General features: G+C 73.2%; 52 protein-coding genes, 2 tRNA genes and 1 pseudogene (2 of these 55 running past the window's edge). 19 read left to right on the forward strand and 36 right to left on the reverse strand.

Translation table 11 applies throughout. The features are described from left to right. Positions 1–1158, forward strand: a pseudogene (locus tag MCBG_RS19770) (hypothetical protein) (its annotated part extends 39 nt beyond the left edge of the window); the annotation flags it as partial. Positions 1159–1632: 474 nt separating this feature from the next. On the opposite strand, the gene MCBG_RS19775 reads toward MCBG_RS19770, so the two are convergent. Next, positions 1633–3111, reverse strand: a complete 1479-nt coding sequence (locus MCBG_RS19775) for a hypothetical protein (RefSeq protein WP_043327630.1) — start codon at positions 3109–3111, stop codon at positions 1633–1635. A gap of 252 nt (positions 3112–3363) precedes the next feature. Continuing rightward, complete coding sequence (locus MCBG_RS19780) at positions 3364–3945, reverse strand: YceI family protein (RefSeq protein ID WP_043327631.1); 582 nt, start codon at positions 3943–3945, stop codon at positions 3364–3366. A 101-nt stretch (positions 3946–4046) separates the two neighbouring features. Between MCBG_RS19780 and MCBG_RS19785 the strand changes: the two genes are divergently transcribed. After that, positions 4047–4538, forward strand: a complete 492-nt coding sequence (locus MCBG_RS19785; RefSeq protein WP_043327632.1) for a MarR family winged helix-turn-helix transcriptional regulator — start codon at positions 4047–4049, stop codon at positions 4536–4538. 263 nt (positions 4539–4801) lie between these two features. Here MCBG_RS19785 and MCBG_RS19790 read toward each other — a convergent pair whose 3' ends face one another. The 9 genes from MCBG_RS19790 to MCBG_RS19830 form a co-directional block, all read right to left on the reverse strand. Further along, complete coding sequence (locus tag MCBG_RS19790; RefSeq protein WP_043327633.1) at positions 4802–7393, reverse strand: ATP-binding protein; 2592 nt, start codon at positions 7391–7393, stop codon at positions 4802–4804. Between the two features lie 101 nt (positions 7394–7494). Further along, a complete protein-coding gene (locus MCBG_RS19795) occupies positions 7495–8643 on the reverse strand; it encodes an acyl-CoA dehydrogenase family protein (protein ID WP_043327634.1) in 1149 nt (382 codons plus the stop codon). A gap of 117 nt (positions 8644–8760) precedes the next feature. Continuing rightward, on the reverse strand, positions 8761–10293 hold the full coding sequence (locus tag MCBG_RS19800) for an acyl-CoA carboxylase subunit beta (RefSeq protein WP_043327635.1): 1533 nt from the start codon (positions 10291–10293) through the stop codon (positions 8761–8763). 186 nt (positions 10294–10479) lie between these two features. After that, complete coding sequence (locus MCBG_RS19805; RefSeq protein WP_043330791.1) at positions 10480–11400, reverse strand: hydroxymethylglutaryl-CoA lyase; 921 nt, start codon at positions 11398–11400, stop codon at positions 10480–10482. Between the two features lie 26 nt (positions 11401–11426). Further along, on the reverse strand, positions 11427–12764 hold the full coding sequence (locus tag MCBG_RS19810; RefSeq protein WP_043330792.1) for an acetyl-CoA carboxylase biotin carboxylase subunit: 1338 nt from the start codon (positions 12762–12764) through the stop codon (positions 11427–11429). Between the two features lie 77 nt (positions 12765–12841). Continuing rightward, positions 12842–13456: a TetR/AcrR family transcriptional regulator gene (locus MCBG_RS19815; RefSeq protein WP_043327636.1), complete on the reverse strand. Its 615-nt coding sequence runs from the start codon at positions 13454–13456 to the stop codon at positions 12842–12844. Between the two features lie 58 nt (positions 13457–13514). Further along, the gene (locus tag MCBG_RS19820; RefSeq protein ID WP_043327637.1) at positions 13515–16361 is read right to left on the reverse strand and encodes a hypothetical protein; all 2847 of its coding nucleotides are present in this window, start codon (positions 16359–16361) and stop codon (positions 13515–13517) included. Further along, on the reverse strand, positions 16354–18147 hold the full coding sequence (locus MCBG_RS19825; RefSeq protein WP_043327638.1) for an HSP90 family protein: 1794 nt from the start codon (positions 18145–18147) through the stop codon (positions 16354–16356). The genes MCBG_RS19820 and MCBG_RS19825 overlap by 8 nt, the downstream gene beginning before the upstream one ends. Positions 18148–18310: 163 nt before the next feature. After that, complete coding sequence (locus tag MCBG_RS19830; protein WP_043327639.1) at positions 18311–19450, reverse strand: FAD-dependent monooxygenase; 1140 nt, start codon at positions 19448–19450, stop codon at positions 18311–18313. Between the two features lie 90 nt (positions 19451–19540). Here MCBG_RS19830 and MCBG_RS19835 point away from each other — a divergent pair, with 90 nt between their 5' ends. Together MCBG_RS19835 and MCBG_RS19845 are read left to right on the forward strand one after the other, a co-directional pair. Next, positions 19541–20140 (forward strand): TetR/AcrR family transcriptional regulator, encoded by a 600-nt coding sequence (locus tag MCBG_RS19835; protein ID WP_043327640.1) that lies wholly within the window; start codon positions 19541–19543, stop codon positions 20138–20140. 15 nt (positions 20141–20155) lie between these two features. Next, complete coding sequence (locus MCBG_RS19845; protein WP_369799316.1) at positions 20156–21877, forward strand: sigma factor; 1722 nt, start codon at positions 20156–20158, stop codon at positions 21875–21877. 55 nt (positions 21878–21932) lie between these two features. Here MCBG_RS19845 and MCBG_RS19850 read toward each other — a convergent pair whose 3' ends face one another. From MCBG_RS19850 to MCBG_RS19865, 4 genes are all read right to left on the reverse strand, one after another. Beyond that, positions 21933–22835 (reverse strand): sulfurtransferase, encoded by a 903-nt coding sequence (locus MCBG_RS19850; protein ID WP_043327642.1) that lies wholly within the window; start codon positions 22833–22835, stop codon positions 21933–21935. A gap of 89 nt (positions 22836–22924) precedes the next feature. Continuing rightward, positions 22925–25021, reverse strand: a complete 2097-nt coding sequence (locus tag MCBG_RS31235) for a gluzincin family metallopeptidase (RefSeq protein ID WP_140946291.1) — start codon at positions 25019–25021, stop codon at positions 22925–22927. Between the two features lie 158 nt (positions 25022–25179). Continuing rightward, positions 25180–25626, reverse strand: coding sequence for a hypothetical protein (locus MCBG_RS19860; protein ID WP_043327643.1), 447 nt, complete (start codon positions 25624–25626; stop codon positions 25180–25182). 2 nt (positions 25627–25628) lie between these two features. Further along, positions 25629–26399 (reverse strand): SGNH/GDSL hydrolase family protein, encoded by a 771-nt coding sequence (locus MCBG_RS19865; RefSeq protein WP_043327644.1) that lies wholly within the window; start codon positions 26397–26399, stop codon positions 25629–25631. 254 nt (positions 26400–26653) lie between these two features. Here MCBG_RS19865 and MCBG_RS19870 point away from each other — a divergent pair, with 254 nt between their 5' ends. Together MCBG_RS19870 and MCBG_RS19875 are read left to right on the forward strand one after the other, a co-directional pair. Then, positions 26654–28147, forward strand: a complete 1494-nt coding sequence (locus MCBG_RS19870) for a hypothetical protein (RefSeq protein WP_043327645.1) — start codon at positions 26654–26656, stop codon at positions 28145–28147. Between the two features lie 19 nt (positions 28148–28166). Beyond that, positions 28167–29570 carry a PQQ-like beta-propeller repeat protein gene (locus MCBG_RS19875; RefSeq protein WP_043327646.1) on the forward strand — a complete coding sequence of 468 codons (1404 nt, stop codon included), beginning with the start codon at positions 28167–28169 and terminating at the stop codon, positions 29568–29570. On the opposite strand, the gene MCBG_RS19880 is transcribed toward MCBG_RS19875, so the two are convergent. From MCBG_RS19880 to MCBG_RS19900, 5 genes are all read right to left on the reverse strand, one after another. Further along, positions 29554–30732 (reverse strand): WD40 repeat domain-containing protein, encoded by a 1179-nt coding sequence (locus MCBG_RS19880; RefSeq protein ID WP_043327647.1) that lies wholly within the window; start codon positions 30730–30732, stop codon positions 29554–29556. The genes MCBG_RS19875 and MCBG_RS19880 overlap by 17 nt on opposite strands. Next, positions 30729–31259 carry a SigE family RNA polymerase sigma factor gene (locus MCBG_RS19885; protein WP_043327648.1) on the reverse strand — a complete coding sequence of 177 codons (531 nt, stop codon included), beginning with the start codon at positions 31257–31259 and terminating at the stop codon, positions 30729–30731. The genes MCBG_RS19880 and MCBG_RS19885 overlap by 4 nt, the downstream gene beginning before the upstream one ends. 115 nt (positions 31260–31374) lie before the next feature. Next, positions 31375–31890, reverse strand: coding sequence for a putative immunity protein (locus MCBG_RS19890; RefSeq protein WP_043327649.1), 516 nt, complete (start codon positions 31888–31890; stop codon positions 31375–31377). After that, the gene (locus tag MCBG_RS19895) at positions 31887–32444 is read right to left on the reverse strand and encodes a putative immunity protein (protein ID WP_043327650.1); all 558 of its coding nucleotides are present in this window, start codon (positions 32442–32444) and stop codon (positions 31887–31889) included. The genes MCBG_RS19890 and MCBG_RS19895 overlap by 4 nt, the downstream gene beginning before the upstream one ends. Next, positions 32441–32776: a hypothetical protein gene (locus tag MCBG_RS19900; RefSeq protein WP_082931107.1), complete on the reverse strand. Its 336-nt coding sequence runs from the start codon at positions 32774–32776 to the stop codon at positions 32441–32443. Before MCBG_RS19900 ends, MCBG_RS19895 begins: the two co-directional genes overlap by 4 nt. 95 nt (positions 32777–32871) lie before the next feature. On the opposite strand from MCBG_RS19900, the gene MCBG_RS19905 reads away from it, so the two are divergent. Together MCBG_RS19905 and MCBG_RS19910 are read left to right on the forward strand one after the other, a co-directional pair. Next, complete coding sequence (locus tag MCBG_RS19905; protein ID WP_043327651.1) at positions 32872–33675, forward strand: helix-turn-helix domain-containing protein; 804 nt, start codon at positions 32872–32874, stop codon at positions 33673–33675. Continuing rightward, a complete protein-coding gene (locus tag MCBG_RS19910) occupies positions 33666–33857 on the forward strand; it encodes a DUF397 domain-containing protein (protein WP_043327652.1) in 192 nt (63 codons plus the stop codon). The genes MCBG_RS19905 and MCBG_RS19910 overlap by 10 nt, the downstream gene beginning before the upstream one ends. Here the strand turns inward: MCBG_RS19910 and MCBG_RS19915 are convergent. Further along, positions 33832–34602, reverse strand: coding sequence for a class I SAM-dependent methyltransferase (locus MCBG_RS19915; RefSeq protein WP_043327653.1), 771 nt, complete (start codon positions 34600–34602; stop codon positions 33832–33834). The two genes, MCBG_RS19910 and MCBG_RS19915, sit on opposite strands and share 26 nt — an antisense overlap. Then, positions 34599–34976, reverse strand: a complete 378-nt coding sequence (locus tag MCBG_RS19920) for a VOC family protein (RefSeq protein ID WP_043327654.1) — start codon at positions 34974–34976, stop codon at positions 34599–34601. Before MCBG_RS19920 ends, MCBG_RS19915 begins: the two co-directional genes overlap by 4 nt. A gap of 173 nt (positions 34977–35149) precedes the next feature. Between MCBG_RS19920 and MCBG_RS19925 the strand changes: the two genes are divergently transcribed. From MCBG_RS19925 to MCBG_RS19940, 4 genes are all read left to right on the forward strand, one after another. Then, complete coding sequence (locus tag MCBG_RS19925) at positions 35150–36919, forward strand: proline--tRNA ligase (protein WP_043327655.1); 1770 nt, start codon at positions 35150–35152, stop codon at positions 36917–36919. 54 nt (positions 36920–36973) lie between these two features. Next, positions 36974–37393, forward strand: coding sequence for a CBS domain-containing protein (locus MCBG_RS19930; RefSeq protein WP_030499538.1), 420 nt, complete (start codon positions 36974–36976; stop codon positions 37391–37393). Between the two features lie 78 nt (positions 37394–37471). After that, complete coding sequence (locus MCBG_RS19935) at positions 37472–37897, forward strand: SufE family protein (RefSeq protein ID WP_043327656.1); 426 nt, start codon at positions 37472–37474, stop codon at positions 37895–37897. Positions 37898–37917: 20 nt separating this feature from the next. Continuing rightward, complete coding sequence (locus tag MCBG_RS19940; protein ID WP_043327657.1) at positions 37918–38550, forward strand: DsbA family oxidoreductase; 633 nt, start codon at positions 37918–37920, stop codon at positions 38548–38550. Positions 38551–38586: 36 nt separating this feature from the next. Here the strand turns inward: MCBG_RS19940 and MCBG_RS19945 are convergent, their stop codons facing one another. The 3 genes from MCBG_RS19945 to MCBG_RS34260 are packed head-to-tail and all read right to left on the reverse strand — an operon-like array spanning position 38587 to position 41849. After that, a complete protein-coding gene (locus MCBG_RS19945) occupies positions 38587–39135 on the reverse strand; it encodes a YbaK/EbsC family protein (RefSeq protein WP_043330797.1) in 549 nt (182 codons plus the stop codon). 59 nt (positions 39136–39194) lie between these two features. Then, positions 39195–39392, reverse strand: a complete 198-nt coding sequence (locus MCBG_RS19950) for a hypothetical protein (RefSeq protein WP_043327658.1) — start codon at positions 39390–39392, stop codon at positions 39195–39197. Positions 39393–39428: 36 nt separating this feature from the next. Further along, complete coding sequence (locus MCBG_RS34260; protein WP_223201275.1) at positions 39429–41849, reverse strand: MFS transporter; 2421 nt, start codon at positions 41847–41849, stop codon at positions 39429–39431. A 154-nt stretch (positions 41850–42003) separates the two neighbouring features. Between MCBG_RS34260 and MCBG_RS19965 the strand changes: the two genes are divergently transcribed. Beyond that, the gene (locus MCBG_RS19965; RefSeq protein ID WP_051611307.1) at positions 42004–46440 is read left to right on the forward strand and encodes a cation-translocating P-type ATPase; all 4437 of its coding nucleotides are present in this window, start codon (positions 42004–42006) and stop codon (positions 46438–46440) included. On the opposite strand, the gene MCBG_RS19970 is transcribed toward MCBG_RS19965, so the two are convergent. Both MCBG_RS19970 and MCBG_RS19975 read right to left on the reverse strand, forming a co-directional pair. After that, positions 46437–47384, reverse strand: coding sequence for an L-threonylcarbamoyladenylate synthase (locus tag MCBG_RS19970; RefSeq protein WP_043330800.1), 948 nt, complete (start codon positions 47382–47384; stop codon positions 46437–46439). The genes MCBG_RS19965 and MCBG_RS19970 overlap by 4 nt on opposite strands. A gap of 20 nt (positions 47385–47404) precedes the next feature. Then, on the reverse strand, positions 47405–48034 hold the full coding sequence (locus tag MCBG_RS19975; protein ID WP_043327660.1) for a winged helix-turn-helix domain-containing protein: 630 nt from the start codon (positions 48032–48034) through the stop codon (positions 47405–47407). A 65-nt stretch (positions 48035–48099) separates the two neighbouring features. On the opposite strand from MCBG_RS19975, the gene MCBG_RS19980 reads away from it, so the two are divergent. Beyond that, on the forward strand, positions 48100–48690 hold the full coding sequence (locus MCBG_RS19980) for a dienelactone hydrolase family protein (RefSeq protein ID WP_043327661.1): 591 nt from the start codon (positions 48100–48102) through the stop codon (positions 48688–48690). 3 nt (positions 48691–48693) lie between these two features. Here MCBG_RS19980 and MCBG_RS19985 read toward each other — a convergent pair whose 3' ends face one another. The 3 genes from MCBG_RS19985 to MCBG_RS19995 are packed head-to-tail and all read right to left on the reverse strand — an operon-like array spanning position 48694 to position 50116. Next, on the reverse strand, positions 48694–49374 hold the full coding sequence (locus MCBG_RS19985) for a PH domain-containing protein (RefSeq protein ID WP_043327662.1): 681 nt from the start codon (positions 49372–49374) through the stop codon (positions 48694–48696). Positions 49375–49427: 53 nt separating this feature from the next. Continuing rightward, positions 49428–49814 carry a VOC family protein gene (locus MCBG_RS19990; protein ID WP_043327663.1) on the reverse strand — a complete coding sequence of 129 codons (387 nt, stop codon included), beginning with the start codon at positions 49812–49814 and terminating at the stop codon, positions 49428–49430. Next, the gene (locus MCBG_RS19995; protein ID WP_043327664.1) at positions 49811–50116 is read right to left on the reverse strand and encodes an ArsR/SmtB family transcription factor; all 306 of its coding nucleotides are present in this window, start codon (positions 50114–50116) and stop codon (positions 49811–49813) included. Before MCBG_RS19995 ends, MCBG_RS19990 begins: the two co-directional genes overlap by 4 nt. A 53-nt stretch (positions 50117–50169) precedes the next feature. On the opposite strand from MCBG_RS19995, the gene MCBG_RS20000 reads away from it, so the two are divergent. Further along, positions 50170–50718, forward strand: coding sequence for an AAA family ATPase (locus MCBG_RS20000; RefSeq protein ID WP_043327665.1), 549 nt, complete (start codon positions 50170–50172; stop codon positions 50716–50718). A gap of 79 nt (positions 50719–50797) precedes the next feature. Next, positions 50798–51520, forward strand: a complete 723-nt coding sequence (locus MCBG_RS20005) for an LPXTG cell wall anchor domain-containing protein (protein ID WP_043327666.1) — start codon at positions 50798–50800, stop codon at positions 51518–51520. A 65-nt stretch (positions 51521–51585) separates the two neighbouring features. Here MCBG_RS20005 and MCBG_RS20010 read toward each other — a convergent pair whose 3' ends face one another. Further along, entirely contained in the window at positions 51586–51984 is a 399-nt protein-coding gene (locus MCBG_RS20010) for an ester cyclase (RefSeq protein ID WP_043327667.1), read from the reverse strand. Positions 51985–52131: 147 nt separating this feature from the next. Between MCBG_RS20010 and MCBG_RS20015 the strand changes: the two genes are divergently transcribed. The 3 genes from MCBG_RS20015 to MCBG_RS33105 all read left to right on the forward strand — a co-directional run bounded on the left by MCBG_RS20015 (position 52132) and on the right by MCBG_RS33105 (position 54241). After that, a complete protein-coding gene (locus MCBG_RS20015; protein WP_043327668.1) occupies positions 52132–53016 on the forward strand; it encodes an aminoglycoside phosphotransferase family protein in 885 nt (294 codons plus the stop codon). 46 nt (positions 53017–53062) lie between these two features. Then, the gene (locus MCBG_RS20020) at positions 53063–53626 is read left to right on the forward strand and encodes a dihydrofolate reductase family protein (RefSeq protein WP_043327669.1); all 564 of its coding nucleotides are present in this window, start codon (positions 53063–53065) and stop codon (positions 53624–53626) included. 72 nt (positions 53627–53698) lie between these two features. Then, positions 53699–54241, forward strand: a complete 543-nt coding sequence (locus MCBG_RS33105) for a hypothetical protein (RefSeq protein WP_198033308.1) — start codon at positions 53699–53701, stop codon at positions 54239–54241. Positions 54242–54292: 51 nt separating this feature from the next. Here the strand turns inward: MCBG_RS33105 and MCBG_RS20030 are convergent. The 5 genes from MCBG_RS20030 to gyrA all read right to left on the reverse strand — a co-directional run. Continuing rightward, positions 54293–54368: transfer RNA gene (locus MCBG_RS20030), tRNA-Ala, on the reverse strand. A 10-nt stretch (positions 54369–54378) separates the two neighbouring features. Continuing rightward, a complete protein-coding gene (locus MCBG_RS34265; RefSeq protein ID WP_013283222.1) occupies positions 54379–54507 on the reverse strand; it encodes a DLW-39 family protein in 129 nt (42 codons plus the stop codon). 43 nt (positions 54508–54550) lie between these two features. After that, positions 54551–54624: transfer RNA gene (locus MCBG_RS20035), tRNA-Ile, on the reverse strand. A 144-nt stretch (positions 54625–54768) separates the two neighbouring features. Continuing rightward, complete coding sequence (locus tag MCBG_RS20040; protein WP_043327671.1) at positions 54769–55701, reverse strand: DUF3566 domain-containing protein; 933 nt, start codon at positions 55699–55701, stop codon at positions 54769–54771. A 3-nt stretch (positions 55702–55704) separates the two neighbouring features. After that, positions 55705–56230 carry the final stretch of an intein-containing DNA gyrase subunit A gene (gene gyrA / locus MCBG_RS20045; protein WP_124778873.1) on the reverse strand. It continues 3254 nt past the right edge of the window, so the window shows 526 of its 3780 coding nt (coding positions 3255–3780); the start codon falls outside the window, past its right edge — the gene reads right to left on this strand; the stop codon is at positions 55705–55707.

Below are 56230 nucleotides of genomic sequence, written 5' to 3' on the forward strand. Positions count from 1 at the left end.
TTCGGCGTCGCTGCCGGCGCGGGCGCCGCGCAGCTCGGTTTCGGGTACGGGTTGGGCATCATCAACTGGGCGCCGACCGGCGCGGTACGGATCGAGGCGGCCTGGGTGGCGAGCCTCGCGTGGGCGACCTGGATCGCGGCGACCTCGGTCATCGCCGGCGCGGTCTGCGCCCAGCGCCTGCGGGGCCGGGACGACGAGTCGCAGGGCCGGCCGCCCCGGTTCGCGCTGGTGCTCGCCGCAGCTGTCGGCGCGCTCGTCACCGTACTGCTGGTGGCGGTGCCGGCGCGGGCGGCCCAGGTGCCGGACGTGTCCGCGCCGCAGACCGTCGCCGCCGCGTACGCGGGAGCCGGACTGCTTCTCGGGATGCTGCTCGCCACCTGGGCGTTGCACACCCGCGCCGCCGCCACCAACCTCATCGCCACCTCGGGCTGGCTCTGGCTGCTCGCCGTCGTGTCGGTGGTCGACGGGGTGATCGCCGGCCGTGGCCTGACCACCGCCCAACTCGGCATCTGGCAGATCAGCGCGGACCGAGGCGCGTTCTGGATCCGCGACTACTTCTACTGGCCCGGCGCGCTGCTGTCGGTACTCTCCGCGCTCGTGATCGGCGTGCTGGCGGCCCGGCGCGCGGCCCGCGCCGCCGAGGTACGGGTCGGCGCGGCCGCCTCCGGAGCGGCCGGACCGCTGCTCGTGGCACTGGCGTACCTGCTCGCCGTACCGCGGCTCGCCGGGATCGCCGCCGAGCAGTTGTCGGCCCACCTGATCGCCCCGTACGCGGTGATCGCCGGTGTCGGCGGCTCGATGCTGACGGCCGCGCTCGCCCAGCGCGCCGAGCGTCGCGCCGCCGAGCGGGTCACCGTTCCGCGCCAGCGCACCGGCGAGCCGGACCCGGTCGTCGGCGAGGCCGACCCGGCGACCGGCGACCTGGCGACCGGCGACCCGGCCTCGAAGGACGGGCCGTCGGAGCCGGCCGGATCCGCGTCGGACCCGTCCGGCACGTCGTCGGCGGGCAGCTCCGGTGAACGCCCGTCGGGCGTGTCGCGCCGGCGCTCGACCGGATTGTTCGGGGCGCGGAAGGCCCGCCCGTCAGCGGCAGATCCGTCAAGCCCGTCAGCGGTCGGCACATCGGGTCCGTCGGCGGCAGATCCGTCGAGCCCGTCAGCGGTCGGCCGGTCAGCGTCGGACCGGTCAGCATCGGACCGGTCAGCGTCGGACCGGTCAGCTTCGGACCGGTCGGCGGACTGGGCGGCCGGGACGGACAAGGCACCGGACACCTCGGCCGGCACGCGTGAGGCGACGGCCGCAGCCGAGCCTGGCGTAGCCGTCGGCCGGACCGGAACGGAGAAGGGCCGTGCCACCCGGTCGGCTACCGGCCGTCGGGGTCGGGCTGTCCCGCCGCAGCGCCAGCCCGAAGCCCTGGACCACCCGCAGACCAGCCAGGACGGTCCCTCGTCACGTTCAGACAAGCCCTCGTAGTACCCCGAGGCTCCTCAGCGGTCGCCCGAATCCCGCCCACTCCCATCGATCTTGGAGTTGTGGTGCCTCCCAAACCGCCCAACAAGGGCATCCGAGGCGCCACAACTCCAAGATCGGCGAGGCGGGGGCGGGAGGGCGGGGGCGGGGGCGGGGGCGGGGTTAGTCGGCGGGCCAGGTGTGTACGGGCTCGTTGCTGCGCTGGAGTTCGGCGTAGCGCTTGACCATGTGGTGCAGGGCGGCCTCGCGGTCCAGGCCGCGGTGCCGCTCGGCCGCCCACACCGTCTCGGTCTGCCAGACCGCGCCGTTGCGGCCGGTACGGCAACGGCCCTCGATCACGCCCAGCAGACGGTCCCGCTCGGCCGGGGCGACGCCGAACCGGTCCAGCCCCTGCTCGGCCACCGGGAGCAGCGTCTCGAGGACGAGCTTGGTCACCGGTACGTCGCCGAGGCGCGGCCAGTGCAGGACCGCCTCGATGCCGCGCCGGGCGGCGGCGTGGAAGTTCTCCTCCGCCGAGCTGAACGTCAGCTGGCTCCAGATGGGACGGTCCGCCTCGGCGAGGCCGCGGGCCAGCCCGAAGTAGAACGCCGCGTTGGCGAGCATGTCCACCACTGTCGGGCCGGCGGGCAGCACCCGGTTCTCGACCCGCAGGTGCGGGCGGTCGTTCATGATGTCGTAGACCGGCCGGTTCCAGCGGTAGACGGTGCCGTTGTGCAGCCGCAGCTCACCGAGCTGGGGCACGCCCCCGGCGTGCAGCACCTCGACCGGGTCCTCGTCCTCGCAGATCGGCAGCAGCGGCGGGAAGTAGCGGACGTTCTCCTCGAACAGGTCGAAGATCGAGGTGATCCAGCGCTCCCCGAACCACACCCGGGGGCGTACTCCCTGGGCCTTCAGCTCGTCCGGGCGGGTGTCGGTGGCCTGCTGGAACAGCGCGATCCGGGTCTCCGCCCAGAGCTGCCGGCCGTAGAGGAACGGCGAGTTGGCCCCGACGGCGACCTGGACGCCGGCGATCGCCTGGGACGCGTTCCAGTAGTCGGCGAAGCTGTCCGGCGCGACCTGCAGGTGGAACTGGAGGCTGGTGCAGGCGGCCTCCGGCGCGATCGAGTCGGTGTGCGTACGCAGCCGCTCGACGCCGTTGATGTCCAGCTCGATGTCCTCGCCCCGGGCGCCCACGATCTGGTCGTTGAGGACGCGGTACCGCTCGTTCGTGGAGAGGTTGTCGGCGACCAGGTGGCGTTCGGTGAGCGTGGGCAGGATGCCGACCATCATGATCGTCGCGTCGGACTTGGCGGCCCGCTCGTCGGCGCGGCTGAGGCTGCTGCGCAGGTCCTGCTCGTAGTCGGCGAAGCCGCTGCCCTCGATCAGCCGGGGTGAGGCGTTCAGTTCGAGGTTGAACTGCCCCAGCTCGGTCTGGAACAGCGGGTCGGCGATGTCGGCCAGGATCTGGTCGTTGCGCATGGCGGGTTCGGCGGCGGCGTCGATCAGGTTCAGCTCGATCTCCAGCCCGGTCATCGGCCGGTCGGCGTCGAAGCCGAAGTCGTCGAGCATCAGTGCGAAGACGTCCAGGCAGCGCCGGACCTTCTGCCGGTAGCGGACCCGATCCTCGCGGGAGAAGGCGCCCTGGTCGACGTCTCTGCCCATGTGTCCTCCCGACGCCGGTGCGACGGAACCGTACCGTTCCGCAACGCATTGTGAACCATTCACGTGGTGCGCGTAAGTGCGCCCCGTCCGCAGCCCGCTGTACGGGCGGCAGATCTGCACCTGTACCCCGTCGGCACCCCCACCAGCGCCGTCGGCCGGAGAACATCGGGTGACGATTCGCACCCGCTGCGCGTACACGGGAAGGGCCCGCACCGTCGGCGGACGGTGCGGGCCCCGCGGGCCTGGCCGGGCTCAGCCCTGGCGGATGGCCTCACCCTCGATCTCGATCTTGACCTTGCGGCCGACCAGGACGCCGCCGGTCTCCAGCGCCACGTTCCAGGTCAGGCCGAAGTCCTCGCGGTCGATCTCGGTGGAGGCGGAGAAGCCGAAGATGTCCTGCCCGAAGGGGCTGCGGCCGACGCCCTCGAACTCGACCTCCAGCTCGACCTGACGGGTCACGCCCTTGATGGTCAGCTCGCCGACGAGCACGAACTCGTTGCCGTCGCGGGACTTCACCTCGGTGCTGCGGAACTCCAGCGTCGGGTACTGCTCGACGTCGAGGAACTCCGGGCTGCGCAGGTGCGCGTCGCGGTCCGCCTGTGCGGTGTTGATGCTGGCGGCCTGGATGCTGGCGGTGACCGTGGACTGCATCGGGTCGTCGGCGATGGTGATGGTGGCGGTCGCGTCGGCGAACTCACCGCGTACCTTGCTGACCATCATGTGCCGGGCGACGAATCCGACACGCTTGTGCGCGGCATCCAGAAGATAGGTGCCGGGGGTGGGGATGGTGAGACCCTCCCAGTCGCGGGTAGTCGCCTCGGTGCTGCTGGTCATGGTGCTCTCCTCCGGGGAAAACGGTTTAGTATCCCAACGACTGACTGAGCAACTATAGCTACAGCAATATTCCCTGTGTCAAGTGTTGCTAGGATGGTGGCGTGGACCAGAACGTGTTCGACGATCCCCGGATCACCGCCGTCGGCCTCCTCGTCGAGGCGCACGCCGGGCTCTCCGCCCGGTTCGCCGCCCAGTTCGACGAGCACGGCCTCTCCCCGGTCGAGTTCGAGGTGCTCACCCGACTCGCCCGCTCACCCAACAACCAGCTGCGGATGACCGACCTGGCGGCGCAGACCTCGCTCTCCACCAGCGGCGTGACCCGCGTGGTGGACCGGATGGAGCGGGACGGGCTGATCCGCCGGCGCGCCTGCCCGTCCGACCGCCGCAGCTCCTTCGCGGTGGTGACCGCAGCGGGCCTGAGCCGGCTGGACGCCATCCTTCCCGGCCACCTGCGGATCATCGAGCAGTGGTTCACCGGCCAGCTCGACCCGAGCCAGCTCGACGGGCTGCTGGACGGGCTGCGCCGGGTCCGGGACGCGGTCCACCCGGGCGCCACGGCCGGCAGCACCGAGCCGGACGAGGACGCCGCCTGACGGTCCACTGCCGACGGTCCACAGCTCCACTATCCGCCGATTGATACCGGCGGGTCACCGGCAGAATGACCGGCAGAACCGCTCAAACAGTCGGGCAAAGGGGCGCAAAAGCCCCCATATCTCTTGCAGCCCATCGGTAGTCTTCCCGGAGCGGGGGGCACCGGGGGGTGCTGGCGCGAGCGTCGAGCGAGGGGCAGCACCAGGGGGCTACTTCGTTCGCGCCACCCCCGCGCCCTCCGCCTCCTGGCGCACGCGGCCGCTGGTCAGCGTGCCTTCTGACGCCGGGCCGCCAGGGAGAAGAGCAGTTCCTCCTCCTGCGGCAGCAGGCTGACGCCGGTGGCCCGCCGAGCGGCGTCCAGGCGGTCCAGCACGGCCGGGTCCCCGCTGCTGACCGCCAGCCCCACGAGCGCCTCGACCAGGTCGCGCCGGCCCGCGCCGCCCGCCGCCGCGTCGGCCGCCGCCGCGAACCACTCCACCGCCAGTTCCCGGTCCCCCCGGCGCAGCGCCACGTGCCCCTCGATCAGCCCACGCAGCGCGTCCTCGGCGCGTGCGTCCGCCACCGCGCCGGGTGGATTCAGGCTCTCCACGACCGGCGGCCGACGCTGGCCCGGCACCGCACCCGAGGGCCAAAGCTCGGCGGCCGCGGCCAGCGCCTCGTCGCCCCGGCCCTGGCCGGCGAGCGCCAGCGCGACCTTGCCGACCGTCCGTCGCTGTCGGCGGGGATCGCCCAGCTCGGCGAGCGCTGTCGCCACCCGGCGGCCCTGCTCGACCGCCTCCGCGTACCGGCCCTCCAGACGGGTCAGCTCGGCCTGATCGGCCCGCGCCAGCAGGCGCAGGCGCCGGTCGCCGCACTGCGCCGCCAGGCGGTCCACGGTGGCCAGCCGCCGCCGGGCGTCGGCCAGCCGCGCCGCGCGTACGTCGTGCCAGGTGAGGTGCGACTGGGCAACGGCCATCTCGCGTACCCGGCCGTGGCGGGTGGCCGTCGCCAGCGCGGCCTCGGCCTGCTCACGGGCCTCGTCGTGCGCACCGAGCCCGCGCAGCAGCACGCAGAGAACGGACCGGGCCGACAGCTCCCCGACCACGTCACCCGCCTCGGCGAAGATGACGAGCGCGGCCCGGGCGGCCGGCAACTCCTCCGCGCCCGCGCCGTGCTCGGCGGCCAGCCGGGCCGCGCCGAGCATCGCCCAGGCCCGCAGCGTGGACCGGGTGCCGGCGGTACGCGGATCGGCCAGCAGCCGCCGCAGCCAGCGCCGGCCGGAGACGTCCCGCCCGCGCAGCCGCCACCACCGGGGCAGCGACGCGGCCAGCAGCAGCGCCGTCTCCGGCGCATGCTCGGCGGCGTACGCGAGGGCGGCGGTGATGTCGCTCGTCGCCTCGTCGAGCAGGCGTACCGCGCCGGACAACTGTGCGCCCACCAGCCCGGGCGCGGTGCGGTGGACGAACCTGGCGATCACCGCGGCGTGCCGGAGCCGGATCCCGGCGGTCTCGCCCTCGACGTCGGCCTGCTCGGCCGCGAAGTCACGGACCGCGTCCAGCAACCGGAACCGGAACGGGCCGGTGCCCCGGACGCTGAGCAGGCCCAGCTCGCGCAGCCGGTCCAGCATCGGCGCCGCGTCCCACCGCTCGCCGCCACCGGCGAGCAGCTCCCCGGCGAGCAGCCTCCCGGCGAGCAGCTCCTCGGCCAGCTCGACCGACCAGCGGTTACGGAACGCGGAGAGCCGCCGCAACGCGGCCCGGTCGGCGGGCGCGAGCAGGTGGTAGCTGCTGGCCACCGCCTCGCGCAGCGTCACCGTGCCGGCCGATCGGTCGGCGGCGGGCTCCCACCCGGGATGGGCGCCGGTCAGGTCCAGCACGCGGTCGCCGTAGCGGTCGAGCAGTTCGGTGACGTCGAGGATGCGTCCCCGCGCCGCCATCAGCTCGATCGCCAGCGGCAGCCCGCCGAGGCGGCGTACCAGCGCGGCGAGCGCCGGCAGCTCGGCCGCCGTGGGTGGTTCGCGGCGGGCCTGGGCGAGGCGGGCGGCGAACAGCGCCGCAGCGGGCCAGCGATCCAGGTCGGCCCGGTCGGCGGGCGCGGCGTCCGCCGGTGGCACGTCGAGCGGCGCGACCGGGCGGACCAGCTCGCCGGGCAACCCGACCGGGCGGCGGCCGGTCACCAGCACCCGGAGATCCGGCGCGGCGGCGGTCAGGGCGCGAAGCGCCCCGGCCACCGGCTCGGGTGCCCGGTCGACCGCGTCGACGACCAGCAACGCCGGCCGGCCGTCGAGCCGGCAGGCGAGGTCGGCCAGCCGGTTCACACCGAACACCGACGCGGACGCGGCGAGCACGTCGGCGACGTCCGAGCCCTCCCCGACCAGCACCCCGCTGACACCGCCCGGGTGCCGGGCCGCCACCGCGTGCGCGACAGTGACGGCGAGCGCGGTCTTGCCGACCCCGGCGAGCCCGACCAGGCTCACCACCGGGTGGGCGTCGAGCAGACCGGACACCTCGGCCACGTCCCGGTCGCGGCCCACCAGGGGTACGGGCTGGGGCAACGCGACCGGCGCGGCCGACGGTCCGGCGGCTGCGGTGTCGGGGAGGCGGGGTCCGGGCCGGGCCGGCGTGGGCCGGGCGGTGGCGACGAACTCCCGCCGGTCGTCACCGGCCAGGCCGAGCGCGTCGGCCAGCAGATCCACTGTGGTGCGCTGAGGGCGGACGGCCCGCCCTCGCTCCAGATCGCGGACCGTCCGCACGCCCACGCCGGCCCGGCCCGCCAGCTCGGCCTGGGTCAGGCCGGCGGCGAGCCGGTGCCCGCGCAACAGATCGGACAGACCGGTGCGACCGCCTGGGCTCCGCGCACCGTCATGATCCGGAGTCATGGGCACGAAGAGTACGGATCGACTCCGACGCTCCACAGCCCATCGTCACCCACCCGACCGTCCCCTGCCGTTATCCGACAGGATGCGGACGAGTGCGCCTCTCACATGCCGAGGTCACGGGCGATGATCATGCGCTGCACCTCGCTGGTGCCCTCACCGATCTCCAGGATCTTGGAATCGCGCCAGAAGCGGGCCACCGGGTACTCGTTCATGAAGCCGTACCCGCCGTGGATCTGCGTCGCCTCGCGGGCGTTGTCCACCGCGACGGTGCTCGCGTGCAGCTTGGCGATCGCCGCCTGGCGCTTGAACGGCTCACCGGCGAGCATCCGCGCGGCGGCGTCGTAGTAGGCCAGCCGGGCGGTGTGCGCCTTCATCTCCATGTCCGCGATCTTGAACTGGATGGCCTGGTAGTTGCCGATCGGCTGACCGAACGCCTGGCGCTCCTTGGCGTACTTGATCGACTCGTCCACGCAGCCCTGGGCCAGGCCGACGGCGAGCGCCGCGATGGCGATCCGGCCCTCGTCCAGGATGCGCAGGAACTGGGCGAAGCCCCGGCCGCGCTCGCCGAGCAGGTTGGCCGCCGGCACCCGGCAGTCGTCGAACGTCAGCTCGTGCGTGTCCGACGCGGTCCAGCCGACCTTCGAGTAGCCGGGCGCGACGGTGAAGCCGGGCGTACCCGACGGCACGATGATCGTGGACAGCTCCTTGCCGCCGTCCGGCCGCGTACCGGTGACTGCGGTGACGGTGACCAGCGCGGTGATGTCGGTGCCGGAGTTGGTGATGAACGCCTTCGAGCCGTTGATCACCCACTCGTCGCCGTCCAGGACCGCCCGCGTCCGGGTGCCGCCCGCGTCCGACCCGGTGCCCGGCTCGGTGAGCCCGAACCCGGCCAGCGCCTCACCGCTGAGCAGCTTCGGCAACCACTGCGCCTTCTGCTCCTCGGTGCCGAACCGGTAGATCGGCATCGCGCCGAGCGACACCGCGGCCTCCAGCGTGATCGCCACGCTGGAGTCGACCCGGGCCAGCTCCTCCAGGGCCAGGCAGAGCGCGAAGTAGTCGCCGCCCATACCGCCGTGCTCCTCCGCGAACGGCAGCCCGAACAGGCCCATCTTGCCCATCTGACGGACGATCTCGTACGGGAAGGTGTGCTGCTCGTAGTGCTCGGCGATGGTGGGCGCGACCACCTCGCGGGCGAATTCCCGGACGCTCTCCCGCAGCGCCTGCTGCTCCTCGTCGAGCCGGAAGTCCATGTCGATCCTCCTGGAAAGGGCGGGCCGCCGGGCGCTCGTGACGCCGTGAGCGGCGAAGCGTTAGGAGGGGCCCCTTTACATGCACCAGGCGTTAAGAGGGGGCCCTTCCTTACCGGGTCAGACGGGGGTGACTCCGTGGCGGCGCCGGGAGAAGTGCCGCTCCTTGCCGCGCGCGGCGGCGAACCGGCGTACCAGCTCGGCGCGCAGCTCGTGCGGCTCGACGATCGCGTCCACCACCAGCTCGCTGGCGAGGCGGACCACGTCGATGTCGCGCTCGTACTCCTCGCGCTTCGCGGCCACGAACGCGGCCCGCTCGGCCTCGTCGGAGATGGCGGCGATCTTGTTGGCGTAGACCGCGTTGACGGCGGCCTCCGCGCCCATCACCGCGATCTTCGCGGTGGGCAGCGCGATCGTGGCGTCCGGCTCGAAGCCGGGGCCGGCCATCGCGTAGAGACCCGCGCCGTACGCCTTGCGGACCACCACACAGATCTTGGGTACGGTCGCCTCGGAGATCGCCGTGATCATTTTCGCACCGTGCCTGATGATCCCCTGCTTCTCCACCGCGCTGCCGACCATGAAGCCGGGCACGTCGGACAGGAACAGCAGCGGCACGTTGAACGCGTCGCAGAGCTGCACGAACCGGGTCGCCTTGTCGGCCGAGTCGACGAAGAGCACGCCGCCCTTGAACATCGAGTTGTTGCCGACCACGCCGACGACCTCGCCGTTCAGCCGGCCGAACCCGATGGTCAGCTCCTTGGCCCACAGCGCCTGGATCTCGAAGAAGCTGCCGGAGTCGAGCAGACCCTTGACGTACCGGCGCATGTCGAACGCCTGCCGCTCGCTGGCCGGCACCAGCGCGGCCAGGTCGGCCTTCTCCGGCGCGTCCACCGCGTCGGCGGCGGGCGGGTCCTGCTTCCAGTTCGACGGCAGGTACGACAGGTAGGTCCGTACCACGTCGAGCGCGTCGTTCTCGGTCTTGCAGAGGAAGTGACCGACGCCGGACTCGGCGCAGTGCACCTTGGCGCCGCCCATCGCCTCCAGCGTGGTCTTCTCGCCGGTGACCATCTCGACCATCCGGTCGGAGCCGAGGTACATGCTGGCGTTGCCGTCCACCATGGCGACCACATCGCAGAACGCCGGGATGTACGCCCCGCCCGCCGCGCTCGGCCCGAACAGCGCGCACACCTGCGGGATCGAGCCGGAGGCGCGGACCTGGTTCCAGAAGATCTTCCCGGCGCCGCGCCGACCGGGGAACAGGTCGACCTGGTCGGTGATCCGGGCCCCGGCCGAGTCGACCAGGTAGACCATCGGCACGCCGGTCGCGTACGCCCGCTCGATGATCCGGATGATCTTCTCGACGGTACGCGCGCCCCAGCTGCCGGCCTTGACCGTGGAGTCGTTCGCCATCAGGCAGACCTGGCGGCCGTCGATGGTCGCGGTGCCGGTGACGACGCCGTCGGCGGGCAGCCCGTCGGCCATCGCGTTGGCGTAGAGCCCGTCCTCGACGAAGGAGCCCTCGTCGACCAGGTACGCCACCCGCTCCCGGGCGAACAGCTTGCCCTTCGCGGCGTTCGCCGCGTGGTACTTGTCCGCACCACCGGCGCGGGCGCGCTTGCGCAGCTGCTCCAGTGCCTCACCGTCGAGCGTCACGCCGACTCCCGTTGCCACCGCCCGCGCAGGGCGCCACCGACCTGAACGATCGTTAGGCTACCCCACCGCCGCCCTCTCCGGCGACCCGCTCCTCGCACCCCCACCCATCCACTCCCGTGATCAAGGAGTTTGCGTCCTCCACGCGGCCGAATGAGGACACAAACTCCTTGATCAACGCGGAAACGGTCAGGAGGGGAGGGGGGTCAGGCGGGTACGGGGGCCGGCCCGGAGGACTCCCGACGGGAGCTTCTTGCCCACCAGGGTCTCGGCCAGCTCGGCGGCAGCGATCAGGGCGTCCAGGTCGATGCCGGTGTCGATGCCCATGTCGTGCAGCATGTGCACCGCCTCCTCGGTGGCCAGGTTGCCGCTGGCCCCCGGCGCGTACGGGCAGCCGCCGAGGCCGCCCACGCTGGCGTCGAACTCGGTGACGCCCAACTCCATCGCGGTGAGCATGTTCGCCAGCGCGGTACCCCGGGTGTTGTGGAAGTGCAGCAGCACCGGCAGGTGGGCGTTGCGGTCCCGCACCGCCGTGACCAGCTCGCGGACGCGCCGGGGCGTACCCATGCCTGTGGTGTCGCCGAAGGCGACGCGGTCGGCGCCGTCGCGGGCGACCCGGTCCACGATCGCGGCGACCCGGCGGGGGTCCACGTCGCCCTCGTAGGGGCAGCCGAAGCTGGTCGCCACGATCACCTCGGCGGTCGCGCCCGCGCCGTGCAGCAGGTCGATCAGCTCGGCGATGTCGTCCAGCGACTCGTCGGTGGAGCGGTTGACGTTGCGCCGGTTGTGCGTGTCGCTGGCCGAGACCACCACCTCGATCTCGGTGAAGCCGGCGGCCAGCGCCCGCTGCGCGCCCCGGGTGTTCGGCACCAGCGCGGAGTAGCGCACCCCGTCGGCCTTCTCCGCCCGCTGCCACACCTCATCGGCGTCGGCCATCTGCGGGATCGCCCGGGGGTGGACGAAGGAGACGGCCTCGATGCGCCGCACCCCGGTACGGGACAGCGCGTCGAGCAACCGCACCTTGGCGTCGGTGGGGATGGGCTCCTCGTTCTGGAGGCCGTCCCGGGGGCCGACCTCACGGATGCTCACGGAGTCGGGGAGTTCCGCCATCAGGTTCACCTCGTTCGGGTCGAAGGTCAGCGCATCCGGGAGACGATGCCGGTGTCGTAGTCGCCGGAGAGGAACTCCGGGTTCTCCAGCAGCTCGGCGAAGAACGGCAGGTTGCACTTCGGGCCGGCGATCTCGAACTGGGCGACCGCCGCCCGGGCCCGCTCGACCGCCTCCTCGCGGGTGTCCCCGCTGACGATCAGCTTGGCCATCAGGCTGTCGTAGAACGGCGTGACCGTGTTGCCGGCGACGTAGCCGGAGTCCACCCGTACGCCGGCGCCGGCCGGCTCGTTCCAGGTGGTGATCGCGCCCGGGCCGGGCAGGAAGCGCTTCGGGTCCTCGGCGTTGATCCGCAGCTCGATGGCGTGGCCGCGCGGGGCGAGCGCGTCCGGGTCGAACGTCGGCGCCAGCCCGGCCGCCACCCGGAGCTGCTCCTCGACCAGGTCGACGCCGTAGACGTACTCGGTGACCGGGTGCTCGACCTGCAGCCGCGTGTTCATCTCCAGGAAGAAGAACTCCTGCGTCGAAGGATCGAGCAGACATTCCACGGTGCCCGCGTTGCGGTAGTTCACCGCCTCGCCGGCCCGTACCGCGGCGGCCAGGAAGCGCTCGCGCAGCTCCGGCGAGACCGCCGGGGACGGCGACTCCTCGACCAGCTTCTGGTTGCGCCGCTGCACCGAGCACTCCCGCTCGCCGAGCGCCACCACCCGGCCGTCGGCCAGGCCGAGGATCTGCACCTCGACATGGCGTACCCGGGGGAAGTACCGCTCGATCAGCACCGAGCCGTCGCCGAACATCCGCTCCGCGAACGCGCGGACCTTGTCGTACTCGGTGCGCAGCGCCGCCTCGTCGGCGGCCACGCCCATGCCCATGCCACCGCCACCGGCGGCGGCCTTGACCATCACCGGGTAGCCGATCTCCGCGGCCGCCGCGACCGCCGCGTCCAGGTCGGCCGCCGGCTCGGTGGTGCCGGGCGCGACCGGCACCCCGGCCGCCGCCATCAGGTTCCGGGCGTTGATCTTGTCGCCCATCGCGGTGATCGCGTCCGCGCCGGGTCCGACCCAGATCAGACCCGACCCCTCGACGGTACGGGCGAAGTCCGCGTTCTCGGACAGGAAGCCGTAGCCGGGGTGGATCGCCTGCGCGCCGGTGCTGCGGGCGGCCTCGAGGATCGCCTCGACGTTCCGGTAGCTCTGCGCCGGGTTCGCCGGGCCGACGCAGACCGCCTCATCGGCCTCGGTCACGAACGGCAGCGCGCCGTCGGCCTCCGAGTGCACAGCGATCGTCCGGATCCCGAGCCGCCTGCCGGTACGGATGATCCGGCGCGCGATCTCCCCCCGGTTGGCGACCAACAACGATTCGATCATCTTCTGCACGGACGTGACCCCTTCTCGACGCAAAGCCGGGGTCTCTTCTTAACATGCGTTAAGGTCCGGGCGGCGTGTCAGGTCGGGTCGGTGGGCGCGAGCAGGGCCGCGAGCGTCGCGCCGCGCAGCAGCTCGGCCCGGCGCCGGCGATCGACCTCGCCACCGAGGAACGGCGTCGAGTTCATCAGGCCGAACGCCGCGTGGGCGAGCACCCGGGCCGCGCCGTCCGGCAGGCCGGGGTGCAGCGCGGTCAGCACCGTCACCCACTCCTCGACGTACATCCGTTGAAGCCGGCGGATGCGCCGGCGCGGCTCGTCCGGAAGGCGGTCCAGCTCGTGCAGGTGCAGGGCGATCACCGCCGGGTTGGCCAGCGCGAACTCGACGTGAAAGTCGATCAGCGACTCCAGCGCGCCACGCGGGTCGTCCGGGTGCCCGGCGGCCCGCTCCCGCCCGCCCGCGAGCAGCCCCTCGCTGACCGGCACCAGCGCGGCGACGAGCATCGCCTCCTTGCCGGCGAAGTGGTGGTAGAGAGCCGGCCCGGTGACACCGGCCGCCGCGCCGATGTCGTCCATCGACACGCCGTGGTAGCCGCGCGCCGCGAAGAGGCCGACCGCGATCTCCAGGATCTCGTCCCGCCGGGACCGGCGCCGGGCCGTGCCCGCCGTCCCCCGTGCCTGCTGTTCCACCGCCACCGGATCAGCCTAGACCTCGGCGTCGATCTAGAGCAGCCGCGGTTACCCGGCAGTCGCCTCAGTCCTCCTCGATGCCGTGCTCGGCGCGGACCGTCGCCGCCTCGGCCGGCCGGCCCTGGTCGTCGAGCGCGCGGGCCAGCAGCCAGGCGGCATGCGCGGCGGGCCGGGAGCCGGTGGGCAGACCACCCAGCACCGGACGCAGCAGCCCTTCGGCCTGCTCCGGCCGGCCGTCGCGCAACAGCAGCTCGCCGGTCAGCACCTCGACCTGCGCCGCCTCGCCGAACGCCTCGATCGACCGGAGCCGCCCCGGCACACCCTCCAGCCGGTCCAGCGCGGCGGTGAGCCGGTCCTCGCCGATCAGCACCCGGGCGACCGCGTCGGCGGCCATCGCCCGCTCGTACGTGACCACGGGCGGCTCGTCGGGCTGACCGGAGACCGCGGCCGCCGCGGCGTCCACCCCCTCGATCGCGGCCACCGCGGCCGGCAGGTCACCGGACCAGTGCAGGGCGAGGAGTTCCCGCCGCCGGGCCCGCAACTCGTCCACCTGGAATCCGGCCAGCCGCCACGCGCTGGCCGCCGCCGCGAACCGCTGCGCGGCCAGCGCGTCCCGGTCGGCGTCGTAGAGCAGGCCGCCGGACTCTTCCAGCACCTGCGCCCGGCGGGGAAGATTGTCCGGCCCGTCCAGGTTCTCCGCCAACGTGTCGAGCACCGCGAGCGCCAGATCCGTCTCACCGAGCCCCGCGTAGATCCCCGACAGCATGTGCCGGCACCGGTCCGCCTCCGCCTGCGCGCCGGCCCGGTCCAGGCCGAGCACCGCCTCCTCGGCCACCTCGGCGGCCTCGGCCAGCCGGCCGGCCATCCGGTACGCCTCGGCCAGCTCCCACCGCAGCAGCGCGTCGCCCTCCAGCCCCTGCTCGACGCAGAGCGTGACCGCCTCGGCCAGATCGTCCACCGCCTCGCCGGCCCGGTCGGCGGCCAGCAACGCCCGGCCCCGGGTCACCCGCAGCGGCAGGTGGGCGCCGGCCGGGGCGACAGTCAGCGCCTCGTCGCAGGCGGCCACCGCGTCGGCCGGATCGTCGGTGGAGCGGGCGTACGCCAGGCAGGCGCTGGTCAGCATCTCGGCGTCGCCCAGCTCGCCGGCCAGCCGGCGGGACCGTGCCGCCGCGTCCCGGAACTCCTCGGCCCGCTCCAACTGCTCCAGCACGTGCGTGCGGTGCAGCGCGACCCGCCCGGCCAGCCACGGATCGGCGTCCGCCTCCGCGTCGGCGCGGTCGAGCGCGTCGAGCGCCTCCGCCCACCGCTCCCGGTGCACGTGGGCGAGCGCGAGCCGGTCCCAACCGGCGGCCCGATCCCGCGGTTCGCCGTGCGCGGCCAGGTACGCGGCCGACTCCCGGGCCAGCGTCAGCCCCTCGTCCGCGCTCTCCTCGGTCATGCTCAGCAGCACACCGAGCCGCCCGGCCACCACCTGCGCCCGCAGCGGGTCCGGCACCTCCCGCCACGCGGCCAGCGCCTCCCGGTTGACAGCGGTCGCCACCGCCACGCCGTCGTCGTCCTCCTGGGACAACTCGCCCGCCCGCAGCTCCAGCCGCCACGCCCGGGTGGCCGGCGGCAGGTCGGCGTCGCCGTACCGCTCGTCGTACGCGCGCAGCACGGTGCCCAGCCCCTCCCGGCAGTTGGTGCGCCAGCACTCCTCGGCCAGCGCCAGCAGCTCGTCGGCGCCGGCGTCGGCGGGCACGCTGACCGGCGGCTCGGTCGTCGCCCGGTCGTCCGGCGCGGTACGCGGCGCGGGCACCACCGGGCGGCGCACGCTGGCGGAGAGCGGCAGGTGCTCGCCCTCCGGCCCGGCCACCAGCTTCCGGGCGATCAACGCGGACTGGTGCGTGGTGCCGTTACGCGCGTCGAAGCGCCCGGCCAGCCCGGTGGCCGTACCGGCCAGCTCGTCGGCGAGCGCGCCCACCGGCACGTCGGCGGCCGGCCGGTCACCGGAGGCGCGACGGTGCACAGTCAGCTCGGCCGGCACCTGACGCAGCGCCGCCGACGCGGCGGCCGCGAAATGCATCGCGGCAGCCGGGGTGGGTGCCCGGTCCAGCCAGTCCAGGTGCCGCTCGACCAGCTCCAGCGCGCGGGCCTCGTTGCCGGTCGCGGTGCAGAACTCGATGTGCTCGGCGACGTCCCACAGGTTGGCCAGGTGCCCACGCAGCCGCCGGTACGCCTCCCGGTGCGCGTCCCGCGCGGCGTCGCCCCGGCCGGTCTCGCGGTAGGGCGTGAGCAGCGCGGTGAGGATTCCCTGCGGCTGCTCGCTGCAGGTCAGCCGGCCGGCGAGCACCGGCTCGGCGAGGGCCACCGCCTCCTCGTGCCGGCCCAGCCGGACCAGGTGCGCGACCTGCGTGGTCGGGTCGCAGCCGGCGCAGTCGGAGAGCGTGTCGCGGGGCGTGGTCATCCACTTGCGGTACCACTGCTCCGCCGCGTCCTCATCGCCCACGTGCGCGGCGACCAGGTAGCGGTGCTTGTGGACCGCCTGCAACGAGTGCCCGGCGTCGCGGTAGCGCCGCTCCATGTCGTCGAGCACCGCGTACGTCCGGTCCAGCGGCAGCTCCGGGAACTTCACCATGGCGTTGACCATGTACTTGAAGGCCCAGAGCAGCTGGTGCGTGTAGCCCTGGTGGTAGGGCTGCGGATCCTTGTCGTACTCGGACAGGCACCAGGAGAACGTGACGAACGACTTCGCCGGTTCGCCGCCGTAGACGTACGCGGTGGTGCCGGTGACCCGGGCGGCGAAGGCGAGGTGCCGGTCGTCGCCCGCGTCGGCGCGGCGCAGCAGTTGTTCCAGCGCGGCGATCTGCCCCGGGCCGTACGGCATGGTCTCGATCTCGTGGTGCATGCGCCAGAGGTCGTCGTCAGTCACGGGTCACTCCCGGTACGGCCCGGCCGAGCAGGCCGAGGAAGGAACTGTTCAGCAGCGCGGCGTCGGCCGCCCGGATCGGGTGGTGCCCGAGCAGCAGGGCCTGCCCGTAGAGCGCCTCGACGGCCAGCCCGACCAGCTCCGGGTCGGCGAGCGTGGTCACCCGGCGGACCAGCGGGTTGCGGTGGTTGAGCACGAGTTGCGGGCGGTCCGGCGGGGCGGAGGCGGCGAGCGCGTCGAGCACGCCGCCCCACAGCTCGTCGGCCTTGTCCCGGCTGGCGGCGAGCTGGTCGTGGAACGCGGCCGAGCGGGACACCAGGTAGAGCGCGGGCAGCGAGACCGGGTCGTACGCCCGGATGACGACCTCGCAGCCGAGCCGTTCCAGCGCCCGCTGCGCGCCGGTCAGGAACGGCCGCAGGGCCAGCTCGGTCGCCGGGTCGAGGATCTCGAACCGGGTGGTGAGGTCACTCGGCTCCAGCCGTTCGATGAGCACCGATCGATCCACTGTGGGCAATCGCTCGATCAGCTCGGTGTCGTACGTGTAGCCGCCGTTCACCACCGCCAGGTCCTGCGCGGCGGCCACGGCGGCGAGCTGGCGGAACTCGTCCAGGCCGGCGGCGTACCGGAGCACGCCGTGGCGCTGCCGGAACTCGGCGAGCGTCATCGTGCCCACGTTGGTGTCCATCGGCCACCACTGGTCGACCAGCCGCAGCATCTCGTCGTCGTGCATCGCGAGCGCCTTGACGCCGAGGTGGTGCACCTGGAGGAACTCGCCGAGCCGGCGCGGGTCGTGCTTGGCCAGCCGCACCAGCCAGCCCCGGATCTGGTCGCCGAGCGCCTCCCGAACGGAGGTGAGCAGCGCGTCCTCGTAGAGCGCCTCGCGGCTCGCGGTCGGGCGCAGCTCGCTCGCGTCGACCACGCAGTGGGCGAAGAAGGCCCACTCGGGCAGCAGCCCGTCGGCGTGCTCGCTGAGCAGCATCCGCTTGAGGTAGACCCGGTGCCCGGCGCGGGCGGCCGGGTTCACCGCGGTGGGCAGGATGAACGCCACTCCGGTGAGGCCGGCCTCAGGCACCGACAGCGGCACCACGTCGAACGGGACGAACCCGAGCAGCTCCTGCGCGTACCGCTGGAGCCCGGCGCGGTCGACGGGCGCGCCGGGTGTGGTGGGCCACGGCGGCGGCCCGGAGGTGGTCGACATGTCGCCGACCCGGACGTCGACCGGCAGCAGGCTGCCGTAGAGGCGGGCCAGCTCGGTGACGGTGGGTACGCCGAGCCACTGGTCGGCGTCGCGCCGGGGCACCAGCGTCACTGTGGTGCCGGGCTCGTCGCGGGCCTGCTCCGGCTCGGCGAGCCGCACCGCGTACCGGCCGTCGGACCAGCCCGTCCAGAGCACCGTGGGCTCGTCGGCGTGCCGGGTGACCACCCGGATCTCGTCGGCGACCAGGAAGCAGGAGAGCAGCCCGATGCCGAACTGGCCGAGGAACTCGTGCCGGGAGAAGCCCAGCTCGTCGCGTTTGGAGCTGCGGCCGATGGTGGCGAGCAGCTCGTGCACCTGCGCCTCGGTGAGACCGATGCCGGTGTCGTGCACGCGCAGGGTGCCGTCGCCGGTCAGCTCGGGCGGCTCGATGCGTACCCGGGCCGGGGCGTTCGGCTCGGTGGACCGGCGCGCGGTGATCGCGTCGACGGCGTTCTGGAGCAGCTCGCGCACGTAGACGCGCGGGCTGCCGTACAGGTGGTGACTGAGCAGGTCGACCACGCCACGGAGGTCCACCTGGAAGGTGCGGTCCAATCGCGCTCCCGGTTCGGATTTCGGCGCTCACCGTACCGGTCAGCGCCGACAGTGTCCGACCCGTTTCATCCCTCCCCCGCCCACCCACCTCCTCGCTGATCTTGCACTTTCCGCCCGGTCGAAGGCGCACAAAAAGGACCCGTCGAGGGCCCGAACTGCAAGATCAGCGGGGTGGGGGTTCGAAGCCGGCGAGGCGGGTTGCGATTCGGGCGCGCATCGGGGGGAGGGTGGAGACCGCCTGGAGCAGGAGGTTTCGCAACGGGCGGAGTGGGGGTGGGGCGGCGGCTAGGCGGGTCAGGGTGGCGGCGAAGCCGAGCACCTCCTCGGCGCGGGGGCGGCGGTCGGCCGCGTACCCGTCGAGGGCCCGCGGACCGGCGGCGAGCGCGTCGCCGAGCGCGACCGCGTCGCGCAGGCCGAGATTCATCCCCTGCCCGCCGGCCGGGCTGTGCACGTGCGCCGCGTCCCCGGCGAGCAGCACCGGCCCGCAGCGGTAGGTGCTCGCGATCCGGTGGTGGATCCGGAACCGGGACGACCAGTCCATCCCGGTGACCCGGTCCGGCCGGCGCGCCGGACCGCGCTCGTCGAGCAGCGCCTGGAAGTGGTGCGCCTGCGGGTCGCGCGGCGCGTCCGCCACCGCGGCGACCAGCCGCACCGTACCGTCGGGCAGCGGCGCCCAGACCAGCGGGCCCCGCCGGGACAGGAAGAGGCTCACCTGGTCGCGCGGCAACGCGCTGTCCACCCGGACGTCGGCGAGCAGGAACGACTCCCCGGGGTCGGCCGGGCCGCCGAAGCCGATGCCGGCGAATTCGCGGACCCGGCTGTGCATCCCGTCCGCGCCGACGACCCAGCGCGCCCGGACCGCGCGACCGCCGTCGAAGCGCGCGAGAGCGCCGTCGCCGTCGAGGTCCAGGCCGGTCATCTCGTACGGCCGCAGCACGCGCCCGCCGAGCGCGGCGAGCCGGTCGGTGAGCACCGCCTCGGTCTCCGCCTGCGAGATCAGCAGCGCGTACGGGTAGCGCGACGGCAACCGGTCGAAGGGGACGGTGAGCAGCACCCGGTCCCGGTCGCGGACGCTGAACCGGGCCGAGCGCAGCCCTCGGGCGGCCAGCGGCGCGGCGACAGCGATCCGGTCCAGCACTTCGAGGGTGCCGGCGTGCACGACGGCGGCGCGCGACGTGACGGGCGGCTCGGCGAGCCGGTCGACGACGGTCGCGGCAACCCCGTGCCCGGCCAGCGTCACGGCCACCGCCAGGCCGGTCGGCCCGGCGCCCACCACGAGGACGTCGGTGCGTTCGGGCAGCATCGCTCCCACCTCCGGCTCGGTCAACAACTGTTTGCCAACACATGTTGACTTCACTGTAGAACCAATGTCAACACGTGTTGGCCTACAGTCGTGGACGTGACCGAACCCGCCACCCGAACCCGCCGCTCGGACGCCACCCGGGCGGCCATCCTGCGCGCCGCCCGGGAACGCTTCGCCGCCGACGGCTACGACCGGGCCACCATCCGGGCCATCGCCGCCGACGCCCACATCGACCCGTCGATGGTGATGCGCTACTACGGCAGCAAGGAGGGACTCTTCGCCGCGGCGGCCGAGTTCGACCTGCGCCTGCCCGACCTGGCCGAGGTGCCGCCGGACCGGCTCGGCGAGACACTGACCCGGCACTTCGTACGCCGCTGGGAGGCGGACGGGACACTCGTCGCCCTGCTCCGGGCCGCCGCCACCAACCCCGGCGCGGCCGAACGGATGCGCGGCATCTTCGCCGGCCAGCTCGCCACCGCGGTGGCCCGGTCGAGCGCCGACCCGGCGACTGCCGAGCGGCGGGCCGGTCTGGTGGCCAGCCAGATCCTCGGACTGGCCCTCACCCGGTACGTCGTCCGGCTGCCACCCGTGGTGGACCTCGACCCGGAGGAACTGACCGCCTGGGTCGGCCCGACGATTCAGCGCTACCTGACCCAACCTTTGCCCCCGTCCCGCGCGTCTGGCCGGTGACGGAGGAGGAGCCGGATGGGGCGTGACTCGGACGACGGGCGGGCGGACTACCTCGCCTTCGTCGAGTCGCACCAGCACCGGCTGCTGCGCGCCGCGTACCTGATCTGCGGCAACCGGCACCAGGCCGAGGACCTGCTCCAGGACGCGCTGCTCAAGCTGGCGCTGCGCTGGCCGTCGGTGCGCGACGGCGACCCGGCCGCGTACGTGCGCGCCATCCTCTACCGCGACGCCGTGTCCTGGTGGCGACGCCGGCGGCGGGAGTGGCTCAGCGCGTACCCGCCGGAGCGGCCGGACACGGACGGCGACCTTCACCGCCGGGTGGGGCTTGAGCGCGGTGGTGAGCTGCGCCGCCTCCCAACCCCCGTACACGTCGGGTCGCAGCTCGGCCAGCAGACCGCACAGCGTCTCGTTCCACGCGGCGCTCGGCGTCACGGTCGGCACCGTCAAGAGCCAGTGCCACGACGCGCTGCGCCGGCTGCGCGACGTGGTGCCCGCCCCCGGCCGGTCCGGCGACGGCCTGGCCGCCGGAAGCGAGGTGAACCCGTGAACGAGACGGAGCTGACCCGGCTGCTGACCCGGGCCACCGAGGAGATCCGCCCGACCCGGCCGGCCGCCGCCGGATGGGAACGGGCCGGGCGGGTCCGTCGTGCCCGCCGCGCCGCCGGGGCCGCCGCCGTCGCCGTGGTCCTGGTCGGCGGCGGTACGACAGCGCTCCTGCACCGCTCCGGCCCGCCCCCCGCGGCGCCACCCCGCCCGGCGGTGACCTCGGCCCCCAACGCGCCGGTCGTGCAGCGGCCCCCGGACCGGCTCGGCGAGGCGGGCTACCCGCTCGGCCGGCTCGGCGACCGGGTCGGCGCCGACCTCTCCGACCGCCCGGTGAGCCGGGCGCTGGCGCTGTACCAGCCGGTCGACCCGGAAACCGGCGAGGCGGGCACGGTCCGGGTGCTGGGTGACGACGGCATCGTCCGGGAACTCGACGTGGTCACGCTCGCGCCCACCCGCGACGCCGGGGGCAACGAGGCGACGGCACTCAAGCCGGGCAGCCTGTCGCCGGACGGCCGGACCGCCGCGTTCGCGCAGACCGGCGAGGTGGTGGTGGTCGACCTGACCGACGCCGAGGTGCGTCGCTATCCGCTCGCGGGCTACCTGGAACACGTGGTCTGGGCCGGTGACCGGCTGATCGTCGGGGACAACGACACCGCGTACGAGCTGGACCGGCGCACCGGAGCGGCGCCGAAGCTGACAGTCGACCCGTGGACGCTCGTCGTACCCGAGCCGGCCCGGTCCGGCGACCTGCTCACAGTGGGCGGCTGGTCCGGGGACGGCGGCCTGGCCGTACGCCGGTTCCCCGCCTCCGGCGGCGCGCCGGACCGGCTGCCGGTGACCACCGGCGCGCTTCCCCCCGGCTACCGGCTGGACGAGGTGTACGGACGGGGCTGGCAGCGCGGCGACCGGATCGGCCAGGCCGGGTGGACCACCACCGCCAGTGGCGCCGGCACGATGAGCGGGGGCGAGGGCGTGGCGGTGCTGGACGCCCGCACCGGCGCGGTGACCCGCCTGCTCGACCTGGGCCGGGAGGGCCGGGCCAAGGCGTGCTGCGAGGTGTACGGCTGGACCGCCGACGGCGGCCTGCTGTTCCGCTACGACGCCGGGCTGGCCCGCTGGCGACCGGAGACCGGCGCTGTCGACCTGGTGGCGGCCGACGTCCCCGGGAGCCTGTCGATCGCCGCCCGCTGACGGGTCCGGAACGCGGCCGGTCCCGCCGCGGTGACGGCGGGACCGGCCGGGACGCTCAGCGGGTCAGGCCGCCGGGCTGGTCGCCCTTCACGACGGGAGCCCGGACCAGGTTGCCCCACTCGGTCCACGAACCGTCGTAGTTGCGCACCTGCGGGAAGCCGAGCAGGTGGTGCAGCACGAACCAGGTGTGGCTGGACCGCTCGCCGATCCGGCAGTACGCCACCACGTCGTCGGACGGGCTCAGCCCGAGCTGGTCGGCGTAGATGGCGCGCAGTTCGTCGGCGGACTTGAACGTGCCGTCGTCGTTCGCGGCGGACTTCCACGGCTTGCTCACCGCGCCCGGGATGTGCCCGCCACGCAGCGCGCCCTCCTGCGGGTAGTCCGGCATGTGCAGCATCTCGCCGGTGTACTCGCCCGGCGACCGCACGTCCACCAGCGGCCGACCGGCCGCCACGTGCGCCATGACCTGCTCCCGGTACGCGCGGATCGGCGCGTCGTTGCGCTCCGGCACCGGGTACGAGGCGCGGGGCCGGCTCACCTTGTCGCGGGTCAGCTCCCGCCCCTCGGCGATCCACTTCTGCCGGCCGCCGTCGAGCAGCCGTACGTCCGGGTGACCGAAGAGGGTGAAGACCCAGAGGGCGTACGCGGCCCACCAGTTGAAGTTGTCGCCGTAGAAGACGACCGTGTCGTCCCGCCCGATGCCCTTGGCCGCGCACAGCTCGGCGAAGCTCGCGGCGTCCAGGTAGTCGCGGGTGACCTGGTCGTTGAGTTCGGTGTGCCAGTCGACCTTGACGGCGCCGGGGATGTGGCCGGTGTCGTAGAGGAGCACGTCCTCGTCGGACTCGACCACCACGAGCCCTTCGTCGCCCAGGTGCTCGGCCAGCCATTCGGTGGTGACCAGGCGCTGCGGGTCGGCGTACGACTGGAGATCAGGATGCGGATCGCTCGGCACAGGCATGATCCCCAAGGTACGCCGGATCGCGGGCCACGGATGTGACACCGGCCCCACCGCCTCGGAAAGGTGGTGGGGCCGGCGCGGTCAGGTGCTCAGCCCTCGGCCACCAGGAACGTCCAGACCTGCTCGGGCGAGCGGGTGCCGTCCGCGGTGACCCCGACGACAGTGAGCGTGTGCGTCCCGCCCTCGGTGGGCGTCCAGCTCACCGTCGCGCGGTTGCCGGTCTCGACGCGTTGCTCGACGCCGTCGTCGAACCGGTAGAGGAAGGCCACCGTCGTGGTGAGTTGCGACGTGAACCGGAACTCGCCCGGCTGGCCCGGACCGCCCATGGGCACGTCCGTCCGGTACGGGTCGGCGGTGACGGCGGGGCGCAGGTCCCGCACCCGGAAGGAGAAGGTCGCCGGCTCCGACACGGTGCCGTCCCCGCTCACGCTGCGCACGACCAGGTTGACCACGCCCGCCTCGGTCGGCGCCCAGGTGACAGACGCGGTGCCGTCGGCCTGCGCGGCCACCACCTGCTGGTCCTCGCCGGTGAACTGGTAGCGGTAGCTGACCGTGTCGGGCAGGCGGGGGGTGAAGGTGAAGACGCCCGGAATGCCCTGCCCACCGCTGGGGATGGGCAGGTAGACGGTGGCCGAGACCTTCGGCGCGGTCGGCAGGCTGAACTGCCGGTTGCTGGTGGCCTCCACACCGTCGGCCGTGACGCTGGTGACGGTGAGGGTGCGGGAGCCGCCCCGGGTCGCGGTGACGGTGATCGCGGCGGAGCCGTCCGCCGCCGCGTCCACCGTCTGCTCGGGGTCGCCGTCGAGGGCGTAGCGGTAGCGCACCACGCCGTCCATCTGCGGACGCAGCTGGAACGTGGCAGGCACCCCGATCTCACTCAGCCGTCCCTCCACGACCGGCGACACGTCCGAGGCGCGGAACGTGTACTCGGTGGTCGCCGAGCGGTTGCCGACCGCGTCGAGGCTCCACACCCGCAGGGTGTTCGGGCCGCTGTCCGGGGTGAGCGTGACGGTGGCCGTGCCGCCCGTCCGGTCCGCGTCGATCGTCTTCTCGACGCCGGAGTCCAGCGAGTAGCCGTACCGCACCACGTCGGCGGCGCCGTTGGCGGTGAAGGTGAACTCGCCGGGCAGAGCCGGGTACCACCCGTCGTCGTCGGGGAAGTCGGTCGACGTCACGACGGGCGGCGTGGCCGGCCCCCGGACGTCGAGGCGGAAGTAGCAGACCGGGCTCCACTCGCCGGTGGCCCGGCTGTCCGCCGCCCGCATCTGCCAGGCGTACGTCCGGTCGTGCTCGAACGGCGACGGATAGATGGTGTCGTAGCGGCCGACGGCCCGCTCGCCGTCGCGCGCGTAGTCGGTCTGCTCGATCCGCGCCTCCGGCTGATCGACCGGCCAGGCCGCGAAGGAGACGGTGAGCTGGTCCGTGCCCCCGCTGTCGTTGCGGTCCCGGTCGTGCACCACTCCGGAGGGGGCGGGGTAGCGGATCACCTGGTACGGCTCGGTGGTGGTGCACGCCGTGCCGGTCTCGCTCCGCAGGTCGGTCGGCACGCCGGGGCGGAAGTTGTAGTCGATCGAGATGCCGACCTTGCTGGCGTACTTCCGTGCCAGTGCCGGGTCCCGCTCGGCGTCGGCGGGCAGCCGCAGCGAGAGGGTCAGCGTCGACCGGCCCTCGGCGAGCGCCTGGCGCAGCCCGTCGAGCGCGTCGAACTCCACCCGGGGCGCCGGGCAGACGGTCTGGTCGCTGAGCTGGCGGCTGTCGACCAGCCCCAGGTCGGCCGGGGGGTTCCGCCAGCTCGACCGGGCGGTGTAGGCGGCGGTACGCCGCAGCTCGACCACGGGACGTCTGGTGCAGTCGCCGCCTGCCGTCTCCTTCACGTCGAGGACTGCGGACTCGATGTCCGCTCCCCGGTAGCGGGAGATGTCGAACGTGAAGTAGGCGCGCGACGTGTGCGGGCGGCCTTTCCCGTCCTTCCACGTGCCGACCGGCACGTCCCCGGACCGGTCGATGTCGACCGTGGTGGGCGAGTGCGAGTCGGTCCAGGCCCACGAGGTGTTCGTCTCGTAGCGGATGTCGTACGCGGCTGCCGGCGCCGCGGTGGCAGCCACCGTTCCGGCCGCGACCACCATCGACAGCGCGGCGGCGAGCACGCCTCGCCGGGCGGTTCGACGTGGATTTCTGTCAGGCATGAGGGTCATCCCTCATCCACCTTTCCCCGATTTCGCCCCGTACTCGATCGACGGGGGTAGCGGATGCTATCCAGTGGGGCGGACATCGGGCGATCCCGATAAGCGGGCAACCGGACACATCGGACGAACGGCGGTGAAGGTCGAGCCGTGCGGCGGGGTCAGGCGCGGCGGTGCACCAGGCGGCCGGCGACCACTGTGGCCAGGCAGGCGCCGTCCGGGCCGAACACGGCGAGGTCGGCCCGCCCGCCGGTCACCAGCGCTGGCGGCCGCACGCCGGGCAGCACCGCCACGTCGTTGCGGGCCGCGGCAGCCCGCAGCGCCGGGTCGGCCACGTGCTCCTCGACCACCGCGGCGACGCCGAGCCGGAACAGCGCGTGCACCCGCTCGCGCGGCGTGGGCGCCGGGGGCAGCGGACCGTCGTGCACGAGCGCCGGCCCGAGCGTGCCGGCCCACCGCCGCACCCGCATCCCGGGGTACGCGCCGGGAAGCTCGTCCGTCGGCACGATCGCCTCGACCCGGTCACCGGCGACCACGACGGCCAGCCCGGCTCGGGGCGGGTCGTCGGCTGTCAGCCGCAGCAGGTCGGCGGCGTGGACGGTACGCACACTCAGTCGCGCTCGACCGGCCCGAGCACCGGCCGCTTGGCGGTGACGAAGTCGCCGGAGGACCGCCCGGTCAGCCGGCGCCTGATCCACGGCGCCAGGTGCTTGCCGGCCCAGCGCAGGTCGGCGGCGCGCGCGGCGAGCCACGGGCTGGGCGCCGGGTGCGGCGGGACCAGCAGCCACTCCTCGTCGCAGCCGACGCCGAGCGCGGTGAGCACCTGGGCGGCGACCCGGCGGTGGCCCGCCGCCGACAGGTGAATCCGGTCGGTGCTCCAGAGCAGCGGGTTGAGGTAGGTGTCGTCGGAGTACAGGTCGACCAGGATCGCGCCGTGCCGCTCGGCCACCTCGCCGACCACCCGGTTGAGCAGCGTCACGCGCGGGGCCATCAGCCGCTGGCCGGGCAGCCGGGACATCACGTCGGCGAACCGGAACAGCACCACGTCGCTGCCGCCGGAGCGCAGCCGCTGCACGACCGAGTCGAAGCGGGGGACGAACGCGTCCGGGTCGAAGGTGCGGCGCAGCACGTCGTTGCCGCCGGCCGCGAAGCTGATCAGGTCGGGCTTCATGGCCAGCGCGGACGGCACCTGCTCGGCCACCACGTTCGGGAACAGCCGGCCCCGGATGGCCAGGTTGGCGTAGCCGAAGTCGGGCCCGGCCTCGACGGCGAGACGGGTGGCGACCAGATCGGCCCAGCCCCGGTAGCTGCCGTCCGGATACGCGTCGTCCATGCCTTCGGTGAAGCTGTCGCCCACCGCCACGTAGCTGCGCCAGCGCACGGCGCCTCCCTCAGACGTCCCGGCAGAAGTGCGTCGCACAGTCTGTCACCGCGCGGGCCGCTCCCGCTGGCCCTGGACGCCGGACGTGGCGGATGTCTCGACGTCCTGTTCACGACAACCACCCCCGGGGACAAAAGCCCCGACCCGTCCAGGCGGGGCAGAATCCGTCGTCCGGACCGGGGATGATGGCTGCCGTCATCCGGCCGCGCGAAACCGTCCGGCCGGTCCCGCATCCGGCACGAGCGAGGAACCACATGACGCAGGGGCACCCACCGGCGGCAGGTTGGCCACCGCCCGGCAACGCCGACCCCCGGTACGGCGGACCGCCGCCGCCCGCGCAGCCGGTGCCGTGGGGTACGCCGCCCCCGCCGCCGAAGTCCCGCCGTGGGCTCTGGATCGGGCTCGCGGCGGGCGCGCTCGCGCTGGCGGTCTGCGCCGGCACGGCGGTCGGCGTCGGGCTGGGCCTGCGCGGCGACGACGAGGACGGCTCCGCGCCGAAGGCGGCAGCCGGCGCGAACGGTGTCACCGTCACCGACGCCGAGCTGACCGCCCTGCTCGACCGGCACAGCAAGGCGCTGGCGGCGAAGGACCTGGACGGCTACCTGGCCGCGTTCGACCCGGCCCGCAAGGAACTGATCGCCGGGCAGACCCAGCTGTTCCGCAACCTGGGCAAGCTGCCGCTGTCGGTGGCCCGCTACGAGACGATCGAGAAGCAGGGCCGCGTCAGCGACGCCTTCGGGCAGGGCGTCACGTTCCAGCTCGACGTCTCCTTCGTGCACCAGCTGGACGGCTACGACCTGGCGCCGGTCGCCGAGTGGTACCGCTGGACGATCGTCCGCGCCGGCAAGGACGCGCCGATCCAGGTCACCGCCGTCACCGGCGCGCCGGCCGGCGGCAACGGCGACTCGAAAACCGTCTACTACCCCGGGCCGTGGGACAAGTGGCGGGACATCCATGTCGAGCGGACCCCGTACGCCCTGATCATCACCGATGCGGCCCGGGCTGCCGTGGCGAGGCGGTACGCCCCGGCCGTCGACAAGGCGGTGACGAGCAACCTGGCCGTGTGGCGGGCCAACGCGCCGCCCGAGCCGGTGTCTGACAAGTTCGTCGTCACGCTCGCCGCCGGCAAGGACGAGATGACCTCGCTCTACCGAATCGGCACCGAGAAGGCCACCGAGGCGGGCTACTCGGTGGGCATGGTCGCGGCCGAGCGCAAGGACGGCAGGAACACGATCGGCGGCACCCGCATCGTGGTGGACACCGGAGATCGTTACTTCACCCGCTCCGGCGGCGACAACGACGCCCACATGGTGTTGCGGCACGAGATCGCGCACTCGCTGATGACGCCCCGCACCGACCCGGCCGCCGTGGACGAGTTCAGCAAGCTCGACGAGTGGGTGGTCGAGGGGTTCGCCGAGTACATCGCCTTCCACGGCCGCCCGCTGGCCGCCAGCGAGCGCACCGCGCCCGCCCTCCAACTGGTCCGCGACGGCGGGAACGGCTGGAACGGCACGCTGCCCAGCAACGCCGACTGGCAGAAGAGCGGCCTGCTGACCTTCCACTACTGGCTCGGGCACACCGCGATGACGCACCTCGCCGACAAGCACGGTGAGCCGAAGCTGTTCCGCTTCGTCGAGGCGGTCTACGCCGGCGCCCCGACCGACCGCGCCGCCCGGGACGTGCTCGGCGTGTCGCTCGACGAGTTCCAGGCCGGCTGGTCCGACTACGTCCGCGAACTGGCGGGCTGACGGAAACGGGAGACGACCGATGACGTATCAGCACCAGCAGTACCCGCCGCCCGCGTACCCACCGGTGGGCCGGCCGGGTCCGGGCGGTGCGCCGCCGGCGGCGCCGAAGCGGCGCGGGCGCGTCGCGTTGCTGGTGGCCGGTGGGCTGGTGGCCGTGCTCGCGGTCGCGGCCGGCACCGCCTACGGCGTGTCCCGGCTGGTCGGCGGCGGTGACGACGGCGGGAGGAAGCTGCGTGCCGCGTGGGTGCTCGACTTCCCGGAGCTGCAGCGCAACGGCCTGAAGACGTACGACGGGCAGGACATGTTCGGCGCCTGGCTGGCCAGTGACGCGGTGGTCCGCGCGCAGCCGGACGGGATCATCGCCTACCGGCTCGGCGACGGCGGCCAGGCGTGGGGCGTGCCCGCGCCGCAGGGGGCCTCGCTGTGCGCGGCCGCGCAGACCCTCGCCGACGGGCGGGGTGTGGTGGCGCTCGGCCCGGCCGACTCGTGCGACACGCTCGTCGGGTTCGACGCGGCCGCCGGCACGCAGACGTGGCGGGTGACGTTCCCTGTGGAACGCCGGACGGGCCGGTCCGAGACCGTCGCCCCCGACCTGTCGGTGGCCGCCGGGCAGGTGGTCGTCCGCAGCGGCGGGAACGTCCTCGGCTACTCGCTGGCCGACGGCAAGCGGCTGTGGCAGACCGACGCCGACCGGCTGCTGCCCGGCCGCGACTGCCGCCTGACCGACGCGCAGGCCGCCGGGGACCAGGCCGTCGTCACCACGCTCTGCGACGGCGACCGGGGCGCGCTGCTCGGCCTGGACCCGGCCACCGGCAAGCCGCGCTGGAAGCAGGACCTGCCCGCCGCGCAGCAGAGCGACGGGGTGCTCAGCGTCGACCCGCTGGTCAGCCGGCCCGGCCTGAACACCGAGACGTTCGTCGCGCGCGACGCCACCGGCAAGGAGCGGGCCGCGTTCGGCAACCCCGTCGACGGTACGCGGTTCAGCGACCTGCCGGTCAACCGTTCCAACACGGTGAGCGGGCCGGCGGTCCGGCCGTACCTGGCCGACGCGGACACGCTCTACCTGCCGACCGAGCCCTCTCCGGTGGGCGACAAGATGCGCCAGGCCAACCAGGTGGTGGCGATCGACCTGGCCACCGGGAAGCGGCGCTGGGTGTCGGCCGGGCACACCGACAGCGAGGTGGAACTCGTCCGCCTCGACGGGCAGGGCGTGCTGGCGTGGGAGGTGGGTGACCGGCGGGATCTCGCCCCACGGCTGGTCCGGATCGACCCCGCCACCGGGAAGGTGGGCGTGGTGGCCGAGGCGCCGCTGTCGGCCGGCACCGAGGGCAGCGACGCGAAGGTGCTGGAGCGCGACGGCACAGTGGTGCTGGTGCCGTGGAAGCAGGTCACGGCGGACGCGGCGATCACGGTCCTGCGGTGATGATCTGCATGTCCCGCAGCGCCGAGGGCTCCGCCCGCTCCGTGATCTTCTTGCCGTTCGCATCCACCAGGACCACCGTGTAGCGGTCACCGCTGCGCACCCGGACCACCATCGACCCGTCCGGCTGGAAGAAGACCTGCCGCAGTTGACGTCCCTCCAGCGGCAGCGACACCTCCGCGCCGGTCCGGGTGTCGAGCACGGCGTTGACCAGTAGCTCCCGTGCCGCGTCCCCGTACGTACCGTTCCGGTCGATCCGCAGGAGCGCGACCCGCCGGCCGTCCGGGGAGAGACTGGACAGGTCGAAGGAGACGTACCGGCTGCCCTTGGTGCCCAGGCCCGGCACCGTCCGGCGCGCCCTGCCGTTCCGGTCGGTGAGGACGATCGTGCCGTCGGAGCCGTCGGCGAACGCCAGCGTCCCGTCCGCCGCGAACACGGCGTGACAGCCGTCGAGGCCCGTCACCCTGGTGAACTTCCCGGAGGAGACGTCGAGCACGCCGGTGGCCGGGTCGTCTCCGCCAGCGTTCAGACGCACGACGAGCTGTTGCGAGTTCGGCAGCCAGACGGGTGACCAGCAGACGTCGTCGACGCCGTCCCGGAGCTTGCGCCGCCCCGAGCCGTCGATGGCCGACACCCACACCGCACCGGTCGTCTCGGCCCAGGCGACCCTCTGTCCGTCGGGTGACACCGAGACGTTTACCTGCGCCGGCCCGTACGGGAGACCGAGCAGGCGGACCGGGTCGTCGCCCGGACGCCAGGACTGAAGCCGGACGGTGCTCGTCGGGGACGGGGCGTTCGCCAGGTCGGACGGGCCGTAGACGAGCCGCCCGAAGGTCGCGTCACCGTTCGGCCCCCCGCCTGTGGTTTCGCTGGGACTGGTCGACGGCGTGCTCGACGGCTCGGCGGACGGGGTCGGGGTGGGCTCGACCGGCGGGGCGGTGACTGTGACCGACGGCCCGGCCGGCACGGGCGTCTGGCTGTTCGGCCGGATCGCCAGTGCCGTTCCGGTCGCGGCGGCCAGCACCACCAGCACGGCGGCAGAAGTGGCGGCGGCCCGCTGGAGGCCGAGCCGCCGCGAGGTACGCAGTGCCCGGTCCCGCAGGTCGACCGGGGTGACCTCCTCGGCCAGATCGGCCAGGTCGAAACGCAGTCGGTCCTGGTTCATCGGGCGGTTCCTTCCGTGACGTACAGCTCGGCGAGCTCCGGTGCCACGCTGCGCAGCTTCGCCAGCGCCTTCGAGGTCTGGCTCTTGACGGTGCCGACTGTCACACCGAGCAGGTCGGCGGCCTCGGTCTCGGTGCGGTCCTCGAAGAACCGCAGAACCAGCACGGCCCGTTGTTTGGGAGAGAGCCGGGCCAGCGCGGCCCGGAGGGTCAGCCGGAGCGTGGTCTGCTGGGCGTGGTCGGGGGCCGAGTCGCCTCCGCGCGGCTCGGGCACGTCGCCCGGCATCGACTCGGCCACCCGGCGGCGTCGCCACCAGGAGACCTGCAGGTGGTACATGACCTTCCGGGTGTACGCCTCCGCGTTGCCGGTCTCGTGCAACCGATTCCAGGCACGGTGCGTACGGGCCAGCGCGGACTGGACGAGGTCCTCGGCCAGATGCTGGTCGCCGGTCAGCAGGTAGGCGGAGCGCAGCAGCGCGGGCGTACGAGTTCGGACGAACAGGTCGAACTCAGTCAGGAGAAGATCCACACGAGCCGGTCCTTGGGGTCAGGTGGTGCATCGGCGTGACGCCTTCCGAGACGCCACCCGGCCACGCCATGGTTGCCACCTCCGGTGGCACTTTCCCGACAGGCTCCGGCCGGTGTCAGCAGTCGAAGACCGACCAGCAGATGTCGTTGCGCAGCCGCTGGTCGTCCAGGACCAGCTCGCGGATCTCGGCCGGAAGCTGATCGCGCTGCCACCGGCACTCGTCGCGCCCGGCCGCCTCGCCGAGACCGGCGGGCGCCGCCGCGCGTACCGCCTTGATCGCGTACGCGGCGGCGCCGAGTTCGTGGGCGGCCACGTGGGCCACGACGGCGGCCTGTCCGGCGGCGTACGCGGCGTTGCGTGCCGCCCCGCGCAGGTCCCGGGCCGCGCCCATGGCGTGCCCGCCCGCCGCGCGCGCCTCCATCATCCTGACCTCGCCCCGCACCCAGGCGCGGGCGTACGCGATCGCCTCACGCGGGCGGCTGTCGTCCGGCCGGACCGCCTCGAACAGGCCGAGGACGTGCTCGGCGCAGGTGGCGGCCCAGAGCGCCAGCAGGTGGTGGTGCTCGTCGGTGAGCGTGCCGCCCCGGCGGATCGTGGTGAACCGGGGATCGCGGACCTTCGGCAGGATCACGATGCGGCCTCCGGCCCGGCGGCGCCCTGGCGCAGGTCGTGGTCGAGTGCGCTCATCAGCCGGGCGACCCGGCTGCCGCCGCCGGTCACCGGCGGATAGCGGCGGAGCACGTCGACCAGCACGGGGGCGGCGAGCTGCCGGTACCGGTCCAGCGCTGCCACGCCGACGGTCTCGTCACCGCCGGCCTCCAGTTCGGCGACGCGCGCGGCGTTGGCGGCGGCCCGCAGAATGTGGGCGACCTGGGTGGCCTTCGCGATCGGGTGCAGGTACGCGGCCGCGGCGGCGTCACCGGCGGCCCGGGCGGCCAGGCGCGCGGACTCGGTGGGCGCGGACCGGGCGGCCCGGTGCGCGTCGAGGGACGTGACCCGCTGGAGTTTCGTCCGGGCGGCGCCGCGCGCGAACGTCCACGCCGCGTCGACAGCCGCACGGGGACGCGGATCGCCGGGAACCGCCCGCTCGTAGACCGGGAGGACGTCCTCCGCGTGCCGGACCGCGTACCGCGCCACCTCGCGCAACTCGTCCATCGTCAGGTCGAAGTCCCCGGGCGCAGTCATGTCGCGGGCATCGTATCGGTGATGCCACGCCGGTACGGGCCCCAGCCGACGAACCGCTCGAACAGCTCGCGCGGGGTCGGCCCGTCCTGCGGGTTGAGGCGGAACAGGTCGTGGGTGGCCTCGTGGTAGAGCCCGGACAGGTAGACGGCCAGGTCGACGGGGTGGTCCGCGTACTCGACCTTGAGCAGTAGGCGCGCCTGCGCACAGGGCCACGGCGCGCCGCAGGCGCGGCACAGCCAGAGCGGCCGGATCGGCAGGTGGGCCGGGTGGTCCGGCGGGTAGGGGCGGGGCCGATCGGGGTACGGCCCGAGCCGCGGTACGGGAAGGTTCATGCGTGACAGTCTGCTGATCGCGCCACTACGCTCGGAAGTCCTCGCTGCAGGTCCGGGGAGAGGCCGGGAGACCGGCCGCAATCTGAGGAGGGCGTGTGGAGAGCGAGCCGACCGCCGAGCTGATCCGCGCGCAACTGCGGCGGCTGCGGGTGCGGGCCGAACTGAGCCAGGAGGAGTTCGGGAGGCTCGTGCACTTCTCCGGCTCCCAGGTGTCGGCGGTCGAGCTGGGCCACCGGCCGCTCGACAGGTTCTTCCTCGCCCGGGCCGACGAGGTGCTCGGCACCGGCGGACTGTTGATGTCGCTGCTCAAGCTCGCCGAGCGCGACGGCCAGCCGAGCTGGTTCCGCCCCTGGCTGGAAGCCGAACGCCAGGCGCAACAGTTGCGCTGTTACCAGCCGAGCCTCATCCCTGGCCTGTTGCAGACCGAGAACTATGCCCGGGCGATGATCCGCACTGACGACATGCTCGCCGAGCAGGAAGCCGAACGGCGACTCGCGGTCCGGCTCGACCGGCAGACCGTTCTGGCCGGCGCCGATCCACCCAAGTTCGTCGCGGTGATCGAGGAAACCGTGCTGCGCCGCGCCGACGAGAGCTTTCGCGGGTTGATGAGTCAACAGGTGACGCACCTGATCGAGGCGAGCAGCCACCCACACATCGCGGTGCACGTCATTCCGGCCGACATCGGACTGCACATCGGACTGACCGGACCGTTCACTCTCGCCCGGGGCGGTGACGGGGGTTGGATCGGCTATCTGGAGAACCAGCTCGGCGGAACAGTGATCGACAAAGATGAAGACGTGGCTATCCTGCTGTCCAGATGGGAGAGCGTCCGCAGTGAGGCGCTGTCCCGCCGGCAGTCGATCGAGCTGATGAAGGAAGTGGTCGAGTCATGGAGCTGATCGGCGCGCTCTGGCGCAAGTCAACCCGCAGCGGGCAGAGCGAGTGTGTCGAGGTGGCGGACAACCTGGCCGGTGTGGTCGGGGTGCGGGACAGCAAGGACCCGGCCGGGCCGGTGCTCACCTTCACACCCGACGCCTGGCGGGCCTTCGTCCGGCTCAGCGGGAGCCGCGCGTCGCGCTGATCAGCACCGTGTGCTTGCGTACCCGGAAGGCGCCCTCGGCGTCGATGCGGGCCTCGATCGCGGCGCGCGCGGCCGACTCCTCCGCCACGGTGAGCGGCCCGATCATGCTGACGATGTACGCCAGGATCGGCTCCGCGGCGGGCACCACAAGCTCGTCCGGGTAGCGCTCAACTGTCACGTCGGTGAAGTGGGCGGCGACCCGGGCGGGTGCCGTCTCGGCCGTGACGTCGTTCTGGTGCAGTCCGACGGCGAGGTCGGGGCGCCCCATGGCTGGTCCGAGCGCGTCCAGCTCGGCGAGGTGGTCGCGGCCGTTCACCGCGACGGCGAGCCGCCCGCCGGGACGCAGCACCCGGGCGAACTCGCGCAGCGCGGCGTCCGGGTCGTCCAGGTGGTAGAGCATGTGGTTGGCGATCACCGCGTCGACGGCGCCGTCACGGAACGGCAGGCGCGTGGCGTCACAGCGCTGCACCCGGGCGCCGGGCACCTCGCGCAGCCGAGCGCACATGGCGGGCGAGAAATCGGTGAGCGCGAGCCGGCCCCGAGGGCCGATCCGGTGCCACAGCTCGCCCGTGCCGGCCCCGACCTCCAGCACGTCCCGGGCCAGTGGAAGCCGCTCGCCCAGCCAGGCGAACCAGCTCTGCGGATTGGTGCCGTAGGCGTGCAGCGCGATGCGAGCGGTCAGGTTGCCGGTCGTCGTCGCGTACTGGCTGGTCGCCCGCGCCGACGCGGTGGCGTCGCCCGTCATGAGAGGTAGAAGCAGAACGGGTGACCATCCGGGTCGAGGAGCACCCGGACGTCGTCCTGCGGCTGGAAGTCGGGCAGCGTCGCGCCCACGGAGACCGCGTACGCCACGGCTGCCTCCAGGTCGTCGACCTTGATGTCCAGGTGGACAGACATCTGCTGGTCGCCGGGACCGGCCGGCCACACCGGCCGCACGTAGGCCGGCTCGTCCTGGAACGCCAGCCAGTGGCCGCCCTCCGGCGGCGCGAGGAGGACCCAGTCGGCTTCCTTCTCGCGCCGGATCCAGCCGAGCAGCCGCTCGTAGAACGCGGCCAGGTCCTCTGCGGACGGCGCGTCCAGCACCGTTGTCGTCAGCTTCATCAGCGGTCGCTCAGCCATGCCGCATTCCTACCCGGCACCCGCGACATTTACCGGCCCGTCCGCACCATCTCGGCGGGGTGGCGGCATCGACACCAGTCGGATGCCGCCACCTCCCCGAGCCGGCGACGATCGGTCCGCGCGGACGCCGAAAGGGGTCGCCCGGCCCTCCGCTCGCGCCATAAGCTGCGGCAATGCTGCTGCGCATGTCGACCCTGCTGCTCCGGACCCTGCGTGAGGACCCGGCCGACGCGGAAGTGCCGAGCCACCGGCTGCTGCTGCGCGCCGGATACGTCCGCCGGGCCGCGCCGGGCGGCTACACCTGGCTGCCGCTGGGCAAGCTCGTGCTGGACCGGATCACCGCGATCGTCCGGGACGAGATGACAGCGATCGGCGACCAGGAGGTGCACTTCCCGTCGCTGCTCCCGGCCGAGCCCTACCGGACCAGCGGGCGGTGGACCGAATACGGGGACGACATCTTCACGCTCGCCGACCGCAAGGGCGCCGACCATCTGCTCGCGCCGACCCACGAGGAGCTGGCCGCGCTGCTGGTGAAGGACCTGTTCACCTCGTACCGGGACTTCCCGGTGACGCTGTTCCAGATCCAGACGAAGTTCCGCGACGAGGCCCGTCCCCGCGCCGGTCTGCTGCGCGGGCGCGAGTTCCTGATGAAGGACGCCTACTCGTTCGACCTGGACGACGCGGGGCTCCAGGCCGCGTACGACAGGCACCGGGCCGCCTACGAGCGCGTCTTCACCCGGCTCGGGCTGGACTTCACCACTGTCCACGCGATGTCCGGCGCGATGGGTGGGTCCGCCTCGGAGGAGTTCCTGGCCGCCACGCCGGTCGGTGAGGACACGTTCGTCGGCTGCACCGCCTGCGACTACGCGGCGAACACCGAGGCGGTGGTGACCCGCGCCCCGGCCGCCGGTGACCCGGACGCGCACCCGCCCGCCGAGACGCACGACACCCCGGAGACGCCCACCATCGCGGCGCTGGTCGAGCTGGCCGAGGCCCGCAAGCTGAGCGGGCGCACCGGCTGGACCGCCGCCGACACGTTGAAGAACGTGGTCCTCACCGTCCGCAGGCCCGGTGCCGAGCAGGCCGAACCGCTGGTCATCGGCCTGCCCGGCGACCGCGAGGTGGACCTGAAGCGGGTCGAGGCGGTGCTGGCCCCCGCCACGGTGGCGGTCTTCGAGGACTGGGACGCCCACCCGGAGCTGGTCCGCGGCTACATCGGGCCGCAGATCCTGGCCAAGCACGGCATCCGCTACCTGGTCGATCCCCGCGTGGTGCCCGGCACCGCCTGGCTGACCGGCGCGAACGAGCCGGGCCGGCACGCCACCGACGTGGTCTGCGGGCGCGACTTCGTACCGGACGGCACGATCGAGGCGGCCGAGGTGCGGCCCGGCGACCCCTGCCCGGCCTGCGACGCCGGTGAGCTGACCATCCGGCGGGGCATCGAGGTCGGGCACATCTTCCAGCTCGGACGCCGGTACACCGACGCGTTCGCGGTCGACGTGCTCGGCCCGGAGGGCAAGCCGGTCCGGCCCACGATGGGCTGCTACGGCATCGGCGTGTCCCGGGCGGTCGCCGCGGTGGCCGAGCAGCACCACGACGACCGGGGGCTGGTGTGGCCCGCGGCTGTCGCGCCGTGCGACGTACACCTGGTCGCCGCCGGGAAGGGGCCGCAACTCGACGCGGCGCTCGACCTCGGCGGGCGCCTCGCCGCCGCCGGCCTGCGGGTGCTGGTCGACGACCGCACGCACGTGTCCGCCGGGGTGAAGTTCACCGACGCCGAGCTGATCGGCATTCCGCGCGCCGTCGTGGTCGGCCGCCGTCTGGCCGACGGGTACGTGGAACTACGTGACCGGGCCACCGGTGAACGGGCCGAGGTGCCGGTGGAGGACATCGTGGAGCGTCTGCGCGACGAGGTGGGCGCGACGCGCCACGACGGGGTGTAGCGAACGCGGTACCGGGTACCGCATACGGATCGACCGAGGTGTTCGGAGGCTCTCATGTACCGCGTCAGTGACGTGATGACCAGGCAGGTGATCTACCTCCCGGCGGAGACCCCGCTGGACGAGGCGGCCCGGGTGATGAAGGAGTCGGACATCGGCGACGTGGTGGTGACCGACGGCGCCACGCTCGCCGGCATGCTGACCGACCGCGACATCGTGGTGCGGGCGGTGGCCGAACGCGCCGACCCGGGCACCACCACGATCGGCTCGATCATCACCCGTGAGGTGGTCATGATCGAGCAGCACTGCACGGCGAACGAGGCGGCGGCGCTGATGCGCGAGCGCAACATCCGGCGCGTGCTGGTCTGCGACAGCGACCGCAAGCTCGTCGGCATCGTCTCCCTCGGTGACCTCGCCATGCAGCTCGACCCCCAGTCGGCGCTCAGCGACATCAGCGAGGCCGCGCCGAACGCGTGAGAGCGGGCCCGCTCGCGTGACGCGGGGCACCGCCACCACCGTCGCATGACGGCGCGCGGCGGCGGATAGCCTCGACCCATGCCCGAGATGCCGACGAAGCTGGCCGAGATCGTGGACGAGTTCGCCGCCGCACCGCGCGACGTCGTGCTGGAGATGCTGCTGGAGTTCGCCGACGTGATCCCGCCCCTGCCCGAGGGTGTGAACCGGGAGGAGCTGGAGCAGGTCCCCGAGTGCCAGACCGCGTTCTTCCTGCGCGCCGAGGTGAACGCGAACAAGACGGTCAGCACCGTCTTCGACTGCCCGCCGGAGGCGCCCACCACCCGGGCGTTCGCCGGCATCCTCGCCGAAGGGCTGGCCGGGGCGAGCGCCGAGGAGGTGCTGGCCGTGCCGGACGATCTCTACCAGCGGATGGGCCTGGCGCAGGCGATCAGCCCGCTGCGCGTACGCGGCGGCACCGCCATCCTGGCCCGGCTCAAGCGCCAGGTCCGGGAACAGATCTCCTGACCGGCGGGTTGTCGCTGGTCATGGACATCGAGATCTACGCCGACGTGGTCTGCCCCTGGTGCTGGATCGGCAAGCGCCGACTGGAACAGGCACTGGAGTCGTACGACGGCGAGGTGAACGTCCGGTTCCGGCCGTTCCAGCTCGACCCGACGCCGGTCACCGAGCCGAAGCCGCTGCTGGAGGCGCTCGGCGACAAGTTCGGCGGACGGGACAAGGCCGAGGGCATGGCCGCGCACGTCACCGGCGTCGCCGCGGGCGCGGGCCTGGACCTGCGGTTCGACCGGGCGGTGGCGGCGAACACGTTCGACGCGCACCGGCTGGTGCGTTTCGCCGCCGAGCGCGGCCGTTCCGCCGAGATGGTCGAGCGGCTCTACCGGGCGCACTTCCACGACGGCATCGACGTCGGATCGATCGACGCGCTGGTCACGCTGGCCGGCGAGGCCGGTCTGGACGAGACCGAGGCGCGGGAGTACCTGGAGTCGAACCTGGGCCGCCGGGAGGTCGCCGCCGACCTGAGCGCCGCGCACCAGCTCGGCGTCTCCAGCGTCCCGACGTTCGTGCTGGCCGGAAAGTACGCGGTCACCGGCGCGCAGGAGCCGGAGACGCTGCTCGCCGCGTTGCGCGAGGTGGCGCAGCGCGAAGCGGCAGCCTGATGTTTCACGTGGAACAAGATCGATGCGAATGAGGACCTAGGCCGGCCTGGCCAGGTCCTCCACCACCCTCGCCCCGGGCAGCGCGCCGAGCGCCGGCCCGGGCAGGGCGATCTTGCTGTGCCGTACGCCTGATCCGATGATCACGTGCGGGGTGGCGATCACCCGGGAGTCGACGAGGACCGGCCAGTCCGCCGGCAGCCCGATGGGCGTGATGCCGCCGTACTCCATTCCACTCAACTCGACCGCCTCGGCCATCGGCGCGAAGCTCGCCTTGCGCACGTCGAGCAGCTTGCGGACCACGCCGTTGACGTCGGCGCGGGTGGTGGCGAGCACGACGCAGGCCGCGTACCGGGTCTCGCCGCCGCGCTTACCGGCGACCACCACGCAGTTGGCCGATTCCTCCAGCCCCACCTGGTACGCCTCGCAGAACGCGGCGGTGTCGGCCAGGTCGGCGTCGATCGGGGCGACGAGTACGTCGTCCACGTCCACCGGGGCCTCGGCCGGCCACTCCTGCAGCGCCGCGGCGACCGGCGGGGCCAGCAGGTCGAGCCGTGCCCGGGCCGGCTCCGTCTTCAGCGTCCCCATCATGTCGCGATCCTCGCACCCGCTTCGCGGATCGCCCCTCCGGGCCCCGGCTCCGCCCCTCAGTTGGGATTGCTGAGGAACGCGTTCTCCTGCGCGAAGTCCCGGTTCTCGGCGGTGGTGAGCTGCCGGCGGCGCAGCACCTCGGGACGGTTCGCCTCGGCGTCCTCGATGCCGTGCCGGACGCCGACCCGGATCACGCCGTAGAGGAAGACGAAACCGAAGACGTAGAGGAGCACTGTGGCGACGAAGACCAGCATGCGGTCACGGTAGGCCGGTGCGGACCCGACCGGTTCTCATCTTCCGCCGGTTCCCCCGTACGTGTCCGCGAGGTAGTCGGCCCAGGTCCGGGTGCCGGTCGGCGTGGCCGTCGTGGTGAGTCCGCCCCCGCGCAACTCCCGCCCGAGGCGGCCGGGAATCCGGACCGGCAGCAGCGGACGGCGTACCCGGCGGGCCGCGAGCCAGGTGCGGGCCGCCTCGTCGAAGCGCAGCACCTCCGGCCCGGCGAAGTCCTCGACCCGGTGCGACGGTCCGGCGAGCAGCAGCACCGCGAGCCGGTCCGCCACGTCGGCCGGGTCGACCGGCTGGGCGAGTACGGCCCGGTCCCCGATCACCGGGCCGAGGCGGCTCGCGCCTTTCAGCAGGTCCGCCAGGAACTCGGGGAACTGGGTCGCGCGCAGCACGCTCCACGGCACCGTTCCGGCGGCCACCACCTCTTCGGCCGCGAGCTTGTGCCGGTAGTAGGCGATCGGCACCCGGTCGACGCCGACGATCGAGACGTACACCAGGTGGCGGACCCCGGCGTGGCCGGCGGCCATGGTCAGCCGGCGGGTGCCGAGCACGTCGATCTCGTGGGTACGCCGTTGCGGCGACGAGGCCAGGTGCAGCACCGCGTCCACCCCGGCGACCGCCTCCGCCAGCCCGGCGCCGGTGGCCAGGTCGGTGCTCACCCACTCCACCCCGTCTCCGGTACGGGGCCGACGGCTGGTCGCCCGGAGCGTGAAGCCCTCGTCCCGCAGCCGGGGCACCACCACCCGCCCGAGCCGTCCGGTCGCCCCGGTCACCAGCACCCGCATCGCCACTCCTCCCAGCCCCGCCCTGCCCACTCGGTCCGCATTCAGGACGGCAGCCCGGCCGGGATCGTGACCGCCCGCCGGGCCGTCGGCCCGAAGTCGCGCTTGCCGGGCTGCTCCATCACAGTGTGTGAGCCCGGCGCAGGCGACTACGACTGTTGAGCGATATACCTGAGAGTCATAATCATGACCAGGAGTCATACCGCAGTCAGGCGATGCCTTCGGCAGGAGCGTTACTGCGCGTGAGCGGCGACCGGGCCGGCGACGCCTCAGCCCGCCGGGCGAGGCACCACTCGACCGGCAAGGGTCAGGCCGAGCAGGGCGCAGCCCGCTGCCACCGCCAGCGTGGTCGCGTAGCTGGCCGGGCCGGGTGACGCACCGGCGGCCAGGACCGCGCCGGTCAGCGCCAGCACGGTGGCCGCGGCGAGCGAGTCGCCCAGTTGCAGCGCCGAGCTGTTGCGGCCCTGCTCGGCCGGGGCCGACTGCTCCAGGGTGAGCACCGACAGCGACGGGTAGAGCAGTCCCATGCCGAGCCCGGCCACGGCCCAGGAGGACACGGACAGGTCGAGGTGGTCCGGCCCGAAGCGCCGACGCGACGCCCGCCGTACCGATGGTGATGCAGGCCAGCCCGGCCCGGGGCAGGCTCGCCGCCGACCGGGGCGAAGCGATCCGGCCCTGGATCCACGAGCCCACCGACCAGGACAGCGCCCCCACGGTCAGCACCAGGCCGGCGCCGGTGGGCGAGAAGCCGCGCTCCCGCGACAGCATCAGCGGGATCACCACCTCGGCGGCCACGAACGCCGCCGACGCCAGCGCGCGCAGGCCGATCACCGTCGGCAGACCGCGTGCCGCGCGCAGGAACCCGGACGGCAACAGGTGCGGCACGCAGACGAACAGCCCGGCCAGCGCCCCGGCGGTCAGGGCGGCGGCGAGCACGCCGCGCTGCTGCCCCCCGTAGTGCAGCAGTGCGGCGCTCGCCCCCGCCCCGCAGGCCCAGCCGACGCGGGCCAGCGCGCCCGCGGGCGGCCGGGTCGGCACGGTGCCGGCCAGCGCCTTCAGACCCGGCTGGATCAGCAGCGCCGCCGGAATCGCCACCGCCGGTACCGCGAGGAACACCCATCGCCAGCCCAGATGTTCCACGATCAGGCCGGCCAGCGCCGGGCCGACCAGCGACGGCACCACCCAGGCCGCGGCGAACGCGGCGAAGATCCGCCGCCGCAACTGCTCCGGGTACGCCTGACCGACCACCACGTAGAGCGCCACCGAGACGAGTCCGGAACCGAAGCCCTGCACCACCCGCCCGACGACCAGCATCTCCATGGTCGTCGCGGAACCGGCCACCACCAGCCCGGCGACGAACCAGGCGACGCCGTGCCACATCGCCGGCCGTGGTCCGCGCGCGTCGCACCAGATGCCGGAGGCGACCATCGCCACCACGCCGGAGGCGAACGAGCCGCCGAACGCCAGCGCGTACAGGCCGAGCCCGTCCAGCGCGCGGGCCACCGTCGGCATGGCGGTGCCCACCGCCAGCGCCTCGAACGCGAGCAGGGACACCAGGGCGACGCTGCCCACAGTCATCGCCCGAAGGCGCGGCGACCACAGGTCGACGGGTGGATCGGCCGGGAGGGCGGCGGTGCTGGTCATGGGCTACAGCCTCGGACCTCACCCCGGGTTGAGGTCAACTGTGGTCCCCGTCTCGTCCGGCGGGAACGACCGGACCCCGAACTTCTGCCGTCCGGGTGGCATAACGGACGCCGCGCCGGGAAGTCGGGCCGCCGGGACGAGACCGGGAGGCGAGATGGCGCTGGGACGCTTCGCCGGCCTCCTGCTGTCCCCGACGGTCGTACCCACCAAGGTCTCCGAGGTCGCGGGAAGCGTGGGTACGGCCGCCGCCCGGCTGGCCCGGCTCACCGGGCTGACCAGCCGCCGGGTGTGGTCGCAGGACGGCCGCCACCACATCGAGGTGCACGGCGTCTGCCAGGACGGCGGCGACCGGCTCGCCCGTCAGGTCGAGGCGGCGCTGGAGTCGATGCCGGGCGTGACCTGGGCGCGGGTGAACGCGCCGTCCGGCCGGGTGGTGGTGGCGACCGGGGAGCCGGCGCCGAAACTGCGCGATCTGATCGCCACAGTGGCCCGCGTCGAGCAGACCTGCCCGTACGAGCCGGACCCGGAGATCGAGCCGCCGCAGCCGCCCGAGGACGGCCCGCGTACCGCGCGCACGTTCGGCGCGCTGCTGTCCGACGTGCTCGGACTGGGCATCTCCGCCGCCACCCGGGTGCTGCCGCTCACCCCCGTGCCGGCCGAGGTCGCCGGGCTGCTCGGCGCTGTCGACCTGCACCCGAAGCTGCACGCGCTGGCCGGGCTGGGCATCCGCGCCGACCCGCGCGCCGAGGTGCTGTTCCCGCTGGCCGAGGCGGTGGTGCAGGGTCTCACCGGCGGCTGGGCCGGGATCGTGCTGGACGGCGCGCAGCGCGTCGTGCAGTGGGGCGAGGGGGCCGCTCAACTGGCCGCGTGGCGGCGGGCCGAGCCACACCTGACCGGTGACCCGGAACGGGCGGTGGCCCGGGTGCCGGACGGCGAGCGGCCGTGCCCGGTGCCGGACGGGCAGCCGGAGCGCTACGCCAAGCGGGTACTCCCGGCCGGCGCGGTCGCCGGAGCGGCGGCGCTGCCGGTGCTGGGACCCAAGCGGGCCGCCGCGCTGGCACTGTCCTCGCTGCCGAAGGCGCCCGGTTCCGGCCGCGAGGGTTACGGCGCCCAACTGGGCCGGATGCTCGCCCGGCGCGGCGTGATCGCGATGGACCGCAGCGTGCTGCGTGAGCTGGACCGGATCGACACGGTGGTGCTGGACGCGGCGGTGCTCGGTTCGGACCGGGGGGTGCTGGCCGACCTGGCGCCGCTGGCCGACGCCGACACCGGGCAGGTCGCCGCCCGGGCGTTCGCGCTGTTCGACCCGGCCGAGCCGGACGCGGTACGCGCCGCCGACGGCTGGCGGATCGGCCCGCTGGACCGGCTCGGCGCCGACGATCCCGGGGACACCGCGGACAGCGCGCGGCTGCGCGCCGACGGTGGACGGCTGCTCGGGCTGGCCGAGAACGGCCGGCTCGCCGCCGTACTGCGGGTCGAGCCCGAGCCCGCACCGGGCGTGGACGCGCTGGCGTCGGCCGCCCGGCAGGCGGGCCTGCGGCTCGTGGTCGGCGGCGCGGACGACGGCCGGTACGACTTCGCCGACCTGCTCGTACCCGGTGGCGCCCGGCTCGCCGGCGCGGTGCACGACCTGCAACGCGAGGGCGCGGTGGTGATGGTGGTCTCCGGCGAGCGGTCGGCGCTCGCCGCCTCGGACTGCGGCCTCGGCGTGTACGGCCCGGAGGACCTGCCCCCGTGGGGCGCGCACCTGCTGGTCGGCGACGACCTGCGGGTACCGGCACGGCTCATCGACGCGGCCGGGGTGGCCCGCCGGATGACCGAGCAGAACATCCGGATCGCCATGGCCGGCGCCGGGCTCGGCGCGCTCGGAGCATTCACCGCCGACCGTCGGCGGCTGCCCCGCCCGACGCTCGCGGCGGTGAACGGCGCGGCGGCGCTCGCGTTCGCGCACGGCGTGTTCCGGGCGCACCGGCTGCCGGACCGCACCGGCGTACCGGTGCCCGCGCTCAGCGCCTGGCATCTCATGCCGGTGGAGACCGTCCTCGAACAGCTCGACACCGACGCGTCCGGGCTGACCGAGAGCGAGGCGACCCGGCGGCGGCGCGTCGAGGTCGGCGACGAGCACGGTCCGGCCGGGCTGCTCCGCTCGTTCGTCGAGGAGCTGTCCAACCCGCTCACCCCGGTGCTGGCCGCCGGTGCGGTGCTCTCCGCCGCGTTCGGCTCACTCGTCGACGCGGCGCTGGTCGGCGGCGTGGTGGGCGGGTCGGCGCTGGTCGGCGCGGTGCACCAGCGCAACACCGAACGGTCGCTGGCCGAGCTGCTGTCCCGCTCGGCGGTCACCGCCCGGGTTCTGCGCGACGGCGCGGAACGGGTGGTGCCCGCCGAGGAGCTGGTACGCGGCGACGTGATCACGATCAGCTCCGGGGACGCCGTACCGGCCGACTGCCGGGTGCTGACGAGTGACGGGCTGGAGGCGGACGAGTCGTCACTGACCGGTGAGTCGCTGCCGGTGGCGAAGAGCCCCGATCCGGTGGTCGCGGCGGCCATCGCCGAGCGGCACTCGATGCTGTTCGAGGGCACCACAGTCGCCGCCGGGCACGGCACCGCTGTGGTGGTGGCCACCGGCGCGGAGACCGAGTCCGGGCGGAGCCTCGCGATGGCCCGGCAGGCCCCACCCGCAAGTGGTGTGGAGGCGCGGCTGGGCAAGCTGACCAGCAGCGCCGTACCGCTGGCGGCCGCCTCGGCGATCTCGGTGGCCGGTGCGGGGCTGCTTCGGGGCGTACCCCTTGCCGAAACGGCGGCGACCGCCGCGAACCTGGCCGTGGCGTCGGTGCCGGAGGGCTTGCCGTTCCTGGTCAGCGCCGCGCAGCTGGCGGCGGCGCGGCGGCTGGCCGAGCACGGCGCCCTGGTCCGCAACCCCCGGACGATCGAGGCGCTGGGCCGCGTCGACGTGCTCTGCTTCGACAAGACCGGCACGCTCACCGAGGGGAAGCTGCTGCTGGCCGGGGTGGGCACCGGTGACGGCCGGTACGCCGTGCTGGGCGAACTGGACGAGCCGCTGCGGTCGACGCTGGCCGCCGCGGTGCGGGCCACCCCGTCCGCCGCCGACCCGGACGAGTTGCCGCAGCAGACCGACCGGGCGGTACGCCACGGCGCGGACGCCGCCGGGGTGACCGAGCGGACCGGCGCCGCGGAGTGGACCGCCACGGCCGGGCTGCCGTTCGAGCCGTCCCGGGGCTACAGCGCCGCTGTCGGCCGCTCCTCCGGTGGGCTGCTGCTGAGCGTGAAGGGCGCCCCCGAGTCGGTGCTGCCGCGCTGCGCGTCGCGGCGCACCGCCGAGGGGGACCGGCCGCTCGATGCGGCGGGGCGCGAGGAGGTGCAGGCCATGCTGGCCGGGCGGGCCGGGGCCGGGCACCGCATTCTCGCCGTGGCCGAGTGCCGGGTCTCCACCGAGCAGGTCAGCGACGAGCAGGTGAACGGGCTGGTCTTCGTGGGTTTCCTGACGCTCGCCGACGGGGTGCGGGACAGCGCCCGGCCGGCGGTGGCCCGGATCCGGGCCGCCGGCGTACACACCGTCATGATCACCGGCGATCACCCGGCCACCGCCGAGGCGATCGCCGCCACGATCAGCCCGGAGGACGGCGGCCAGCGCGTTGTCACCGCCACCGACCTGGACCGGCTGGACGACGCCGCGCTCGCCGAGCGCCTGATGGCCACCGACGTGGTGGCGCGCTGCACGCCGGCGCACAAGGTACGGATCATCCAGGCGTTGCAGCGCCAGGACCGGACCGTCGCGATGACCGGTGACGGCGCCAACGACGCCCCGGCGATCCGGCTCGCCGACGTCGGTATCGCGCTCGGTCAACGGGGCACACCCGCCGCCCGCGCCGCCGCCGACCTGGTGGTCACCGACGACCGGCTGGAGACGATCATCGCCACGCTGGTCGAGGGCCGGGCCATGTGGTCGTCGGTGCGGCACGCGCTCAGCATCCTGGTCGGCGGCAACCTCGGCGAGATCGCGTTCAGTGTGCTCAGCGCCGCCGCGACCGGCCGCTCCGCCTTGAACGGCCGGCAACTGCTGCTGGTCAACCTGCTCACCGATCTCGCGCCGGCGCTCGCCATCGCGGTACGGCCGCCGGCCGACGACCGCGCCGACCACCTGCTACGCGAGGGTCCGGACTCCTCGCTCGGTGTGACCATGACCCGGGAGATCGGGCTGCGGGCGGCGTCGACCACGCTGGGCGCAACCGCCGGCTGGACGATCGCCAGGTGGACCGGCACCCAGCGGCGGGCCAGCACCGTCGCGCTGGCGTCCCTGATCGGCACTCAGCTCGGCCAGACCGTACTGGCCGGCGGCACCAGCCCCAGCGTGCTCGCCGCCACCGCCGCGTCGGTGGGCGCGCTGGTCGCGGTGGTGCAGACGCCTGGTGTCAGCCAGTTCTTCGGCTGCACCCCGATGGGACCGGTGGGCTGGGCAATCGCCACCGGCTCGGCGCTCGGCGCGACGTTCGCCAACGGCACGCTCACCAAGCTGATGGACCGCATGCCGCAGCCCGGCTCGCACGGGCGTCCCGACGCGGAACAGTTCTAGTGCCAAGTGGCGGCGGCCCGGCGCAGCCGGTCGTTTATCGCGCGGCCCACTCCGGTGTCCGGCACCGGCTCGGCGACGATCTCGGTCACCCCGGCCGCGTCCAGCCGGTGCAGCGCGTCGAACAGTCGCGCCGCCGCCGCGGTCACGTCGCCGTCGGGCGACAGCACCTCCACCGCCGCCCAGTCGCCGTCCGCCGGTGGCTCCCGGAAGGCCAGGAACCCCCGCCGGCCGCCGCCGGGCTCGGCCGCCGCGCCCAACCGCAACGGGGTACGCGGGGCGTAGTGCGCGGCCAGCGTCCCGGGCGCGACGGGCTGACCGGAGCTGCCCTGGCGCACCTCGACCGGGCCGACCGCCTCGATGATCGCCTCGACCGGCAGCGCGCCCAGCCGCAGCACCACCGGCCGGTCGCCGCGCGCGTCCACGATCGTCGACTCGATGCCGCACCGGGTGGGCCCGCCGTCGAGCACCACGTCCACGGCGCCGCCCAGCCCGGCCACCACGTGCTCGGCGCGTGTCGGACTGAGCTGGCCGAACCGGTTCGCGCTCGGCGCGGCCACCGGCACGCCGGCCGCCGCGATCAGCGCCCGCGCCGACGGCTCGTCCGGTACGCGTACCGCCATGGTGTCCAGGCCGGAGGTGACGATCGGCGGGATGATCTCCGGTCGGTCCACGATCAGGGTGAGCGGGCCGGGCCAGAAGCGCTTCGCCAGCTCGGCCACCGCCGCCGGCACCTCGCCCACCAGCGCGGCCAGGTCGGCGGCGTCGGCCAGGTGGCTGATCAGCGGGTCGAAGCTGGGCCGCGCCTTGGCCTCGAAGATCCGGGCCGCCGCCCGCGCGTCGAGCGCGTTGGCGCCCAGGCCGTAGACGGTTTCGGTGGGGAAGGCGACCAGCCCGCCGGCGCGCAGAACGGCGGCGGCCTCGTCGATGCCGCGCTCGGCCGGCAGGACGCGCGGGGATCCGGTGCTCACGCTTCCGACGCTAGCCTGCTCTCTTCGCCGCCCCGGCAAGACCCCGTCGAAGGGGCGGGGTCCGTGTCCGGGAGCGTGGGCGCGTCCGTGGGGTAGAGGCCGGCGGCGAAGCCGTACACCTGGTCCCCGGCGCGGGGGATCTGCGCGAACCGCCGGGCCAGCGCCTGCACCTCCGCCCAGAACTCGCGGACGTCCTCGATCGGGATGCGCGCGTGCACGAGCGTGCACCGCAGTTCGTCGGCGGCGTGCGCGGCGGCCGCTTCAGCTGCCGCCTCGGCGAGGCCGTTGATCCGGGACACGACCTGCTTGTCCTCTGTCCGGGTGAGCGTGCCGACGTAGAAGGTGCGGGCGACACGCCCGTAGAACCGCTCTTCGATGGCGCGTACCCGCCGGGTCCGCACCACGCGCAGCAGCCCGGCGTCCACCAGTTGGTTCACGTGGTACGCGACGCTGCTCTTCGGCCGGTCGACCGCGCGGGCCAGCTCGTTCACCGTGGCGGCGCGTTCCAGCAGCAGTTCCAGGAGCGTGCTGCGCAGCGGGTCGGCGAGCGCGCGCAACTGCTCCGGGGCGGTGACCACGAGCAGGTCCTCGAGGTCGTAGTCCGGGATCCGCTGATTGACCGACATTTCTCGACCGTTCTAAGATTCTGGTTCGTTCGATAACTCTGGTCTGACAACTCAGGAGTGTAGTGATGGCCGAGATCGTGCTCTTCCACCACATTCAAGGGCTCACCGACGGCGTACGCGCCCTCGCCGACTCCCTGCGCGCCGGCGGACACACCGTGCACACCCCGGACTTATTCGACGGCGAACGGCCGGCCACCATCTCCGACGGCGCCGCGCTGGTCAAGCGCATCGGCGGCGACGTCCTCGACCAGCGCGCCGACGCGGTCGTCGCCGACCTGCCCGCCGACCTCGTCCACGCGGGTGTCTCCTGGGGTGCCGCCATCGCCCAGCGGCTCGCCCAGACCCGGCCCGGCGCCCGGGCCGCCCTGCTCTACGAAGCCTGCCTGCCGGTGACCGGTGAGTGGGCGATCGGCCCCTGGCCCGACGGCGTGGCGGTACAGGTGCACGGCATGGAGCGGGACCCGTTCTTCGGGCTGGAAGGCGACGTGGACGCCGCCCGCGAGCTGATGTCGATCGTCGGCCCCGAACGCGGCGAGCTGTACGTCTACCCCGGCGACCGGCATCTGTTCACCGACAGCTCGCTGCCCTCGTACGACGCCGAGGCGACCGCGCTCGTGGTGAGCCGCAGCCGCGAACTGCTCGACCGGCTCGCCTGACGCCTACTCGTCACCCCGCAGCCGCGCCAACTCGGCCGCGTACTCGGCGTCGGTCAGCACCCCGCGCTCGTACTGCCGGGTCAGCGCGTGGATGTCACGCCGCCGCCCGGCGCTCGGCGCGGGCGGCCGGGTCCGGTCCGGACGGTCGACGCGGACCGGACCCGGCGCCGGGCTCGCCGCCGCGCGCTGCTCCGGGGGCCGGGCCTCGCGGTGGCACTCCCGCAGGTTCGCGAGGATCTCGTCGTAGTGCTCCGGCCAGGTGACCAGCCGGGTCAGCTCCAGGCGGAACGGCCGGACGATGGCGCCGGACTGGATCGGCGTCTGCACCGGCGCGCCGTCGGTCCGCTCGACGACGATCGCGTCGCGTCCCATGTCCAGACCTGCTATCGAACCCGTACCGCTGTGGATCTCCACGACCGACGCCCACGGCACCGTGGTCGTGCGGAGAAGCGAGCGCGAACGTACGCCGACGGGGCTCACCCAGACGCCGAGCATCGCGCGGCGGACCGCGACGGCGAGGACGCCGGCGTTCCACACTCCGAGGACCACCGCCTCCCGTTCCAGGAGACTGCCGCTACGGACCCCGAACACGATGAGCACGAAGTAGCCGACCGCCAGCCCCGCCACGACCATGGAGCCGGAGGTGGCCAGGTCCAGCGAGTACGGGCGCCGCCACACCGTCATGCCGCCAGGGTGACCGATCGTGTCCAGCGGTTCAGCGCGGCGTCAGCGCCCGGCTACCGGTACTGTGCGATCTGGATCAGGTTGCCGCAGGTGTCGTCGAACACCGCGGTGGTCACCGGGCCCATGTCGACCGGCTCCTGGGTGAACAGCACGCCGAGGCCCCGCAGCCGCTCGTGCTCGGCGGCCACGTCGTCCACCGCGAACTGCGTCAGCGGGATGCCGTCGGCCGCGAGCGCCTCCTTGAACGCCTTGGCGGCCGGGTGCGCGTCGGGCTCCAGCAGCAGCTCCACGCCGTCCGGGGCGTCCGGCGAGACCACTGTCAGCCAGCGGTACTCCCCGGTCGGCACGTCTGTCTTCGGCACGAAGCCCAGCACGTCGGTGTAGAAGCGCAGCGCCTTGTCCTGGTCGTCGACGTACACGCTGGTGAGGTTGATTCTCATGGGTTCTCCTGGGTGGGTTCGGCGGACCTGAGCCATCGTTCGGTGACGGCCCGCAGCGGCCGGGTGTCGAGGTGGTGGAACTTGTAGCGACCCTGCCGCCGCGTGACTACCAGGCCGGCGGCCTCCAGGACGTCGAGGTGCTGGGAGATCGCTTGCCGGGACGACGTGACCTGGTGCTTCGTGGCCAGCCGCCCGCAGATCTCGAACAGGGTCTGACCGTCGCGCTCGGTCAGCTCGTCGAGGATCAGGCGGCGGGTGTGGTCGGCCAGCGCCTGGTACAGATCGCCCACGTCACCCACCATATGCAAGTGACGGCTTGCCTATCAAGCGGATTGCCCGCCATTCGGAGGACGACATGCCCGGATACATCCTCACCGGCGCTCCCGGCTCCGGTAAGACAGCGATTCTCCGGCACCTGGAGATCGACGGGTACCCCGTCGTGGAGGAGGCGGCGACCGACGTGATCGCGCTTCACCAGGCGCTCGGACGACCGGAGCCGTGGCGTGAGCCGGGCTTCGCCGACCGGGTGCTGAATCTCCAACGGGAGCGCCGTCGCCGAGCCGCGGCGAACGCCGGCGAGGTCGTCTTCCACGACCGTTCGCCCGTCTGCACGCTGGCGTTGTGCCGCTATCTGGGCCGGGCCGCACCGTCCGCGCTGCTCGCCGAGATCAAGGACATGACGGCGAATCGCCACTACGAACAAACCGTTTTCTTCGTACGCCATCAGGGCTTCGTGGAGGCGACCGCCGCTCGCCGGATCACCTTCGAGGAATCACTCGTCTTCGAGCGAATCCACGAGTTGACCTATCGCGAGGCCGGATTCGACCTCGCCGACGTGCCGGCCGGCCCACTGGCGAGCCGGGTCGCGGCGATAAGAAAGGCGGTTGATCGACTGCACCGTTAGCGCAATCAATGCTCCTTGCGCTTCGGAGGGACACCGGTAACATCTCCATGTTTTGATCTACACGGGGAGGAAAGTCCACATGCGATGGAAAATCCCGGCCGGCGCCCTGGTGGCGCTGGCCTTTGTGATTCCGGCGGCGCCCGCGGCGGCGCAGACCGCAGTGCCCGGGCTGAACGACGCCTGCCAGACGGTCGAACGCAAGGTGTACAAGGATTTCCGCGAGCTCGTCACCATCGACCTGGACACGGCCAACGTTTCCGAGCTGCGGCTGCTGGCCTACCGGCTCCTGGCCGAGGCGCAGGCCGAATCGCTGCCCGTTCTGCCGGGCGAGATCGAGGAGCGGCTGAAGGGCACCTCGGACGACCTTCGCGCATACCTCAAGAACGTGGAGAATCGCTGGGCGACGGCTCTGCGCGTCTCGATCGGCCAGACCATGACGGGTGCCGGCCCCAACGTGCGGGCCGCCGCGCAGAAGGTGCTCGACAACCCGTCCGTCGAGGCCTACCTCGCCTACCTGAACAACGGCCTGTACGAGGCTCGCGCGCTCGACTGCGCATCCCAGCCGACGCCGACGCCGTCTCAGCCCACGACCACGCCGACCGCGACGCCCAGCGCCACGTCGACAGTCGTGCCGCCCCTCAGTCCCTCCGCCAGCGTGGGCGTACCCGGCGGCGAGGGTGGCGGCCTGCCGGTGACCGGCTCCGACACCGCGACAGTGGCCGGCATCGGCGGGGCGCTGCTGCTCCTCGGCGGCGCCAGCTACGTCATCGGACGCCGACGTCGTTCCCGCTTCGTCGCATAGCTTCCTGGGCGCGCCCAGCTCGATGTCGCATCGGGCTGGGCGCGCCGCGTTTCCGGATTCCCCGGTCAGCCGGCGAGCTGCCGCCGCACCGAGTCGGTGTCCATCAGGTACGACATGTGCTTGAACTTGCCGTCCTGGAGCCGGTAGAAGGCGGTCTCGACGAACGAGACCGAGGCGCCGGTAGGTGCCAGGCCGTTCCACTCCTTGACGGGCGTTCCGGTGTCGACGAGGCGGGCGGCGATCCGGTCGCCCTCGACGACGAGATCCTGGATCTCCCAGTGAAGATCCGGCACCGCCTCGACGTGCTTGTAGAACTCGGCCACCATGTCCGCCATCCGGACCGGCGTGCCGTTCATGATCACCTCTTCGTGGGCGAAGTCGGCCATGCGGTCGAACTCCCGATTGTTCGCCAGATCGACGTACCGCAGGTAGAAGTCACGTAGTTCCTCAGTGGCGGCGCTCATGATCGCTCGTTCCCCTCCGCATATTTTGTACCGCTCGGTTCGGAGCCAACCGTAGCAGGGTTCTGTACCGATCGGTTCATGATCAGGATCACGCCGCGCTCCGAATTCGATTGACCGTGTGATCCGGCGGGTCCTACGGTCGCGTCGATGCGTCCGGGAGAGATCGTCGTCACTGTGGAGCAGGTACGCGCCCTGGTCAGCGACCAGTTCCCCGAATGGTCGAGCCTGCCGATCGTGCCGCAGCCGCTGAACGGCACCGACAACGCGCTGTTCCGGCTGGGCGACTCCCTGACGGCACGGCTGCCACGGGCGCCGTGGGCGGTCGACCAGGTGACCACCGACGCGACCTGGCTGCCGCGGCTCGCCCCTCACCTCCCGGTGCCCGTGCCGGTGCCGGTCGCGGTCGGCCGACCCGGCGGGGACTATCAGTGGCCGTGGACCGTCGTCCCGTGGCTCGACGGGGACAACCCACAATCCGGGCAGGACCACGTCGACCTCGCCGTCGACCTCGCCCGCTTCGTACGGGCGATGATCGCGATCGACCCGATGGGCGGGCCGGTCAAGGAAGGCATTCAGCGCGGCGTACCCCTGGTGCAGCGCGACGAACTGACCCGCCGGTCGATCGCGGAGCTGGGCGACCGGATCGACGGCCGGGCAGTGACCGCGGCGTGGGACGAGGCGATGGCGGCGGACGAGTGGCCGGGACCGCCGGTGTGGCTGCACGGCGATCTGCTGGCGGGCAACCTGCTGGTCGACCGGGGCCGGCTCACCGGCGTGATCGACTTCGGCGGTCTCGGCCGCGGCGATCCGGCCGTCGAGGTGCGACCCGGCTGGAGCCTGTTCGACGCCCGCGCGCGAGCCGCCTACCGGGAGGCGCTCGGGTTCGACGAGGCGACCTGGGTACGCGGATGGGCGTGGATGCTGTCCGTATCGCTCTACTGGCTGGCGGACATGTGGGACTCGATCAGCGAGTACGACCGCCGGGACACCATCCGCCACATCGACTACATTCTGCGTCACCGCCACGACTGACCTGCGGGGTCCGGTGTTGCGGGACCGACCGACGGAGGCATGCGCTGTGCGGAAATTGATCTACGGCATGAACCTGACAGTGGACGGCTACGTGTCCGCGCCCGGCGACGACATCGGGTGGGGCGAATCGAGCGACGAACTGTTCCAGTGGTGGCTCGATCAGGAGCGGGCGGTCAGCCTGTTCCTGTACGGGCGCCGCCTGTGGGAGAACATGAGCTCCTACTGGCCGACCGGCGACCAGCAGCCGGGCGCCACCCCGGCGCAGATCGAGTTCGCCCGGAACTGGCGGGACACGCCGAAGGTGGTGTTCTCCTCCACCATCGACAAGGTCGACTGGAATGCCCGCCTGTTCACCGGGGACGCGATCGCCGAGATAACCAGGCTCAAGGCCGGGGACGGCGGCCCGATGAGGGTCGGTGGCGCAGCCCTCGCGGGGGCGGCCATGCGGGCCGGGCTGATCGACGAGTACGAGATCGTCACCCACCCGGTCCTCGTGGGCGCCGGCACGCCGTTCTTCGGCGCGCTGGACGGCTGGTCGAAGCTCGACCTGGTGGAGACGCGGACGTTTCCCGGCGGCGTGACCCTGAGCAGGTACGCGACGAGGCGGTAGCGCCTTCCGGCGGCGGTCAGGGTCCAGCGCCTCCAGCCGGGTGCCGAACTGGCCGAGGAACGCCGCCTCGCTGTGCGGCGTCTCGATCTTGTCGGTCAGCGGGCCGCCGTACCGGCGGGCCTGGACGATCGCGTCGGCGTAGACGTCGGGTCCGGCGCCGAAGTAGCGCCGCTCGGCCATCGCGGCGGCCGTCTGCTCGGCTGTGGAGTCGTCCAGTTGAGGGGTGAACATCAGGCTCTGCTGACCCGTCCGCAACCTCACAGCCGGCCCACGTCGCACGATGACCACGGCATGTGGCGGATGGCGCGAGCACGACCCCTGTGGGAGCCTGTCGCGATGTCGCGTGCCCGCCTGGCGCTCACCGCCGGGGTTCTCCTGCTCGTCGCCTCCTGCATGCTGCCGTGCCTGCCGTTCCTGGACCTGTCCGGCATCTCGATGCCCTATCAGGACCCGACCCCCGAGATGCTGGAAAAGCAGGCCATCGACATCGCCGCAGCCGAACGCAAACTCGCCCTCTACGCAGCCACCGCGGGCGCACTCGCCGTCGTCGGCCTGGCAGCCGTCATCTACGCCTTCAGGCACCGACGGTCCCGCAGGGCCGATCACGGAATCTAGGCAGATCCGCGGGTCGGCTGTACCGGGACCGAGATCAACCGAGGAAAGTGCTGGTGGAGCCCAGGGGACTCGAACCCCTAACCCCTGCCTTGCAAAGGCAGTGCTCTGCCAGTTGAGCTAGGGCCCCGTGTCGGCGCTCAGCGCAGGTCGGGCGCGGTGGTCGCCTCGTGCCACAGGGCGCGCTCGTCGTTCGACGCCTTGACCTTCTTGGCCACGACGGCGGCCACACCGACGATGCCGGCCAGGATCAGGAGCTTCTTGAACATGTGCTTGACCCCTCGTGCTCGACTGCCGTCGGACGATGTGCGGTGGGGCTAGCTGGAATCGAACCAGCGACCTCAGAGTTATCAGCTCTGCGCTCTAACCGACTGAGCTATAGCCCCGCGTGGCGACGAGCAAGGTTAACCCATCGCCTCCGCCGCGCCCAAATCGGGGGGTCCGTGGCGGAAGCACCCGCGCCACCCCGAACCTACCCGGACGCACGACGCCGGGGCGACCGCTTTGCGCGGCGCCCCGGCGTCGACCGATCAGTCCCGCTCGGCGAGCGTCAGCTCGATCCCGCCGACCAGGTCGGCGCAGACGTTGTAGACGAATGCGCTGAGCGTGGCCAGCGCGGTGAACAGCACGACGTTGACCAGGCCGATCAGCGCCGACGTCAGGATCACGCCCTTGGCGGTGATCCGGAAGCCGCCGCCGCCCTGGCCGCCGCCGGCGTTCACCAGGTCGGTCAGGCTGTCGTTGACGCTCTTGAACACGCCCATCGCGTCCAGCGCGAGGTAGAGCACCGAGGTCGCCACGACGACCACGATGAAGAGCACCACGGACACCGCGAACGCGAACTTCATCACGGACCAGGGGTCGATCCGCTTCAGGTTCAGCCGGGCCCGTCGCGGCCCGCGCGACGCGGCCGAACTGACCGAGGTACGCGCGGCGCGTACCGCCTCGCCCACGCGCGCGGCGCCGACTGCGGCCGCGCCGCTGACGCCCGGCGGCAGGCCCCCGCCGTTCGCGGGCCGGGACTGGCCGGTGGCGCCGGTGGTGGTCGGACGGGCGCCGTCGGGCGACGTCTTCGGCGCGGTGCCCAGGCCGGCGCCGATACGCGGCTGGGTGCCGGTCGTACCGGTGGAGGCCCGGCCGGCCGCGGCCGGTGGCTTGATCGGCTGTGTGCTCGTGGCGTTCGCGGGCTTGGCCGCCGGAGCGGCCAGACCGTTGGCCGACGTCGGCGCGTCGACCTTGGTCTCGGCCGACGAGTCCCGGGAACCCGAGTCCTCGCCCGGCTTGTCCGGAGGCGGCGCCATGCCGGGGGCGCGGGTGAACTTCGGGGCAGGCGCATCGGCGGGAACCGTGGCCCGGCCCACGGCCGCACGGCCGGTAGCTGGTGTACCGCCCTGCGCAGCCTCCTCCTCGGCCGGGGTGGCCGAGGTCCCCTTGTTCCCCGACTTCGCCTGTGTCTCCGTCATCAACTAGTCCTGTTCGTCAGGCTCGTCGGCATTGCGAGCAATCGCCACGATAGTCACGCCGTCCGGGAGGTCCATCAGCTTGACCCCCATTGTGTTCCGGTCACGCGTACGGCGTACAGGCTTCACCGGAGTCCGGATGACGCCGCCGTTGCTGGTGATGGCGAACAGCTCGTCCTCCGGATCGATCACTACCGCGCCGACCAGGCCACCGCGTCGCTCGGTGATCTTCGCGGTCAGCACGCCCTTACCTCCCCGGCCCTGCACCGGGTATTCCTCGATCGGGGTACGTTTCGCGTAACCCCCGTTCGTCGCGACCAGAACGTCCAGACCCTCTCGCACCACCTCGACCGCGAGCAACTCGTCCTCGCCGCTGAAGCGCATGCCGATCACACCGGACGTGGCCCGGCCCATCGGACGCAGCGCCTCGTCGGTGGCGTTGAAGCGGATCGCCTGGGCGTTCTTCGACACGAGCAGCAGGTCGTCCTCCGGAGCGGCCAGGACCGCACCGACCAGTTCGTCCTCATCGCGC

It is taken from the genome of Micromonospora sp. M42, from assembly GCF_000568915.1.
In the GTDB taxonomy this organism is placed as follows: domain Bacteria; phylum Actinomycetota; class Actinomycetes; order Mycobacteriales; family Micromonosporaceae; genus Micromonospora; species Micromonospora chalcea.

Bases quoted from the DNA above. Each gene is read 5' to 3' on its own strand.
- MCBG_RS19870 (WP_043327645.1), top strand. From the start codon at position 26,654: ATGACGCAGGGGCACCCACCGGCGGCAGGTTGGCCACCGCCCGGCAAC.
- MCBG_RS34260 (WP_223201275.1), bottom strand. From the start codon at position 41,849: ATGACCAGCACCGCCGCCCTCCCGGCCGATCCACCCGTCGACCTGTGG.
- MCBG_RS19945 (WP_043330797.1), bottom strand. From the start codon at position 39,135: ATGGGGACGCTGAAGACGGAGCCGGCCCGGGCACGGCTCGACCTGCTG.
- MCBG_RS19810 (WP_043330792.1), bottom strand. From the start codon at position 12,764: ATGATCGAATCGTTGTTGGTCGCCAACCGGGGGGAGATCGCGCGCCGG.
- MCBG_RS19880 (WP_043327647.1), bottom strand. From the start codon at position 30,732: ATGAACCAGGACCGACTGCGTTTCGACCTGGCCGATCTGGCCGAGGAG.
- MCBG_RS19895 (WP_043327650.1), bottom strand. From the start codon at position 32,444: ATGACTGCGCCCGGGGACTTCGACCTGACGATGGACGAGTTGCGCGAG.
- MCBG_RS19940 (WP_043327657.1), top strand. From the start codon at position 37,918: ATGGACATCGAGATCTACGCCGACGTGGTCTGCCCCTGGTGCTGGATC.
- MCBG_RS31235 (WP_140946291.1), bottom strand. From the start codon at position 25,021: ATGCCTGACAGAAATCCACGTCGAACCGCCCGGCGAGGCGTGCTCGCC.
- MCBG_RS20000 (WP_043327665.1), top strand. From the start codon at position 50,170: ATGCCCGGATACATCCTCACCGGCGCTCCCGGCTCCGGTAAGACAGCG.
- MCBG_RS19780 (WP_043327631.1), bottom strand. From the start codon at position 3,945: ATGACCAGCAGCACCGAGGCGACTACCCGCGACTGGGAGGGTCTCACC.
- MCBG_RS19845 (WP_369799316.1), top strand. From the start codon at position 20,156: ATGGGGCGTGACTCGGACGACGGGCGGGCGGACTACCTCGCCTTCGTC.
- MCBG_RS19920 (WP_043327654.1), bottom strand. From the start codon at position 34,976: ATGGCTGAGCGACCGCTGATGAAGCTGACGACAACGGTGCTGGACGCG.
- MCBG_RS20015 (WP_043327668.1), top strand. From the start codon at position 52,132: ATGCGTCCGGGAGAGATCGTCGTCACTGTGGAGCAGGTACGCGCCCTG.
- MCBG_RS19795 (WP_043327634.1), bottom strand. From the start codon at position 8,643: ATGGACTTCCGGCTCGACGAGGAGCAGCAGGCGCTGCGGGAGAGCGTC.
- MCBG_RS19950 (WP_043327658.1), bottom strand. From the start codon at position 39,392: ATGCTGGTCTTCGTCGCCACAGTGCTCCTCTACGTCTTCGGTTTCGTC.
- MCBG_RS19805 (WP_043330791.1), bottom strand. From the start codon at position 11,400: ATGGCGGAACTCCCCGACTCCGTGAGCATCCGTGAGGTCGGCCCCCGG.
- MCBG_RS19965 (WP_051611307.1), top strand. From the start codon at position 42,004: ATGGCGCTGGGACGCTTCGCCGGCCTCCTGCTGTCCCCGACGGTCGTA.
- MCBG_RS19995 (WP_043327664.1), bottom strand. From the start codon at position 50,116: ATGGTGGGTGACGTGGGCGATCTGTACCAGGCGCTGGCCGACCACACC.
- MCBG_RS34265 (WP_013283222.1), bottom strand. From the start codon at position 54,507: ATGTTCAAGAAGCTCCTGATCCTGGCCGGCATCGTCGGTGTGGCCGCC.
- MCBG_RS19900 (WP_082931107.1), bottom strand. From the start codon at position 32,776: ATGAACCTTCCCGTACCGCGGCTCGGGCCGTACCCCGATCGGCCCCGC.
- MCBG_RS19990 (WP_043327663.1), bottom strand. From the start codon at position 49,814: ATGAGAATCAACCTCACCAGCGTGTACGTCGACGACCAGGACAAGGCG.
- MCBG_RS19850 (WP_043327642.1), bottom strand. From the start codon at position 22,835: ATGCCTGTGCCGAGCGATCCGCATCCTGATCTCCAGTCGTACGCCGAC.
- MCBG_RS19985 (WP_043327662.1), bottom strand. From the start codon at position 49,374: ATGACGGTGTGGCGGCGCCCGTACTCGCTGGACCTGGCCACCTCCGGC.
- MCBG_RS19790 (WP_043327633.1), bottom strand. From the start codon at position 7,393: ATGACTCCGGATCATGACGGTGCGCGGAGCCCAGGCGGTCGCACCGGT.
- MCBG_RS20010 (WP_043327667.1), bottom strand. From the start codon at position 51,984: ATGAGCGCCGCCACTGAGGAACTACGTGACTTCTACCTGCGGTACGTC.
- MCBG_RS19910 (WP_043327652.1), top strand. From the start codon at position 33,666: ATGGAGCTGATCGGCGCGCTCTGGCGCAAGTCAACCCGCAGCGGGCAG.
- MCBG_RS19775 (WP_043327630.1), bottom strand. From the start codon at position 3,111: ATGGGCAGAGACGTCGACCAGGGCGCCTTCTCCCGCGAGGATCGGGTC.
- MCBG_RS19925 (WP_043327655.1), top strand. From the start codon at position 35,150: ATGCTGCTGCGCATGTCGACCCTGCTGCTCCGGACCCTGCGTGAGGAC.
- MCBG_RS19980 (WP_043327661.1), top strand. From the start codon at position 48,100: ATGGCCGAGATCGTGCTCTTCCACCACATTCAAGGGCTCACCGACGGC.
- MCBG_RS19830 (WP_043327639.1), bottom strand. From the start codon at position 19,450: ATGCTGCCCGAACGCACCGACGTCCTCGTGGTGGGCGCCGGGCCGACC.
- MCBG_RS20005 (WP_043327666.1), top strand. From the start codon at position 50,798: ATGCGATGGAAAATCCCGGCCGGCGCCCTGGTGGCGCTGGCCTTTGTG.
- MCBG_RS19915 (WP_043327653.1), bottom strand. From the start codon at position 34,602: ATGACGGGCGACGCCACCGCGTCGGCGCGGGCGACCAGCCAGTACGCG.
- MCBG_RS19975 (WP_043327660.1), bottom strand. From the start codon at position 48,034: ATGTCGGTCAATCAGCGGATCCCGGACTACGACCTCGAGGACCTGCTC.
- MCBG_RS19875 (WP_043327646.1), top strand. From the start codon at position 28,167: ATGACGTATCAGCACCAGCAGTACCCGCCGCCCGCGTACCCACCGGTG.
- MCBG_RS19935 (WP_043327656.1), top strand. From the start codon at position 37,472: ATGCCCGAGATGCCGACGAAGCTGGCCGAGATCGTGGACGAGTTCGCC.
- MCBG_RS19930 (WP_030499538.1), top strand. From the start codon at position 36,974: ATGTACCGCGTCAGTGACGTGATGACCAGGCAGGTGATCTACCTCCCG.
- MCBG_RS20040 (WP_043327671.1), bottom strand. From the start codon at position 55,701: ATGACGGAGACACAGGCGAAGTCGGGGAACAAGGGGACCTCGGCCACC.